General features: G+C 70.8%; 47 protein-coding genes and 1 pseudogene (1 of these 48 only partly in view). 13 read left to right on the forward strand and 35 right to left on the reverse strand.

Features of this window, described 5'->3' with window-relative positions; genetic code table 11:
* Window positions 1-203: 203 nt before the first annotated feature.
* The 7 genes from AC16DP_RS17345 to acsA all read right to left on the reverse strand — a co-directional run bounded on the left by AC16DP_RS17345 (window position 204) and on the right by acsA (window position 8204).
* On the reverse strand, window positions 204-1706 hold the full coding sequence (locus AC16DP_RS17345; protein ID WP_329727003.1) for a serine hydrolase: 1503 nt from the start codon (window positions 1704-1706) through the stop codon (window positions 204-206).
* 276 nt (window positions 1707-1982) lie between these two features.
* Window positions 1983-2726 (reverse strand): ABC transporter ATP-binding protein, encoded by a 744-nt coding sequence (locus tag AC16DP_RS17350; RefSeq protein WP_329727004.1) that lies wholly within the window; start codon window positions 2724-2726, stop codon window positions 1983-1985.
* Window positions 2727-2749: 23 nt separating this feature from the next.
* Entirely contained in the window at window positions 2750-3007 is a 258-nt protein-coding gene (locus AC16DP_RS17355) for an acyl carrier protein (RefSeq protein WP_329727005.1), read from the reverse strand.
* The gene (locus AC16DP_RS17360; RefSeq protein WP_329727006.1) at window positions 3004-4140 is read right to left on the reverse strand and encodes a dihydrolipoamide acetyltransferase family protein; all 1137 of its coding nucleotides are present in this window, start codon (window positions 4138-4140) and stop codon (window positions 3004-3006) included. Before AC16DP_RS17360 ends, AC16DP_RS17355 begins: the two co-directional genes overlap by 4 nt.
* Window positions 4133-5146, reverse strand: coding sequence for an alpha-ketoacid dehydrogenase subunit beta (locus AC16DP_RS17365; protein WP_329727007.1), 1014 nt, complete (start codon window positions 5144-5146; stop codon window positions 4133-4135). The genes AC16DP_RS17360 and AC16DP_RS17365 overlap by 8 nt, the downstream gene beginning before the upstream one ends.
* Window positions 5143-6141, reverse strand: a complete 999-nt coding sequence (gene pdhA / locus AC16DP_RS17370) for a pyruvate dehydrogenase (acetyl-transferring) E1 component subunit alpha (RefSeq protein WP_329727008.1) — start codon at window positions 6139-6141, stop codon at window positions 5143-5145. Before pdhA ends, AC16DP_RS17365 begins: the two co-directional genes overlap by 4 nt.
* Window positions 6138-8204 carry an acetate--CoA ligase gene (acsA, locus tag AC16DP_RS17375; protein WP_329727009.1) on the reverse strand — a complete coding sequence of 689 codons (2067 nt, stop codon included), beginning with the start codon at window positions 8202-8204 and terminating at the stop codon, window positions 6138-6140. Before acsA ends, pdhA begins: the two co-directional genes overlap by 4 nt.
* Between acsA and AC16DP_RS17380 the strand changes: the two genes are divergently transcribed.
* A complete protein-coding gene (locus AC16DP_RS17380; protein ID WP_329727070.1) occupies window positions 8130-8546 on the forward strand; it encodes a LiaF transmembrane domain-containing protein in 417 nt (138 codons plus the stop codon). The genes acsA and AC16DP_RS17380 overlap by 75 nt on opposite strands.
* A 141-nt stretch (window positions 8547-8687) precedes the next feature.
* Complete coding sequence (locus tag AC16DP_RS17385) at window positions 8688-9656, forward strand: CBS domain-containing protein (RefSeq protein ID WP_329727010.1); 969 nt, start codon at window positions 8688-8690, stop codon at window positions 9654-9656.
* 25 nt (window positions 9657-9681) lie between these two features.
* Here the strand turns inward: AC16DP_RS17385 and AC16DP_RS17390 are convergent, their stop codons facing one another.
* The 4 genes from AC16DP_RS17390 to AC16DP_RS17405 are packed head-to-tail and all read right to left on the reverse strand — an operon-like array spanning window position 9682 to window position 13159.
* Window positions 9682-10743 carry a medium chain dehydrogenase/reductase family protein gene (locus AC16DP_RS17390; protein WP_329727011.1) on the reverse strand — a complete coding sequence of 354 codons (1062 nt, stop codon included), beginning with the start codon at window positions 10741-10743 and terminating at the stop codon, window positions 9682-9684.
* Window positions 10744-10770: 27 nt separating this feature from the next.
* Window positions 10771-11820, reverse strand: a complete 1050-nt coding sequence (gene hypE, locus AC16DP_RS17395; RefSeq protein ID WP_329727012.1) for a hydrogenase expression/formation protein HypE — start codon at window positions 11818-11820, stop codon at window positions 10771-10773.
* Window positions 11799-12911, reverse strand: coding sequence for a hydrogenase formation protein HypD (gene hypD, locus AC16DP_RS17400; protein WP_329727013.1), 1113 nt, complete (start codon window positions 12909-12911; stop codon window positions 11799-11801). Before hypD ends, hypE begins: the two co-directional genes overlap by 22 nt.
* Window positions 12908-13159, reverse strand: coding sequence for a HypC/HybG/HupF family hydrogenase formation chaperone (locus AC16DP_RS17405; RefSeq protein WP_329727014.1), 252 nt, complete (start codon window positions 13157-13159; stop codon window positions 12908-12910). Before AC16DP_RS17405 ends, hypD begins: the two co-directional genes overlap by 4 nt.
* A 109-nt stretch (window positions 13160-13268) precedes the next feature.
* Between AC16DP_RS17405 and AC16DP_RS17410 the strand changes: the two genes are divergently transcribed.
* Window positions 13269-13529, forward strand: a complete 261-nt coding sequence (locus tag AC16DP_RS17410; protein ID WP_329727015.1) for a hypothetical protein — start codon at window positions 13269-13271, stop codon at window positions 13527-13529.
* Window positions 13526-14101: a hypothetical protein gene (locus tag AC16DP_RS17415; RefSeq protein ID WP_329727016.1), complete on the forward strand. Its 576-nt coding sequence runs from the start codon at window positions 13526-13528 to the stop codon at window positions 14099-14101. Before AC16DP_RS17410 ends, AC16DP_RS17415 begins: the two co-directional genes overlap by 4 nt.
* A 27-nt stretch (window positions 14102-14128) precedes the next feature.
* On the opposite strand, the gene AC16DP_RS17420 is transcribed toward AC16DP_RS17415, so the two are convergent.
* The 12 genes from AC16DP_RS17420 to AC16DP_RS17475 form a co-directional block, all read right to left on the reverse strand.
* Window positions 14129-14917, reverse strand: a complete 789-nt coding sequence (locus AC16DP_RS17420) for a hypothetical protein (protein WP_329727017.1) — start codon at window positions 14915-14917, stop codon at window positions 14129-14131.
* 263 nt (window positions 14918-15180) lie between these two features.
* Window positions 15181-15651, reverse strand: coding sequence for a DUF4265 domain-containing protein (locus tag AC16DP_RS17425; RefSeq protein ID WP_329727018.1), 471 nt, complete (start codon window positions 15649-15651; stop codon window positions 15181-15183).
* Window positions 15652-15718: 67 nt separating this feature from the next.
* Complete coding sequence (gene hypF / locus AC16DP_RS17430; protein WP_329727019.1) at window positions 15719-18040, reverse strand: carbamoyltransferase HypF; 2322 nt, start codon at window positions 18038-18040, stop codon at window positions 15719-15721.
* Between the two features lie 3 nt (window positions 18041-18043).
* A complete protein-coding gene (locus AC16DP_RS17435) occupies window positions 18044-18385 on the reverse strand; it encodes a hydrogenase maturation nickel metallochaperone HypA/HybF (RefSeq protein WP_329727020.1) in 342 nt (113 codons plus the stop codon).
* On the reverse strand, window positions 18378-18860 hold the full coding sequence (locus AC16DP_RS17440; protein WP_329727021.1) for a hydrogenase maturation protease: 483 nt from the start codon (window positions 18858-18860) through the stop codon (window positions 18378-18380). The genes AC16DP_RS17435 and AC16DP_RS17440 overlap by 8 nt, the downstream gene beginning before the upstream one ends.
* Window positions 18857-20152 (reverse strand): Ni/Fe hydrogenase subunit alpha, encoded by a 1296-nt coding sequence (locus AC16DP_RS17445; protein WP_329727022.1) that lies wholly within the window; start codon window positions 20150-20152, stop codon window positions 18857-18859. Before AC16DP_RS17445 ends, AC16DP_RS17440 begins: the two co-directional genes overlap by 4 nt.
* Window positions 20142-20918 (reverse strand): NADH-quinone oxidoreductase subunit B family protein, encoded by a 777-nt coding sequence (locus tag AC16DP_RS17450; RefSeq protein WP_329727023.1) that lies wholly within the window; start codon window positions 20916-20918, stop codon window positions 20142-20144. The genes AC16DP_RS17445 and AC16DP_RS17450 overlap by 11 nt, the downstream gene beginning before the upstream one ends.
* Window position 20919: 1 nt before the next feature.
* Window positions 20920-21735 carry an FAD/NAD(P)-binding protein gene (locus AC16DP_RS17455; RefSeq protein ID WP_329727024.1) on the reverse strand — a complete coding sequence of 272 codons (816 nt, stop codon included), beginning with the start codon at window positions 21733-21735 and terminating at the stop codon, window positions 20920-20922.
* Complete coding sequence (locus tag AC16DP_RS17460) at window positions 21732-22193, reverse strand: cyclic nucleotide-binding domain-containing protein (protein ID WP_329727025.1); 462 nt, start codon at window positions 22191-22193, stop codon at window positions 21732-21734. Before AC16DP_RS17460 ends, AC16DP_RS17455 begins: the two co-directional genes overlap by 4 nt.
* A gap of 13 nt (window positions 22194-22206) precedes the next feature.
* Window positions 22207-23343 (reverse strand): 4Fe-4S dicluster domain-containing protein, encoded by a 1137-nt coding sequence (locus tag AC16DP_RS17465; protein WP_329727026.1) that lies wholly within the window; start codon window positions 23341-23343, stop codon window positions 22207-22209.
* Window positions 23344-23539: 196 nt separating this feature from the next.
* Window positions 23540-24751, reverse strand: coding sequence for an efflux RND transporter periplasmic adaptor subunit (locus AC16DP_RS17470; protein ID WP_329727027.1), 1212 nt, complete (start codon window positions 24749-24751; stop codon window positions 23540-23542).
* A 19-nt stretch (window positions 24752-24770) separates the two neighbouring features.
* On the reverse strand, window positions 24771-27137 hold the full coding sequence (locus AC16DP_RS17475; protein WP_329727028.1) for an FtsX-like permease family protein: 2367 nt from the start codon (window positions 27135-27137) through the stop codon (window positions 24771-24773).
* 97 nt (window positions 27138-27234) lie between these two features.
* Here AC16DP_RS17475 and AC16DP_RS17480 point away from each other — a divergent pair, with 97 nt between their 5' ends.
* The 3 genes from AC16DP_RS17480 (at window position 27235) to AC16DP_RS17490 (ending at window position 31214) form a co-directional block, all read left to right on the forward strand.
* Entirely contained in the window at window positions 27235-28020 is a 786-nt protein-coding gene (locus AC16DP_RS17480; protein ID WP_329727029.1) for an LOG family protein, read from the forward strand.
* A gap of 96 nt (window positions 28021-28116) precedes the next feature.
* Window positions 28117-29574, forward strand: coding sequence for a glutaredoxin family protein (locus AC16DP_RS17485; RefSeq protein ID WP_329727030.1), 1458 nt, complete (start codon window positions 28117-28119; stop codon window positions 29572-29574).
* Window positions 29575-29606: 32 nt separating this feature from the next.
* A complete protein-coding gene (locus AC16DP_RS17490; RefSeq protein ID WP_329727031.1) occupies window positions 29607-31214 on the forward strand; it encodes a phytoene desaturase family protein in 1608 nt (535 codons plus the stop codon).
* An 11-nt stretch (window positions 31215-31225) separates the two neighbouring features.
* On the opposite strand, the gene AC16DP_RS17495 is transcribed toward AC16DP_RS17490, so the two are convergent.
* Window positions 31226-33511, reverse strand: coding sequence for a heavy metal translocating P-type ATPase (locus AC16DP_RS17495; protein ID WP_329727032.1), 2286 nt, complete (start codon window positions 33509-33511; stop codon window positions 31226-31228).
* Window positions 33512-33591: 80 nt separating this feature from the next.
* Between AC16DP_RS17495 and AC16DP_RS17500 the strand changes: the two genes are divergently transcribed.
* The 3 genes from AC16DP_RS17500 (at window position 33592) to AC16DP_RS17510 (ending at window position 37241) form a co-directional block, all read left to right on the forward strand.
* Entirely contained in the window at window positions 33592-35580 is a 1989-nt protein-coding gene (locus tag AC16DP_RS17500) for a C1 family peptidase (protein ID WP_329727033.1), read from the forward strand.
* 114 nt (window positions 35581-35694) lie between these two features.
* A complete protein-coding gene (locus tag AC16DP_RS17505; protein ID WP_329727034.1) occupies window positions 35695-36585 on the forward strand; it encodes a hypothetical protein in 891 nt (296 codons plus the stop codon).
* Window positions 36582-37241, forward strand: coding sequence for a hypothetical protein (locus tag AC16DP_RS17510; protein WP_329727035.1), 660 nt, complete (start codon window positions 36582-36584; stop codon window positions 37239-37241). Before AC16DP_RS17505 ends, AC16DP_RS17510 begins: the two co-directional genes overlap by 4 nt.
* 21 nt (window positions 37242-37262) lie before the next feature.
* Here AC16DP_RS17510 and AC16DP_RS17515 read toward each other — a convergent pair whose 3' ends face one another.
* The 3 genes from AC16DP_RS17515 to ppsA are packed head-to-tail and all read right to left on the reverse strand — an operon-like array spanning window position 37263 to window position 45038.
* Entirely contained in the window at window positions 37263-40655 is a 3393-nt protein-coding gene (locus AC16DP_RS17515) for an nSTAND1 domain-containing NTPase (protein WP_329727036.1), read from the reverse strand.
* Entirely contained in the window at window positions 40652-42649 is a 1998-nt protein-coding gene (locus AC16DP_RS17520) for a CHAT domain-containing protein (protein WP_329727037.1), read from the reverse strand. Before AC16DP_RS17520 ends, AC16DP_RS17515 begins: the two co-directional genes overlap by 4 nt.
* A gap of 49 nt (window positions 42650-42698) precedes the next feature.
* Complete coding sequence (gene ppsA / locus AC16DP_RS17525) at window positions 42699-45038, reverse strand: phosphoenolpyruvate synthase (RefSeq protein ID WP_414640682.1); 2340 nt, start codon at window positions 45036-45038, stop codon at window positions 42699-42701.
* Window positions 45039-45154: 116 nt separating this feature from the next.
* Here ppsA and AC16DP_RS17530 point away from each other — a divergent pair, with 116 nt between their 5' ends.
* The gene (locus AC16DP_RS17530; protein WP_329727039.1) at window positions 45155-47944 is read left to right on the forward strand and encodes a PAS domain-containing sensor histidine kinase; all 2790 of its coding nucleotides are present in this window, start codon (window positions 45155-45157) and stop codon (window positions 47942-47944) included.
* A gap of 7 nt (window positions 47945-47951) precedes the next feature.
* Here the strand turns inward: AC16DP_RS17530 and AC16DP_RS17535 are convergent, their stop codons facing one another.
* Together AC16DP_RS17535 and AC16DP_RS17540 are read right to left on the reverse strand one after the other, a co-directional pair.
* Window positions 47952-50354: a sensor histidine kinase gene (locus AC16DP_RS17535; protein WP_329727040.1), complete on the reverse strand. Its 2403-nt coding sequence runs from the start codon at window positions 50352-50354 to the stop codon at window positions 47952-47954.
* Between the two features lie 185 nt (window positions 50355-50539).
* Window positions 50540-51124, reverse strand: coding sequence for a hypothetical protein (locus AC16DP_RS17540; RefSeq protein ID WP_329727041.1), 585 nt, complete (start codon window positions 51122-51124; stop codon window positions 50540-50542).
* Between the two features lie 192 nt (window positions 51125-51316).
* On the opposite strand from AC16DP_RS17540, the gene AC16DP_RS17545 reads away from it, so the two are divergent.
* A complete protein-coding gene (locus tag AC16DP_RS17545) occupies window positions 51317-52741 on the forward strand; it encodes a wax ester/triacylglycerol synthase family O-acyltransferase (RefSeq protein ID WP_329727042.1) in 1425 nt (474 codons plus the stop codon).
* On the opposite strand, the gene AC16DP_RS17550 is transcribed toward AC16DP_RS17545, so the two are convergent.
* The 6 genes and pseudogenes from AC16DP_RS17550 to AC16DP_RS17575 form a co-directional block, all read right to left on the reverse strand.
* Window positions 52674-53357 carry a hypothetical protein gene (locus AC16DP_RS17550; RefSeq protein WP_483956807.1) on the reverse strand — a complete coding sequence of 228 codons (684 nt, stop codon included), beginning with the start codon at window positions 53355-53357 and terminating at the stop codon, window positions 52674-52676. The two genes, AC16DP_RS17545 and AC16DP_RS17550, sit on opposite strands and share 68 nt — an antisense overlap.
* Window positions 53347-53442, reverse strand: a pseudogene (locus AC16DP_RS17555) (Wall-associated protein precursor); the annotation flags it as partial. The pseudogene AC16DP_RS17555 and the gene AC16DP_RS17550, both read right to left, overlap by 11 nt.
* Window positions 53441-53713, reverse strand: coding sequence for a hypothetical protein (locus AC16DP_RS17560; protein WP_329727044.1), 273 nt, complete (start codon window positions 53711-53713; stop codon window positions 53441-53443). The gene AC16DP_RS17560 and the pseudogene AC16DP_RS17555, both read right to left, overlap by 2 nt.
* Before the next feature lie 40 nt (window positions 53714-53753).
* Window positions 53754-54404: a double-CXXCG motif protein gene (locus AC16DP_RS17565; RefSeq protein ID WP_329727045.1), complete on the reverse strand. Its 651-nt coding sequence runs from the start codon at window positions 54402-54404 to the stop codon at window positions 53754-53756.
* 16 nt (window positions 54405-54420) lie between these two features.
* A complete protein-coding gene (locus tag AC16DP_RS17570; RefSeq protein ID WP_329727046.1) occupies window positions 54421-55011 on the reverse strand; it encodes a Wall-associated protein precursor in 591 nt (196 codons plus the stop codon).
* A 41-nt stretch (window positions 55012-55052) separates the two neighbouring features.
* Window positions 55053-55739 carry a hypothetical protein gene (locus AC16DP_RS17575; RefSeq protein ID WP_329727047.1) on the reverse strand — a complete coding sequence of 229 codons (687 nt, stop codon included), beginning with the start codon at window positions 55737-55739 and terminating at the stop codon, window positions 55053-55055.
* Window positions 55740-55885: 146 nt separating this feature from the next.
* Here AC16DP_RS17575 and AC16DP_RS17580 point away from each other — a divergent pair, with 146 nt between their 5' ends.
* Window positions 55886-56535, forward strand: partial view of a GTPase family protein gene (locus AC16DP_RS17580; RefSeq protein ID WP_329727048.1) — the 5' portion only. It continues 640 nt past the right edge of the window; 650 of the gene's 1290 nt are visible here — the first part of the coding sequence; its start codon is at window positions 55886-55888; its stop codon lies beyond the right edge, outside the window.

Raw genomic sequence — 56535 nt, forward strand, 5'->3', positions numbered from 1 at the left:
CTGGGCCGCGTCCACGGCGCCATGTCCCACGGCTACCACCGCTCGCTCTTCTCCACCACGGTGGCCACGGCGCTCCGTGACAGGGCCATCGCCTACGACGACACCGCCCGGGACTTCCTCGACAACAGAAGAAGGCGTTCATCCAAGCCTACGCATGAGGCCCCGGGCCCCCCCGCTCCCACGCGGAGCGGGGGGCCGGGAGCTCAGTCACGGCGGAGGAAGCGGCCCCGCTCCACATCCGCGAAGTCCTCGCCCCACAGCTCCTTGGCCCGGCCCTTGTCGTCCAGGACGAACTGGAAGGTCAGCAGGAAGGGCGTCCCGGGGAGGAGCGCCTGGAAGCGGAGCCCCTCGAGGTGCTCCAGGGGCGCGGTGAGCTTCAGCGGCCCCATGATCACCACCAGCCCGTCCTTCTGCTGCTTCACGCGGAAGGGGCCGTAGGCGGGGTTGACGAACGTGCCACAGAGCTTCACCGCGTCCACCTCGAGGCCGCGGGTCCGGACGGCGCGTGGCGAGGGGGCATGCGGGCGCAGGGCGGGGGCCGCTTCCTGGAGCACCCTCGGAGCCACCGCCGGGCCACCCAGGTAGAGCTCGGCGAACTTCGACAAGAGCTCGTCGGCGGCGGGCGAGAGGATGTTGGTGAGCACCACCAGGCCCGTCCGCTCGTCGGGAACGAGACCGAGGCTGGCACTCATTCCTCCCAACGCCGTGGCCCCGTTGTGCCACAGCACGGGCGCTGGAGCGCTCGAGGTGTGGATCCACCCCGTGGCGTAGGACATGGCCATGGCCGGCAGCGTGAAGAACATGGGAATCCTCGGGCAGTGGAGGAACGCCATGCCCTCCTCGCCGAGCAGGGTGCTCCCGTCGAACGTGCCCCGCCCGAGGTGGAAGCGCATCCACCGGACCATGTCCTTCACCGAGGAGTAGAGGGCGCCCGCGGGCCCCTCCGTGAACAGCAGAGGGAAGTAGGGCCAGTCCTCGGGCATGGGGACGGCCCGCTCCGGCTGCCCCTCCTCCAGCGGCAGCAGGAAGTGGCCGGACGCCACGTTGTCCCAGCCGGCCAGCACCTTCGGGGACGCGGTGCTCCGGGACATCCCGAGCGGCGAGAGGAGCTGCCGTGCGAGCGCCTCCTCCCAGTCCAGGCCCGTCTTCTGCTCGATCAGCTTCCCCGCCAGCAGCAGCAGGCTGTTCTGGTAGGCATAGGTGCCGCGGAAGCTCGCCACGGGCTCCACATGGCGCAGGGCCCGGAGCATGGCGTCCCGCTCGAAGCCGAGCACGCTCATCAGATCGAGGCAGTACTCGGGCAGGCCGCTGCGGTGGGAGGCGATGTCGGAGACGCGGAACTCCTGGGTCACCCAGGGATCGAACAGGGTGAAGCCGCGCAGGTGCTGCCGGACGGGCTCCTCCCAGCCCAGCTTGCCTTCCTCGACGAGCCGGGCGAGCTGGGTGGCCGTGAAGCTCTTGGTGATGGAGCCGATCCCGAAGACGGTGTCCGCGTTCACCCGGGAGGCGTTGGCGGGACACTGGCCCGCGTCGTTCGTTCTCAGGCACCCCAGGCACTGGGTGGTGAGCGTCTGCTCCTCCTGGACGATGGCATAGGCCATGCCCGGCACCTGGTACTTCACGTGGAGCCGCCCGGCCTCCTCCCGCAGGGCCCGCAGCAGCGCCGGGGTGACGGGCCGGACAGGGGCTCGGGCCTGCCTGCCCATGCGCGGTGCGGGATGAGGACGGGGCGCTCTGCGCGAACCGCGCGCCTGTCCGCCGGGTCTCGACGTTCTGGAATCCGCCATGTGACTTCCCTCCTGTTGGAGGAAACATGGGGACGGAGAGCGGCGGCGCCAATGAAACACCGTGCCCATGGTTCCCGGAGGAGCTCGCGCGGGCGCCAACTCCCCGCTGCTGCTGGGGCGGCGCCTGTGGGACGAGACGCGGATCGCCTTCTACCGGCAGGTGGACGAGGAAGAGGACCTGATGAGCGCGCCTCCTCACCAGCTCAGCTCCCCGGGGCCGAGCTTGTGCGGGTTGGACTCGAGCCGCACGATGCGCCCATCCGCGATGGAGATGACCCGGTCCGCCATGCCCGCGATGGCCGCGTTGTGGGTGATGACGGCGGTGGTGGTGCCCAGCTCGGTGTTGACGCGCGCGAGCGTCTCCAGCACGAGCTTGCCGGTGACGTAGTCCAGCGCACCGGTGGGCTCGTCGCACAGGAGCAGATCCGGGCGCTTGGCCACCGCGCGCGCGATGGCCACCCGCTGCTGCTCGCCACCGGAGAGCTGCGAGGGGAAGTGGTCCAGCCGCTGCCCGAGCCCCACCAGGCCGAGCGCCTCCTCTGGGGGCATGGGCTTCTCGGCGATCTCCGTCACCAGGGCCACGTTCTCGCGGGCGGTGAGGCTGGGGATGAGGTTATAGAACTGGAAGACGAAGCCCACGTGCTCGCGCCGGTAGCGGGTGAGCTCGCGCTCGTCGGCGTGGGCCAGGTCGTGGTCGTAGTAGGTGATGTCGCCCGCGGTGGGCACGTCCAGCCCTCCGAGGATGTTGAGGAGCGTGGACTTGCCGCTGCCCGAGGGCCCAAGCAGGACGATGAACTCGCCCGCGTACAGGTCCAGGTCCACGCCCCGCAGCGCGTGCACCTCCACCTCGCCGGTGCGGTACACCTTGGTGAGGCCGCGCGCCACGAGCACCACCCGCGCGGGCTCCAGCCGTGTGGGCGCTGAAGGTGTCATGTCCATGGACGGCACGCCTCCCTTCTGGCTCAACGGCCCTGCTCGGCCAGCCGCCGCGAGAGGTAGTCGACGCAGGCGTCGAGCGTGGTGAGCCGCCCGTAATCCGACTCGGGAATGGAGACGGAGAGCTTCTTGTCCAGCGCGATGAGGCTCTGGAGGAAGTCGTACGAGTCGATGTCCAGCTGCTCCCGCAGCGGCTCGTCCGGGCGCAGGGTGGAGGGCTCCATCTCGGGGGCCACCGTGGCCAGGGACTCCAATACGGACTGTCTCAACGCGTCGCGGTTCATAGCTTCTCCGGCTCCTGCAGCAGGCGCTCCACGCGCGCCAGGAAGGCGGCCCCGCGGTGCCCATCGCTCGCGCGGTGGTCCGCGGACAGGCTGACGCTGACGAGCGGGCGCGGGACGCACCGGCCCTCCACCACCCAGGGCACCTCGCGCGCCGAGCCGAAGCCGATGATGGCCACCTGCGGGGGGAAGATGACGCCGAACACACGGTCCGCGCCCGGCTCGCCCAGGCTGGTGACGGTGAGCGTCGAGTCCGCCAGCTCCGAGCTGCGCAGCGTCCCCCGGCGCGCGCGCTGGATGAGCTCGCCCAGCTCGCGCATCAACACACCGGGCGGCTTGTCCGGCACGTCGTGCAGCGCGGGCACCATCACCCCGCCCTGCCGCAACGAGATGACGACACCCAGGTGCACCGCCCGCGAGGGCCGGAAGGCGCCGTCCACCCAGAAGCCATTGAGCTCGGGGAACTGGCGCACCGCGAGCCCCACCGCCTTGAGGTAGAGCACCACCGGGAGCATCCGCTCGGCCAGGGGCAGGCGCTCGTTCTCCTGGCGCAGCCAGTCCAGCGCGCGCCCCACGTCGACGCGGGTGTCGAGGTAGTAGTGCGGAATCTCCCGCTTGGAGCGGGACATGGCCGCGGCGATGGCCCGCCGCATCGCCAGACGCCGCGACTCGTCCGAGACAGCCGGAGCGGAGGCGGGAGGCGCGGCCGGGGCGGCCCGGGCGGCGCGCTCCACGTCCTCGAGGGAGATGGCACCACCGGGCCCCGTCCCCGCCACCGCGGCCAGGTCCAACCCCAGCTTCGCCGCCGCGGCCCTCGCCGCCGGAGAGGCCCTGGGCCGGTGCCCTCCCACGGGCGGAGACACCTCCACCGCTGGGGGCTTTTCGGGCACCGCGGGCTCGCCCTCTCCGCGGAGGTGGGCCAGCACCGTGCCCACCGGCACCTTCGTCCCGGGCTCCACGAGGAGCGCCTCCACCGTGCCCGCCTCGAACGTCTCCACCTCGATGATGCCCTTCTGCGTCTCCACGAGCGCCACGATGTCGCCGCGCTTCACCCCGTCGCCGCGCTTCACCTTCCACTCGACGAGCGTGCCGGCCTCCATGTCCGCCCCCAGCGAGGGCATCCGGAAGTCACCCATGGGCCTCTCCCAGCGTCCGCTTCACCGCCGCGATGATGGCCGGCGGCTGGGGCAGCGCCGCGTCCTCCAGGTGCTTCGCATAGGGAATGGGCACCTCCGCGGTGCACACCCGTTGCACCGGCGCGTCCAGCTCGTAGAAGACGTGCTCCATGATGCGGGCACTGAGCTCGGCGGACAGGCTCCCGGTGCGCCAGCCCTCGTCCACGATGACCGCGCGCCGCGTGCGCGCCACCGAGCCGAGGATCGTCGCGTCATCGAGCGGCCGCAGCGTGCGCAGATCCACCACCTCCGCGTCGATCCCCTCGCGCGCCAGCGCCTCCGCCGCCGCGAGCGTCTTGAAGAGGCTCCCCCCATACGTGAGCAGGGACACGTCCCGCCCCGGCCGGCGGATGGCCGCGTGCTCCAGTTCCACCGCGCCCGCGTCCTCGGACAGATCTCCCTCCATGGCGTAGAGCAGCGCGTTCTCGAAGATGAGGACGGGGTCCGGCTCCTGGAGCGCGCTCCACAACATGCCGCGCGCGTCCTCCAGCGTGGCGGGGGTGAGGATGCGGATGCCGGGGATGTGGGCGAACCAGCCCTCGAAGCTGTGCGAGTGCTGCGCGGCCACCTGCCGCCCCGCGCCCGTGGCCAGGCGGATGACCACGGGGATGCTGAGCTGCCCTCCGGACATGTGGCGCAGGGTGGCGGCGTTGTTGACGATCTGATCCAACGCGAGCAGCCCGAAGTTGACCGTCATGATCTCCACGATGGGCCGCATGCCCCCCATGGCGGCGCCGATGCCCGCCCCCACGAAGGCGGACTCGGACAGGGGCGTGTCGCGCACGCGCTCGGGGCCGAACTCGGCCAGACACCCCTTGCTCACCGCGTAGCAGCCGCCATAGGCGCCCACGTCCTCGCCCATGAGGAAGACGCGCGGATCCCGCTGGAGCGCCTCGCGGACGGCGGCGCGGACGGCCTCGCGGTACGTCATCCGCACCGTGCCCGGTCGTTTCTCTCCGGCGCTCATGGCGCCTCCCTCGGGGTGTAGACGTCGCGGGTCAGGTCCTCCACCGGCTCGAGCGTGCCCGCGTCGGCGAAGGCCAGCGCGTCCGCCACCTCGGCTTCCACCTCACCCTCCAGGCGCTCCAGGTCCCCCTCCGCCAGCAGGCCCGCCTCGCGCATGCGGGAGATGAATCCGATGATGGGATCCTTCTGCTTCCACTGCTCCACCTCGCGCTTGTCGCGGTAGAGCTCCGGGTCGTACATGGAGTGGGCGCGGAAGCGGTAGGTGCGCAGCTCCAGGAAGGAGGGCCCTCCGCCCTCGCGGGCCCGGGCCGCCGCGCGCCGCACCGCGTCCGCCACCGCCAGCGCGTCCATCCCATCCACGGCCTCGGCCGGCAGCCCGTAGCCGGCCGCCTTCACCGTGAGGTCCGTCTGCGACTCGTGCCGGGCGAGCGCCGTCCCCATGGCGTAGAGGTTGTTCTCGCACAGGAAGAGGACGGGCAGCTTCCAGAGGGTGGCGAGGTTGAGCGACTCGTGGAACTCGCCCTCGGCCACCGCGCCGTCACCGAAGATGGCGGCCGTCACCCGGGGCAGCGCGCGCAGCTGATCCGCCAGCGCCAGGCCGATCGCGAGCGGCAGGCCCCCCGCGACGATGGCGTTGCCGCCGTAGAAGCGCCGGGACACGTCGAAGAGGTGCATGGAGCCCCCGCGCCCCCGGCTGCACCCCTCCGCCTTGCCGAACATCTCCGCCATGATGGCCCGTGCCGTCACGCCGCGCACCAGCGCGTGCCCGTGCTCGCGGTAGTGGGACACGAGCGCATCGTCCGGCAGCAGCGCGCGGATGGCACCCACCGCGCACGCCTCCTCGCCGATGTAGAGGTGCAGGAAGCCGCGGATCTTCCCCGCGGAGTACGCCTGGGCGCTCGCCTCCTCGAAGCGCCGGATGAGCTGCATCTGCCGCAGCCACGCGAGCGCCTCGTCCCGCGCGAGCGGGAAGCCGCTGGGCATGTCCGGGCTCATGCGGGGGCCTCCAGGGTGGAGGTGTCGCCCTCGGGCAGGCCCAGCTCACGGGCCTTGAGGAGCCGGCGCATGATCTTCCCCGAGCGCGTGCGCGGCAGCGTGGGCAGGAAGTCCAGCTCCTTGGGCGCCACCACCGCGCCCAGGCGGGTGCGCGCGTGGGCGAGCAGCGCGCGGCGCAGCGGCTCGTCCGGGGAGTAGCCGTCCTTGAGGGAGACGAAGGCCTTCACCACCTCGCCGATGATTGGCTCCGGCCGGCCGATGACGCCCGCCTCGGCCACTGCGGGGTGCTCGAGCAGCACGCTCTCCACCTCGAAGGGGCCGATGAGGTGGCCCATGGACTTGATGACGTCATCGGCACGGCCCACGAACCAGAAGTAGCCGTCGGAGTCCCTGCGGGCGAGATCTCCCGAGAGGTACCAGCCCTGGGCGAAGCACTGGCGGTAGCGCTCCTCCTCGTGGAGGTAGCCGCGGAACATGGAGGGCCAGCCGGGACGCAGCGCCAGCTCGCCCTCGCGGCCCGGCTCCTCCACCACCTCCACCCCGCCGCCGGGAAGGCGCCGGACGATGGCGGCCTCCACTCCCGGCAGTGGCCGCCCCATGGAGCCCGGCTTGATGTCCATGGCGGCGTAGTTGGCCACCATGATGCCGCCCGTCTCCGTCTGCCACCAGTTGTCGTGGATGGGCAGGCCGAGCACGCGCTGGGACCAGAGCACCGCCTCGGGGTTGAGCGGCTCGCCCACGCTGGCGATGAAGCGCAGGGCCCTCAGCTCGAAGCGCCGGGGCAGCGCCTCGCCGGCCTTCATCAACATCCGCACGGCGGTGGGCGCGGTGTACCAGACGGTGACGCGCTCGTCCTGGAGGATGCGGTACCAGCGCTCGGCATCGAAGTCCGCCTCGTCCACCACGCACGTCACCCCGTGCGTGAGCGGGGAGAGGATGCCGTAGGAGGTGCCCGTCACCCAGCCGGGATCCGCGGTGCACCAGAAGACGTCCTCCGGGTGCAGATCCAACGCGAGCGTGCCGGTGACGTGGTGGGCGAGCACGGCCCCGTGGACATGGACGGCGCCCTTGGGCGTACCGGTGGTGCCACTGGTGAAGTGGAGCAGCGCCATGTCCTCGGGGGCCGTGGGGCCGATCTCATAGGTATCCAGGGCCCGCTCCAGGAGGGCATGCAGGGGGTGGGTGCCCGGCTCGCCGCCGCCGTCCACGAGCAGCACGTGGGTGAGCGAAGGCAGGGAGTCGCGCAGGGGCGCCACCTTCTTGCGGTAGAGGGCGGACGTCGTCACCAGCACCCGGGCCTCGCCCCGCTGCAGACGGGCGCGGATGGGCTCGGGGCCGAAGGCGGAGAAGAGCGGGCAGAAGACGGCGCGGTGCTTCAGGGTGCCGAGCACGGTGAAGTACAGCTCGGGGATGCGCCCCAACAGGGAGAAGACACGCTCGCCCGGTGCGATGCCCAGCGCGGCGAGCACGTTCGCGAAGCGGCTCGTCCAGGCGGAGAGCTCCGCGTAGGAGAAGACCTCGCGCTCGCCGTGGCGGCCCAGCCAGAGAAGCGCCGGGTGCCCTCCCCGCCCCTCCCGGCAGTGCCGGTCCACCGCCTCGTGGGCCATGTTGAGCCCCCGTCCTCCGGGGAGCCCGGCCAGCTCGTGCCGGGCCGCCTCCCACGAGAAGGAGGCACGTGCGGCCTCGTAGTCAGGCATGAGGGGAGGCACCCGCCAGCCCGTCCGTGACTTCGTGAGGATCCGTGTGTCCACCCGCCTCACCTCCCCTGGTGAGGTAACTCCGGCCCCCTCGGAGAGGAAGCCCGGCCCGGCTTGCCCCCCACCTCCCGCGGCCCGAGCTTGGAAGCATGCGCTCCGCCAGGAATCATGAAGACTGGTACCGGCCATGGAGCCGCCGCAGCGCTGGGCGGCTACCTCGGGTGGCAACTCGCCCGGGAGCACGAAGCCCGGAGGGATGCACATGCTTCTTGCGAGCACGGGGAGGCCACCATGACCCAACCATTTCCCGGAGAGAGGAATGCACCCGGATACGAGAGGAGACCGGCCGCGGATGGGCCGCACCATGATCCGCTCGGCAGCGTGGTGTGGGCGCTCGTCCTGCTCTGGTCCGGAGTGGTGCTGCTGGCCCAGAACCTGGGCTACCTGGACCGCTATGAACGGTGGGATGCCTGGACGTTGATCTTCATCGGGGCCGGACTGCTCTTCCTCGGGGAAGCCGTCGTCCGCCTGCTCGTACCGGCCTACCGGCGGCCGGTGCAGGGCACCCTCATCTTCGCCATCCTCCTGCTGGCGGTCGGCCTGGGCGAGGCGATCAGCTGGACGGTGGTGGGGCCCATGGCCGTGATCGCCGTCGGCCTGATCGTGCTGGTGCGTGCCCTCATGCCCGAGAGGCGGCTCCCGGTGTGAGCCAGGTCCTCGCGGGAAGAGCCCGGAGACGGAGCGGGCGTCCGCCGCGCTCGCGCGGGAGGCCCTGGACGGATTGCGCCGCATGCCCGCCACCCTGAACTTCGACAGGGAGCAAAAGCCCACCGCCGAAGGAGGGGCACCATGGCGCAAGACCAGACAGACCCGCCCGGGTCCGGCCCGGATGGAACGGAAAGCTCCCACGAGCGTCCCGAGCCCGGGGAGCATGACAGCGCCCCCCGGCCAGCCCAGCTGCGCGTGCGCGACGTGATGAGCCGGAACGTGTCCACCCTCCGGGTGAGCGAGGAGCTGACCGTGGAGGAGCTGCTCAAGAAGTTCCGCCATGTCCAGCACCTCCCCGTCGTCGGGGCGAACAACCGGCTCATGGGCATGCTGACGCGAATGGATGTCCTCGAGGAGGCGCTCCACTCCGGGAGGGAGCGATGGATCCGGGTGAGGAACCTGATGTCCTGCCCGGTGCAGAGCATCTCCGAGGACGAGGAGCTTCCCGCGGCCGCGCGGGCGATGCGAGGAGCCCACCTCCACTCGCTCGCGGTGGTGGATGCGAGCGGCTCCATGGTGGGCATCCTGACCGATGGGGATCTGCTCTCCGCCATGGCGGGCGAGCATGTGCCCGCGCCGAGCGGCCCGTGGGAGCTGCCCGTCGATGCGCTGATGACGCCCGAGCCGCTCGCGCTCGGACCGGATGCGCGGCTGGACGAGGCGGCCTGGACGCTCATCTACGCGGGCGTGCGGCACCTGCCGGTGGTGGACGAGGGGGATCGGCTGTTGGGCATCATCTCCGAACGCGACCTGCGCCAGCGGCTGGGCGGGACAGCCCGGGAGTGGCCCCGTGCCGCTCACGAGGTACTGGAGGAGCGGGTGGGCGAGATGATGACGCCGGAGCCGCTGTTCCTGCGCTCCGGTGCGTCCCTGGGCCGGGCCCTGGAGCTCTTCACCGACGAGCGGGTGGGGGCGCTTCCAGTGGTGGACGAGGATCGGCGGTTGTTGGGAATCCTCTCGTACATCGATCTGCTGCGCTGGCTGCGCGAGCGGCTGGACGCCACCTGGGCACGGGGGCGGGAAGGCGGCGAGCCGCTGGCTCCTCATTAGGTGGGGCGGGGCATCCGCAGCGCGCTCAGGTGTCACAGAGCAGGACGATCTTGCCTGTCACCCCTCCACGGCCGAGCAACTCATGGGCGCGGGCGGCTTCCTCCAGCGGGAGCCGTGCCGCGATGATCGGCTGGATCTTCCCCTGACGGAGCAGGTCCAGCAGCACGGTCAGATCCTCCTGGTACCAGCCGGGTCTGCGCCGCTTGAGCCTCTGGACGCTGTAGAACCGCATCCGCCTTCCGCCGGGGATGAGGCGGGTGGCGGCCTGGATGAGCCCGAAGACCGCCAAGCCGTGGAAGCGGTAACGCCGTCCCCTCGCCAGCTGGCCTCCGCTCAGGGACGAGGTCAAACCGTAGGCCACCACCGTGCCGCCCGCCCGCAGGGCCCTGACGGAGCGCCACAGGTGGGAGCCACCCATGCCATCGAAGACGACATCCACGCCATCTCCCGTCAGGCGGCGGATCTCCTCCACGAAATCCACGTGCTTGTAGTCGATGGGGGTCGCGCCCAGCGCGGTCACCCGTTCATGCGCGGCAGCGGAAGCCGTCCCGTACATCTCGAGCCCGGCCACTCGTCCCAGCTGGAGCAGGGCCGTGCCGATGCCTCCCGAGGCGGCGTGGATCAGCACGCGCTGGCCGGGTTGGACCCGGGCGGCGCGGTGCATCATCTGGTAGGCCGTCATGTAGTTGAACACCAGGCAGACCACTTCGGCGGGATCCAACCCGGCGGGGACGAGAACCAGCTCTTCCTGCGGCAGACAGATGAACTGGGCATACCCGCCCGTGACGGGCAGGGCCCCGACCCGCTGGCCCGGAGTGAACCGGGAGACGCCCGCCCCTGTCTTGTCCACCACCCCGGCCAGATCCCACCCCAGGGTGAAGGGCACCGTGCGCGGTGTCTCGGGATGGACGCCTTCGCGCATCAACAAATCCGCATACGAGACACCCGTCGCCAGGATCTTCACCCGCACCTCACCGGGCCCGGGCTCGGGGAGCGCTTCCTCTCGAAGCTGGAGGACCTCGGGCCCGCCTGGCCGGGTGACGATCACCCGCTTGAACTTCGGGCTCCGCGCATTCCCTGGACGCATCTCCCCCCCTGTTCTCGGCTCCAGCGCTCAACAGATGCGCGGGAGCTGCTCCCCGGACAGCAGGTCCAACAAGCGCTGGCCCCCGAGCCGCGTCCTCAGGGAGACCATGCCCGCGGGCCCCTCGGTGACACGGCCGATGCGCTCGGCCCCGGCCCCGAGGGGATGACGGCGCAACACCTCCCGCGCCCGCTCCGCCTGGGGCTCGGGGACGAAGACCACCATGCGGCCCTCGCACGCCACGTAGAGCGGATCCAACCCCAGCAGCTCACAGGCTCCCGCCACGGACTCGTCCACCGGCACGGCGGGCTCGTCCACCACGAGCCCCACCCCGGCATCGAGGGCGATCTCATTGAGCGCGGTGGCCAGCCCCCCGCGCGTGGTATCGCGCAGGCAGTGCACCTCCACGCCCGCCTCGAGGAGGGCCGCCACCAACGGGGCGAGCGAGGCGCAATCACTCACCACGGGCGTCTCGAAGGCGAGCCCCTCGCGCACCGAGAGCACCGCGATGCCGTGCCGCCCCACGTCTCCCGAGACGAGCACCGCGTCTCCAGGCCTCACGCGGCGGGGATGGACGGACACGCCCTCGGAGACACGGCCCACGCCCGAGGTGTTGATGAAGAGCCCGTCCGCCTTGCCCCTGTCCACCACCTTGGTGTCCCCGGTGACGATCTCCACGCCGCACTCCCGCGCGGCGTCGCGCATGGAGGCCACCACGCGGCGCAGCTCGTCCAGCGGGAGCCCCTCCTCGAGGATGAAGCCGGCGCTCAGGTACAGGGGTTTCGCGCCGGCCATGGCCAGGTCGTTCACCGTGCCATGGACGGCGAGCCTGCCGATGTCCCCGCCCGGGAAGAAGCGAGGCGTCACCACATAGGAGTCCGTGGTGAAGGCCAGCCGCTCCCCTCCGAGCGGCACCACCGCGCCGTCATGGCGCTCGGCGAGGGCCGGAGCGCGGAAGGCCTCCAGGAAGAGCTCCTCGAGCAGCTGGCGCATGAGGCGCCCTCCCCCACCGTGGGCGAGCTGCACGGTGGTGGGACGCTGGAGCGGCACGGGGCAGCTCAGGGCGAGGTCGGCGGACATGGGAGCTGGAACCTCCGGTAGCGGTAGTAGGCGGCGCACGCGCCCTCGGACGACACCATCGTCGCGCCGAGCGGCGTCTCGGGGGTGCAGCGGGTGCCGAACGCGGGGCACTCGGGCGGCTTGAGCTGGCCCTGGAGCACGAGGCCGCTGCGGCACGCGGCGTCCTCGCGTCCTCCCACGGACACGACGTCGAACTTGCGCTCGGCGTCCCAGTCCGCGAAGGCGGCGCGGAGCCCCAGGCCGCTCGCGGGGATGAGGCCGATGCCACGCCACGTCCTCGGCACCACCTCGAACACCTCGCGCAGCATGGCCCGGGCGCTCGCGTTGCCGGCCGGGCGGACGGCACGGGCGTACTGGTTCTCCACCTCGGCCCGCCCGGACTCGAGCTGCGCCACGCACATGTGGATGCCCTGCAACAGGTCCAACGGCTCGAAGCCCGTGGCGACGATGGGCACGCGGTACGCACGGGCGAGGGGCTCGTAGGCCTCCATGCCCATGATGGTGCACACGTGGCCCGCGGCCAGGAACGCATCCACCTTCCGGCCGGGGACCGAGAGGATGGCTTCCATCGCCGGGGGCACCAGGACGTGCGCCACCAGCAGGGAGAAGTTGCGCAGCCCGCGCCGCCTGGCTTCGTGGACGGCCATGGCGCAGGCGGGCGCGGTGGTCTCGAAGCCCACGGCGAAGAAGACGACCTCGCGCTCCGGCAGCCGCTCGGCCAGGGCCAGCGCGTCCATGGGCGAGTAGACGATGCGCACGTCCCCGCCCGCGGCCTTCACCGAGAGCAGATCCCTCCCCGAGCCGGGCACCCGGAGCATGTCGCCGAACGAGCAGAAGACCACGCCGGGGCGCGAGGCGATGACCAGGGCCTTGTCCAGCAGCTCCACCGGCGTGACACACACCGGGCAGCCGGGGCCATGGAGGAGCGTGAGGCCCGGCGGCAGGAGCTGGTCGATGCCGAAGCGGACGATGGCGTGCGTCTGGCCGCCACACACCTCCATCAGCGTCCAGGGCCGAGTCACCCGGGACTGGAGGGCGCGCGCATAGCGCCGGGCATCCTCCGCGCCGCGGTACTCGTCCACGTACCTCATCGCGGCTCCTCCTCGCGCAGCGCGTCCGTCTCGCCGAGCTGCTCCAGGTAGGCGAAGACACGCCGCGCGCCCTCGGGGTCGACGCGGCTGATGGCGAAGCCGGCGTGCACCACGACGAAGTCACCCGGAGCGGCCTCGGGGACATAGGCCAGACACACTTCCTTGATGACCTTGCCGAAGGCCACCCGGCCCATGCGCAGCGGGCCGTCCACCGTGGAGAGCACCTCACCGGGGATGCCGAGACACATCCGCGCATCCTGCACCAACGTCCCCGGGAGTCCATCCGGCCCCGGGGCAACCGACCGTCATGGGACGGACAGTGTCATGGAGAAAGGGCGGAACGAAGGGAGGGACGCTATGCTTCCAGACATGGACCAGGACACCGACCCTCGGCAGCGTGAGCGGTACTTCGAGCTGCTGCGCGCCCAATCTCCGGCGGAGCGGCTCCGCAAGGCAGCGGCGCTGACACAAGCGACTCGCTGGATGGCGGAGGTGGGTATCCGTCAGCGCTTCCCGAACGCGGATGAGACCGAGGTGCGGGTGCGGCTGGCCGAGCGCCTCTACGGCCGAGAGATAGCTCGTCGCCTCTTCGGCGCACACGCCGCCCTGCTGCCATGAGCGAGCCGGCTGTCATCCAGGTCGCACTCCAGTGTGCCGAGGCTTTCGAGCAGGTGCATGCGGGCTATTTCCTCGGAGGAAGTCTGGCCAGTTCCCTTCAAGGTGAGCCACGCGCAACCAACGACATCGACTTCGTCGTGGATCTGCAGCCGTCCCAGGTCGACGCATTGAAACAAGCGCTGGGGAGCGACTTCGAGGTCGATGCGGAGGCGCTGCGAGAAGCCGTCATGCGCCGGGCGTCCTGGAACATCTTCCACCTGCCGACGGTGACCAAGGTGGACCTCTTCCTGCTGCGTCCCGGTGCATTCGACAGGAGTGAGTTCTCTCGCCGCCGCCGGGTGGTCCTGGCGGCCGACGGTAAGGGGCTCTACATCAAGAGCCCCGAGGACTCGGTGCTACGAAAGCTGCTGTGGTTCCGAGAGGGAGGAGAAGTCTCCAGTACCCAATGGCGAGACGTGGTGCAGATTCTCCGCCTTGCTGCCGGAGCGCTCGACGGAACATATCTGCGGGAGTGGGCCCGCCAACTCGGTGTACAAGAGTTGCTTGCACGGGCCATGACGGAGGCGGGGTAACACCACACCGGGAATGCCGGGTTGGGCCTATGCGCTCCCGGGCTCCACGTCCGTGTTGATCTCGAATCCATCGGCCAGCGACAACGGGTAGAGGGCCCGGTGGTTGACGTTGGGGTGATACACCGCCAGGTAGACTTCACCGGAGATCCGCACCCAGGCCCGTCTGGGTGGTGCGGGTTGCGCACTCAGCCAGGCCTCGGCTTCCTGGAGCGTGTCGAACGAGGCAACGGCAGCGGGCGGGCTGTCTTGCTCGAGACTGGCGAGGTAGTACTCGAGCTCGCGAGAGGGGGGCAGGTAACGGCCGTTCGTCTCGCGATCATACGCGACGGTGTGGTACCTGCCCGCGATCAGGATGCTGGCACAGTGGGGAGGACTCGGGTGGTTCCTCAGCCAAGCCTCCGCCTGCTCGCGTGTGTCGAAAGAGGCAACCACTCGAGGTGGCTCGTTGGAGTCGAGCTCCCGCGAATAGCGCTTGAAGTCGTCGAGCTGCCCGGTCGAGTCGATGAAGTGGAGCGCGTCGATGATGACCAGGGCAAGCGCTCGCTCTCGCTCTGACTGGGATTCGCCGCGGAGCTGCTCGAAGAAATCCGCTGCCCTGCGTACGAGTTCCTCGGTGGTCGCGGCGAGGCGAGATGGATTTCCGGCCTGGAGCCGCTCACGGTAATCCTCGAAGCGATAGGGTTGACCGGTAGCGGAGATGAAGATCAGGACATCCCTCGCACAACCCAGGATTCGTGCCTGCTCGGGAGACTGCTCCTCCTTCCAATAGCGCCCGACAAGTCCCTGTGCCTCGTTGAGGGTGTCGAGGATCGTCACGGCGACACCTGCGCCGTGGCGGGCCAGTGAGAAAACTCATCGGCTGGATTCTCTAAAACCGTAGACATCGAGCCCGGACTTCACACCCGCGCATCCTTCGGAGTCAACTCCACCTCCGGACAACGCGACTGGGAGTGAAACCAACGCGCCATGGAACCGGGCCGCCATGAGCGGCGGTGGCACGCCTCGCTTCTGGTCCGCCACATCCGCGCATCCTGCACCAACGTCCCCTGGAGTCCACCCGGCCCCGGGGCAACCGAACGTCATGGGACGGACACTGCGTGACCAGGCACGCAAGCCTCCTCGTACCCCCAACGCTCTTCGGCTTCACCCTCGACCAACAACCGCTTCACCTCAGTCCAGGGAGTGGAGGGTGGTACATCCAGGACGATGAGTCCGGGAATGTGACTTCGCTCGCTCAGACACCCCAGCATGGCGAAACGTTCGATGGCCATGGGCACCTCGGCGACGTCATAGAGGAGCAGCCGGAGGGTGGCATGGCCTGAGCGGCGGATGACCCGTCTGAATCGCCACACCCCCTCCTCCGGATCGGCCGCCACCACATCCCCGAGAGCAAGGTCCCAAGCGAAGAAGGGGATGTTGTCCACCTGGAAGAGCCCTCCTTCCGTGGGAAGGACCCACAGGCTTTCCTCGGTCGTGGGTGGATATCCATCCTCATCCTGCTCCAAATGGACGAGCATCTTGACGTGAGCGGTAGAGGGACGCACGGACATGAAAACCTCTCCTCACTCGGTCTTGTCACTCTTCTTGAGATTGCAATCCCTACAAAGAACCTGACCATTATCGAGGAAGGGCATGCGCATGGAGTTGAACGGGCATAGCACAAAGCTGCAGGCGAGCGCCTTGAACGCGGGCCGCGACCGCGACCTGTCCCAGGGACAGTCCTCCATCATTCGGGGGGTACTGCCGGGGTGAAAACACCTCGAAGCCCCGCGCACGCAACCGCGCCTGGACATCCCGCAGCAGGCGCGGGTTCTGGAAACAACCGCCCGAGAGCACCACGCGCGGCAGGCCCACCCGCACCGCGATGGACTCGGCGAGCACGGCCAGCGCGGCATGGAACCGGGCCGCCATGATCGGCGGTGGCACGCCTCGCTTCCGGTCCGCCAGGAGCTCCCGGATGAGCGGCTCCCAATCCGCTACCGCGGGCGCTCCGTCTCCCAGCGGCAGTGGATAGGGCTCCGCCTCCCCTTCCCCCGCCGCGTACTCGAGCGCCATGGCCGCCTGTCCCTCGAAGCCCGCACGCGCGCGAATCCCCGAGAGCGCGGCGACGGCATCGAACAGCCGGCCCATGCTGGTGGTCCTCGGGGACTGCACGCCCCGCTCGAGCATCGTCAGGAGAACCTCTCCCTCACGCGCCGCGAAGGCCTCGCGGAGGTGCTCGACGGCCCCCGCCCCTTCCACCTCGTACAGCAACCCGAGCGCCGCCCGCCTCGGCTCGCGCAGGGCCCGCTCGCCGCCCGGCAGGGAGAAGGGACGCACGTGCGCCACGCGGCGAAACCCGGCCCCCTCGACGACGAGCGCCTCCCCTCCCCACAACGTGCCATCCGTGCCGAGCCCGGCTCCATCCCAGGCGAGGCCGAGCACTGGACCCGAGAGTCCGTGCTCGGCCATGCAGGCCGCCACATGGGCGTGGTGATGCTGCACACGCACGAGCGGCACACCCCATGCGCCCGAGAGCCGCTCGGCGAGCCGCGTGGAGGCGTAGTCCGGATGGAGGTCGCACGCGAGCGCCACCGGACGCGCCTCCAACAACCGCAGCAGATCCTCCACGGTCCGCTCCAGGAGCCGCGAGCCCTCCAGCGAGCCGAGATCCCCGAGGTGCTGGCTCACCACCACCTGCTCGCCCACGCACAGGGCCACCGTGCTCTTCAACTGTCCCCCCAGCCCCAGCAGGCACGGGGCCCCCGGAAGTGGCAGCGGAAGGGGCGCATACCCGCGGGCACGCCGCAGCACCTGCAGCCCCTCGGGCGTCATGCGCGCCACGGAGTCATCCACCGGGCGGACGATGGGCCGGTCATGCATCAGGAAGCAGTCCGCCACCTCGCGCAGCCGCTCCAGGGCCTCCGCCTCGCCGGTGCAGAGGGGCTCGTCGGAGAGGTTCCCGCTGGTGCACACCACGGGGCGGCCCACCGCGTCGAGCAACAACCGGTGCAGCGGCGTATACGGCAGGAGCGCCCCGAGCCAGGGATTGCCGGGGGCCACGTCCTCCACGACGCCCTCCCCCGCCACGCCGGGCGCCCGCCTCCGGAGCAGCAGGATGGGCGCCGCCGAGGAGGTCAGCACCGCCTCTTCCTCCAGGGACACTCCGCACACCGGGCGCAGCGCCTCCAGGGAGGGAAACATCACCGCGAAGGGCTTCTCCGGGCGGTGCTTGCGCTGGCGCAGGAGCCCCACGGCCTCGGGGCTCGTGGCATCCACCAGCAACTGGAAGCCGCCCAGGCCCCGGAGGGCGAGCACCCGGCCCGAGCGCACCGTCTCCGCCGCCTCCCGGAGCGCCGCGTCTCCCTCCGCGAGCCGCGCCCCGTCCGGCGACAGCAGGGACACCCGTGGCCCGCATACCGGGCACGCGATGGGCTGGGCATGGAAGCGCCGGTCCCGCACGTCGCGGTACTCGGCCGCGCAGTCCGCGCAGGGCTCGAAGCGCCGCATGGCCGTGCGCGAGCGGTCGTACGGCAGGGACTCGATGAGCGTCCAGCGAGGCCCGCAGCGCGTGCAGTTGGTGAACGGATAGCGGAAGCGCCGCTCCCCGGGCGAGGCCACTTCCGCCAGACACTCCGGGCAGGTGGCCAGGTCCGCGGGCACGGCCGGCCTCGGAGGAGCCTCCGCGTCGCTCTCGAGAATGTGGAAGGCGTGCTCGTGCTGGAGCGGCACGTCGGAGACGTCGACGCGCGTGAGCCGGGCCGCCGGTGGGGCCTCACTCGCGAGGGCCCTCACGAAATCCTCCACGGCGGTCACGGGCCCTTCCACCTCGATGCGGACCCCATCGGTGCGGTTGCGGACCCAGCCGCCCAGCCCCCGGGCCGTGGCCGCGCCATGGACGAAGGGCCGGAAGCCCACGCCCTGCACCACCCCCTGCACGGTGATGGCCCGCCGCACCATCCCCTACTCCACCTCGATGGAGGTGATGGCGAGCCCCGTCTGTCCGAGCTGCTCCCCCTCGGTGCTCCCACAACCGGGGCACAGCAGCAGGTGGTGCTCGGGGGCATAGGTGCGGCCACACGTCCGGCAACGCGCCTCCACGTGGATGAGGTCCAACAGCAGCCGCGCTCCTTCCGCGCTCGTGCCCCGGGCGTGGGCGGTGAAATGGAAGGACAGGCTGTCGGCGGACAGGGACTCGGTCTCCGCCACCCAGCCCCGCACCACGCGCACGCGCGAGGCCCCCTCGGCCATGGAGCGCTGGAGGACGGTCTCGAGCACCTGCCGGGCAAGCGTGGACTCATGCATGACGGTGCTCCTCGCCGGAAGAGAAGACGGTACGAAGGACCTGCTCGGCGGCGCGCGGGACGGCGGCGGCCACCTCGGGCGAGAGCCCCCGCCGGAAACGCTCCGGCCGGGAGATGCTCACCCCGACGACGCGGATGGACGGCGACACCACCGAGGGCGACAGCAGCCGCGCCAGCGCCACCGCCTGCGCCACCCCGAGCCCGTGCGTGGACATCGTGGAGAGTCCCCGCTGCTCCAGCTCGTCCGGCTCCAGCACGAGCACCTCGCCCGCGGGGGCGGCCAGCACCGCGTCCACCAGCACCACCGGGGCCGGTGTCTCCAGCAGCGGCAGGAGCGCGCTCGGCTCGGGGGCGCACAGCAACTCCAGGTGCCCGGGGGCCCCGCGCGAGCGCAGGTGCTCGATGACGGCGAGCCCCACCTGATCATCGCCGGCCGCCGCCTGCCCGAGTCCGATGACGCGTATCCGTCCGCTCATGTCCGCTCCACCTTCAGGGTGAGGAAGTGCGTCGCGCAGGAGATGCACGGGTCGTGGTTGCGGATGGCCTGCTCGGCCAGCCGGGTGGCCTCCGCATGGGCCCGCGAGGCGAGCTGGGGCGCCAGCTCGCGCAGATCGTCCTCGATGGAGAGCTGATTCTGCGAGGTGGGCGGGACGATGCGGGCGTCCAGGATGGCGCCGTCCGCGTCGAGCGTGTAGCGGTGGTAGAGCAACCCGCGCGGGGCCTCGGTGGCGCCGTAGCCCGTGGCGGCCCGGGGCGGCGTGTCCACGTGGGGCACCGTGGGCTCCGCGTACTCCTCGATGAGGCGGATGGCCTCGGTGAAGGCCTGGAGCATCTCCACCAGCCGCACGAGCAGCGCGCGGAAGGGATTGCGGCACGGCACGGACAGCCCCACCCTCCGGGCGGCCTCCTGCACCGAGGGATGCAGCCTGTCGAAGTTGAGGTTGAAGCGGGCCAGCGGGCCGCACAGGTAGGCGCCCCGCCCCACGCGCCGCGCGTGCAGCGCATGCGTGTACGGCACCTGCTCCTCCACGAAGTGCGCGTCCCACTCGCGCACGTCGATGTCCAGCCCCTCCGAGGACACCACCCGTCCCCCGGTGATCGGGTACTCGCTCGGGTGGCGCAGCGAGACGAACTCGTAGGCGCGCTCCAGCTCCGGAAAGGGGAAGCGGGCCATCCACTCCAGTGACTCGGCGGTGGCGTCGCGGCCCCAGCGCAGCTCGGGGAGGAGCGGCTCCAGCTCGGCGCGGGTGGGGGCCTTGTAGAAGCCGCCCACGCGCACGTTGATGGGGTGGATGGACCTGCCGCCCATGAGGGCGACGAGCGAGTTGCCCGCCTTCTTGATGCGCAGGCCCCGCTGCACCCACTCGCCATGCTGCTTCGCCATGGAGAGCGCGTCCGGGTAGCCGAGGAAGTCCGGCGCGTGCAGCAGGAAGACATGCAGCCCGTGACTCTCAATCCACTCGCCGCAATAGAGGAGGCGGCGCAGCGAGCGGAGCGGCCCCTCCACCGTCACGCCCAGCGCGTCCTCCACGGCGAGACAGGCGCTCATCAGGTACGCCACCGGGCAGATGCCGCAGATGCGCGAGGTGATGTCGGGCGCCTCCAGGTACGAGCGCCCGCGCAGCAGGGCCTCGAAGAAGCGGGGCGGCTCGAAGATGGCCAGGCGCACGTCCGTGGCCTTGTCGCCCTCCAGCCGGACCGTGAGCGAGGCCTCGCCCTCCACGCGCGTGAGGTAGTTCACATCGAGGGTGCGCGTCTTATTCGTCATGGCGCTCGCTCTCCTCGCGGAAGGCGGGGGCATTGGCGTTGAAGTTGCGGAAGGAGCGGACGAGCTCCGTCTCCGAGCACCCCGCCGCCTGGAAGGCCCGCGCCAGCGAGGGCGTGTTGGGCACCTCCATGGGCCCGAAGCAGCCGTAGCAGCCGCGGTGGTACGTGGGGCAGAGGGCACCACAGCCGGCGTGGGTCACCGGCCCCAGACAAGGCGTGCCCGTCACCATCACACACACGTTGCCGCGCAGCTTGCACTCCACGCACACGCTGTGCGCCGGGATGTTGGGCCGCCGCCCGTTGAGGAAGGCGCTGAGCACCTCCAGCAACTGCCGCTTGTCGATGGGGCAGCCCCGCAGCTCGAAGTCCACGGGCACGTGGTCCGCGATGGCGGTGGAGGTGGCCAGCGTCTCGATGTACTCGGGCTTCGCGTAGACGGTGGAGAGGAACTCGCGCACGTCCCGGAAGTTGCGCAGCGCCTGGATGCCGCCCGCCGTGGCGCACGCCCCGATGCTCACCATGTACCGGGACACGCGCCGCACCTCGCGGATGCGCTCGGCGTCCGCGGGGGTGGTGATGGAGCCATCCACGAGCGACACGTCGTAGGGCCCCTTCAGCGCCGTGCTGGTGGCCTCGGCGAAGTACGCGAAGCGCATGGCATCCGCCAGCGCGAGCAGCTCGTCCTCCATATCCAACACGGTGAGCTGGCACCCGTCGCACGAGGCGAACTTCCACACGGCGAGCGAGGGTCTCTTCCGGCGGGCCATCTCACACCTCGCGGAGGTTGATGAAGGGGCGGAGCCGGTCGTAGGAGAGCACCGGCCCGTCCTTGCACACGAAGAGCGGGACGAGCTGGCAGTGGCCGCAGAAGCCCACCGCGCACTTCATGTTGCGCTCCAGGGACAGGTGGATGCGCGAGTCGGGCACGCCCTGGCGCTCCAGCTCGCGCACGGTGAAGCGCATCATCACCTCGGGCCCGCACATCAGGGCCACGGTGCGCGACGGCTCCATCTCCACGTCCCGCAGCAGCGCGGGCACCACGCCCACGTGGCCCTTCCACTCAGGGCCCGCCTGGTCCACGGTGACGAGCACCTTCAACCGGGGGTCCGCCCGCCAGCGGTCCAGCTCGCGGCGGTACAGCAGCCCCTCCGGCGTGCGAGCCCCCACCAACACGGACACCCGGCCGTACGCCTCGCGGTGGCGCAGCAGGTGGAGGATGGCGGAGCGCAGCGGGGCGAGTCCGAGCCCTCCGGCCACCACCACCACGTCCAGGCCCCGCGCCTGCTCCAGGGGCCACGGCCGGCCATAGGGGCCTCGCACCCCCATCCGCCCTCCCCGGCCCACGCGGCGGAGCGCCTCGGTGACGGAGCCCACCGTGCGAATCGTGTGGAGCAGCTCGCCCGGGCGCGCCGGGTCTCCGCTGATGGAGATGGCCACCTCCCCCACCCCGAAGGCATACAGCATGTTGAACTGGCCCGGCTGGAAGGGAAAACCCCCGGGACGATCCGACACATCCAGCGACACGGTGAACGTGTCCGCCGTCTCGCGGCGGAGGCTCCGCACGCGCAGGGGCTCGGGCATCATCGGGCCGCCTCGTAAACATCCAACCGCTGCATGCGGACGCGCTCCAGGCGCTCGTAGAGCTGGCGCAGCAGGCGCATGGCCAGGGCGGGCTCCAGCACGGGGTGCTCGGGACTGGGGCCGCGCAGGCACGCGGCGCCGAGCGCGAAGGCCTCCACGGGCTCCACGGCCCGCGCGTCCAGGTGCCAGCGGTAGGGAGGAAAGAGCCAGGACAATCCGAGGATGTCGCCGGCCTTCAGAGACTCGAGCTGGCGGGGCCCCTGCCCGGGAACGGTCAGTTCCAGCGACACGCGGCCGGAGCGCAGCAGGAAGAGCGAGTGGGCCTCGTCCCCCTCGCGCAGCAGCAAGGCGCCCGCGGGGAAGGACACCTCGCGCACGTCACAGGCAATGGCCTTCACCTGCTCGGGGGACAGTCCGCGCAGGAAGGGGTGCTCCTCGAGGGGCGGCAGCGGGGAAGCCATGGGTCGTCTCCTGTCACGCGCCGGGCCGGGCCCCGTCGGTGGCGCGGATGGCGGCCACCTCCTCGGTGATGTCGATGCCCACCGGGCACCAGGTGATGCAGCGCCCGCAGCCGGTGCACCCCGAGGTGCCGAATTGATCCCACCAGCTCGCGACCTTGTGCGTGAGCCACTGCCGGTAGCGCGAGCGGGTGGCGTGACGGACGCTGCCGCCGTGCAGGTGCGAGTGGTCCAGGGTGAAGCACGAGTCCCAGCGCCGCCAGCGCTCGGCCACGCCGCCGAGCAGGTCCGTCGTGTCCTCCACCGTGGAGCAGAAGCAGGTGGGGCACACCAGGGTGCAGTTGGTGCAGCCCAGGCAGCGCTCGGCCACGTTGTCCCAACGCGGGTGCTCCAGGTTGCGGTAGAGCAGCTCCTTGATGTCCGTGGTGTCCATGGCGCGGCCCATGCTCCGGGCGGTGCGCTCCACCACCGCGTCCGCGGCCCGTGCGTCCGGCTCCCCGGCGGGCACGGCGCCCACGCGTGCCAGCAACGCCGCGCCACGCTCGCTGCCCGGCTCCGCGAGGAAACGGTGTCCCCCCTCGAGCAGCTCGGTGAGGGCCACGTCGAAGCCGGAGGTGACGCGGGGGCCGGTCTTCATCGAGACACAGAAGCAGGTGCCTCCCGCCTGCCCGCAGTTCACCGCCACCACGAAGAGCCGCTCGCGGCGCGCCGCGTAGTCCGGATCCTTGTAGGGCCCCTCCAGGAAGGTGCGGTCCTGGACGGCGATGGCGTGCAGGTCACACGAGCGCGCGCCGATGAGCGCCAGCCGGGGCGGCTCGGTGGACTCCGGCTCCACCTGGAAGCCCTCCTCCTGGCGGTGCGCCCGGAAGAGCCGCAGCTTCGGGAGGAAGAGCAGATGCTTCCAGGACCTGGGGCCCACCGAATAGCCGAAGAGCGCTCCATCCTCGCGCCGGGCCAGCCGGTAGGTGCCCGCTTCCTGCACCTCCGTCATGCCCCGGGGCAGATCCACCACTCCGCGGATCTCCGCGTGGTCGATGGCACCGTCCCGCACGGTGGGGCCCATCAACCGCCAGCCATCGCCCCGCAGTGCCACCAACAGGGCCTCCAATCCCTCCACGGACAGGACAAAGCGCTCCTTCACGGCTTCAGGCATACGGCCTCCGGGAACCGAGGACTCGGGTGCGCGGCCCGGCAGCCTAGGCACCGGCCCCGTGCGCTCGCGAGCGACGGCGGGCCCGCCCGTCATCCGGCGAACGCTCGCGGCCTCTCCCTTCACTCACTGGACGTCCGCCTCGTCCCTCCGGGCAGGGCCCGCGCGCCCGAGCTGGAGGCTTCCTCCCTCCCGCGGCCTACTCCACCCGCCGCGGGGTATAGGCCACGCCGTCCTTCACGCTCGCACCGGGGTGGACGATCACCTGGGCTCCGGGCTCGAGCCCCTCGAGGATCTGCGCCCGGAGCCCGTTGCGCTGCCCCACCTTCACCTGCCGCAGCCGCACCCTGCCCGCGTCCGCGACGAACACGGCCCAGCCCTCGCCCCGGCGGAACAGCGCGTTCTCCGGCACGCTGACGACGTCCTGGCCTTCCCACAGCGTCATCCGCGTCTGCACCCGGAAGCCATCTCCCAGCGAGGCCCGCCGCTCCAATGGCTCCTCCAGCGAGGTGATGACGTTGACCCGCTGCTCCTCCACGCCCAGCGCGGACGTCTCCGTGAAGGCCGAGGGCTCCACGCGCAGCACCTTGCCCTCCAACGGGTAGCCCCCTCCCCACTGCAGGATGCGCACCCGGGACCCGGGCTCCAGACGGACCGCGTCCTCCGTCAGCACGTCCGTCACCACCTCGAGCCGCCGCGGGTCCCCCACCTCCATCAGGGGCGCCCCGGCCGCCACCGTGCCCTCGCTCTCCTGCGTCACCTTCAACACCCAGCCGTCCACCGGTGAGCGGACCTCCAGCACCTCGTCGTTCCCCCCGCCCGAGCCGCCTACGCCCTGGCCCTCGGCCCGCATGCGCAGGAGGGCCGCGCGAGCCCCCGCCAGCTCCTGATCGGCCACGCGCACCCCGGCCCGCGCCGAGGCCAGCGCCTGCGCGCGCGTGCGCACCTCCGTCTCCGCCTCCTCCAGCGTGCGCGAGGGGATGACGCCCGCCTTCGCCAGCGTCCGCTGCCGCTTCAGCTCCGAGCGCGCGAAGTTCAGCGCCTCGTTCGCCCGCGCCAGCTCGGCCCGTGCCTGCCGGCTCGCCGCCCGCGCCGCCCCCACCCGCGCCTCCGCCTGCGCCCGGCTGCGGGGATCCAACAACTGCGGCTCCAGCGCCGTCAGCCGCGCCACCGTCCGCCCCGCCTTCACCTCGTCCCCGGGCTCCAGGGTGATGCGCTCCAGGTGCCCGCCCAGCGGCGCCGAGAGCACATACCGCTCCTTCACCCGCGTCCTTCCCGGCTCGGTGACGGTCACCTCGAAGGGGCCCCGCTCCACCGGCGCCAGCTCCACCTCCACCGGCTTGGGCAGGAAGGCCCGCACGAGGCTCCCCACCAGCAGGAGGGCCAGCAGCACCAGGAGTCCTCTCTTCACCCATTTCATCGCGCGCCCCCTACTCCCGCGTCTTCAACACGCCGATGAGATCCAGATGATCCAACCGCCGCCGCACCAGCAGCGCGCTCAGCAGTCCGGCGCCCAGCACCACCAGCACGGCGAAGGCCGAGGAGGCGGGGGTGATGAAGGTGGGCAGGCGGATCATCTCGGTGTCCACCAACGCGGAGGACATGGCCCGGGCGATCCACCGCCCCAGCAGGAGCCCCACCGGCAGCGCCAGCAACAGGCTCACCGCCAGCTCTCCCAGCAGCACCCAGGAGATCTCCCGGCGGGTGAAGCCGAGCACCCGCAGCGTGGCCAGGTCCCTGGCCCTCACCGCGAGCGTCACCCGGGCATTGTTGTAGACGATGCCCACCGAGATGATCACCGCGAAGATGGAGAACGCCAGGGTGAAGACGAGCAGGACCTGGGCGTTGGTCTCCTCGAAGTGCTGCCGCGCCAGCTCCTTGCGCGCGACGCCCAGGATGCCGGGCAGCTGCTTGAGACGGGCCTGGAGCGCGTCGAGCTGGAGAGGATCCACCCACAGGGTGGCGGCGGAGACGGTCCGCTCCTCCCCCAGCAGCCGCGCCATCGCGTCCAGATCCATGTAGGCCGACAGGCCGATCCAATCATCCACCAGCCGCGCCACGCGCACCTGGAGCACCTGCCGCTCGCCCTCGAGCACGTGCATCCACACGGTGTCTCCCGCCTCCACGCCCAGGCGCCGGGCCAGCTCGCTCCCGAGGATCAGTCCGCCCCCCTCCAGGGGCACCTCGCGCAGCTTCGAGTCCAGCACCCGCCGGTGCGCTCCTCCCGCGGGCAGTCCGGACACCACCACCTCCCGGCTGAGCGGCCCCGCCTCCAACCGCACCGGCAGCTCGCGCAGGGGCTCGCCGTGCCGCACCCCCGGGAGTTGCTCCAGCTCGTGGACGGCCCGCGCCGGCACCGGCTCGCGGAAGACGACCACCAGGTCCTCCCGCTGGACGAGCTCGTACTGCACATCCATCACGTAGCAGACGGAGTCCACGAAGTAGCGGGTGACGGCGGGAATGCTCACGGCCAGGGCGATGCCCAGCACGGACATCATCAGCCGCAGCGGGCGGCGCTCCAGGTCGCGCAGCACCATGCGCCCGCTCTGCGAGAGCATCCGGTGCAACCCCATCCGCTCCAGCACGGTGGGGCGGTAGCGGGGCGGCGACTCGGGCCGCATGGCCTCCGCGGGCGGCAACCGCACCGCCCGGCCCACCGAGCTCAACGCCCCCAGCGCCGCGGCCAGGGCGTTCAACGCCACCGCGCCCGCCACCGTCCTCCACTCCAGCCGGTAGACGAACACCGGGAAGTGGAACACGTCCATGTACACGCCCGTGTAGAGCCGCCCCAGCCACGTCCCCAGCCCCACCCCCACCCCGGCCCCCAGGCCCACCACCCCCAGCACCAGCTTCAGGTAGTGCCACCCCACCCGCGCGTTCGAGTACCCCACGGCCTTGAGCGCGGCGATCTGCTCGCGCTGGATGCCCACCAGCCTCGACAGCACCACGTTGACGAGGAAGGCCGCCACGGCCATGAAGATGAGTGGCATCACCCGGGCCTCGACCTCCAGGCCCTCCAGCTCGCCCTCCACGATGCGGTGGGACAGCTGCTGGTCACGTCCGTACGCGCCCACGCCGCCATGGGGCGCGAGCACCCGGTCCACCGCGTCCAGCACATCCTCCGTCCGGGCCCCGGGAGCCAGCCGGAAGACCACGTCGTTGAAGGCCCCCTCCATGTGGAAGGCCGGCGCCATCACCTCGCGATCCATCCAGAAGACGCCGAAGTGCCGCTCATCGTCGTTGAGCCCTCCGGGCGCCGCGGCGTAGATGTACTCGGGAGACAGGGCCACCCCCACCACGCGCAGCTCCGCCCGCCGGCCGCCCAGCACCGCGACCACGGCGTCTCCCGGCTCCAGCCGGTGCGCTTTGGCGAAGGCCTCGCTCACCAGCACCTCGTGGGCCTGGCCCGGCGCCACCCTGCGGCCGCGCAACACGTCCAACCGGTTGAGCCGCGGCCCCTGCCCTCCCGGGATGGAGACGATCCGCCCCGACACCGGCTCGGCCATGCCCGGCATGTCCAGCAGCACCTCCTCCACCAGCCGCGCCTCCACCTCGGCCACGCCCGGCAGCGTCTCCAGCTCCGCCAGCACCCGCTCCGGCGCGCGCTCCAGGCGGGCGAACACGTCCGCGAAGCGCGAGCCCTCGTAGTACACACGTTGCGAGGCGGCCATGGACTGGTACGTGCTCAGCGCCGTCACGTAGACGGCGATGCCCGCGGCCACCACCAGGGCCACGGTGAACACCTGCCCCTTGAGGAGCCCCAGATCCCTCAGCAGCTTGCGATCGAGCGCCTTCACGGTGGAAGGAAGATGTTCACTGAAGAGCCCTCCGGCTCCTGCGCTCCGGGGAGGGAAACACGCTCAATGGCGCACAGCCGCGCTACACTCGCCCGCCGTGCCAGCGGACGACACCCGGAGACCGGAGCCCACGGCTTCACCCGACGCGCAGTGGGGCAAGGGGACACGCGCCCACGAGGAGCGCATCTTCCTGGAAGGAGCACGGCCCCGCGGGTCGGAGCTGGCCCGGGCGTTGCGCATCTTCGGCGAGTGCATCAAGGGCTTCCGCACGCTGCACTTCGTGGGCCCGTGCGTGACGGTGTTCGGCTCGGCGCGCTTCGGCCCGGAGCATGGGGCCTACGAGCAGGCGCGGCGCATGGGAGCGGAGATGGCCCGGCAGGGCTTCACGGTGATGACGGGCGGCGGGCCCGGCATCATGGAGGCGGCGAACCGGGGGGCGCGCGAGGCGGGCGGCCGCTCGGTGGGCTGCAACATCCAGCTGCCCCATGAGCAGAAGCCCAACGCGTACCTCGATACCTTCGTCGAGTTCCGTTACTTCTTCGTCCGCAAGCTGATGCTGGTGAAGTACTCGTACGCCTTCGTGGCCTTCCCGGGCGGCTTCGGGACGATGGATGAGATCTTCGAGACGGCGGTGCTCATCCAGACGGGGAAGATCCGCGGCTTCCCGCTGGTGTTGATGGGCCGGGACTACTGGCAGCCGCTGGTGGACTTCCTGCGCGGGACGATGCTGGCCGCGGGGGCCATCGACGCGGAGGACGTGAAGCGGCTCGTCATCACGGACTCGGTGGAGGAGGCGGCCGGGTACATCCGCGAGTGCATCGGGGCGAGACCGGAGTTGCTGCGTGCCGGACCCCGGCGGAGCAGGCTGCTCGGCGAGCGCTGAACCGGGCCCGGAGCGGCACGGCGGGGAGCCCTCCCGGGCGGGGTGCCCGCTCCGGCCACACGTCCCATGCTTCCTCGAGCACCCGCTCGGCATGGCATGAAGCTCCACCCCCTCACCTTCCTCCAGGAGTACCGGGCCGAGCGCGCCATCGCCTCGCTGCGCCAGTTGGAGACGCCCGTCGTGCTCACCGGCGCGCAACTGCGGCGGCTGTCGGACTCCCAGCGGCCCTCGGGCCAGCTCCTCTTCGGCACGGCCGCGCTGCCGGCGTCCGTGTGGCTGTTCATCCTCCCCTTCGCGGCCGGGATGCTGCTGCTGGAGGAGGCGCGCAAGGCCTGGGTGCGCCGCACGGGCCTCGCGCCTCGCGCCGTGCGCTCCCCCCCGCGGGCCCGGGTGTTCGGACTGCTCGCGGCGGGACTGCTGGCCGCGTCCGGCGCCCGGGCCAAGGCGCCTGCCGAGCCGGTGGAGCTGGAGGTCTTCGTCCGCGAGGGGTGTCCGCGCTGTGAGGACGCGAAGCGGTTTCTCTCCCAGCTCCAGGCCGAGCGGCCCGGGCTCCAGGTGCATTACCGCGACGTGGTGAGGGACCCCGAGGCACTCGCCCGGCTCCAGGAGCTGGCCGGACAGCGGCCCGCGGGAGGTCTCGGCGTGCCGGCCTTCCACGTGGCGGGGCGGCTGCTGGTCGGCTTCAACGGCCCCGAGACGACGGGCCGGCAGCTCGTGGCCCTCCTCGAGGGACAGGCCCCCGGAGCGCCGGACGCGGCCGTGTGTCCGGTGGGCGGGGAAGCCCCCGGGTGTCCACCCGGGGGGCCACTGGACTCCATCGAAGCGCCCTGGGTGGGCCGGGTGAGCCTGAAGGACTGGGGCCTGCCCGCCTTCACCCTCCTCATCGGTCTGCTGGACGGATTCAACCCGTGCGCCATGTGGGTGCTGCTGTTCCTGCTCTCGCTGCTCGTCAACCTGCGCAGCCGGCGGAAGATGCTCGCCGTGGCGGGCACCTTCGTGCTCACCAGCGGGCTCGTCTACTTCGCCTTCATGGCGGCGTGGCTCAACGTCTTCCTGTACCTGGGCCTCTCGCGCCTCACGCAGGTGGTGCTGGGAGCGGTGGCGCTCGTCATCGGCGTGCTCAACGTGAAGGACTTCCTGGCATTCAAGCGCGGGCCCTCCCTCTCCATCCCCGAGAGCGCGAAGCCGGGCCTGTATGCCCGCGTGCGGCGGCTCCTCCAGGCGAGGTCGCTGCTGCCCGCCCTCGGCGGCGTGGTGGTGCTCGCCTTCCTCGTCAACCTCGTCGAGCTGGCCTGCACCGCGGGCCTCCCCGCCGTCTATACCGAGCTGCTCGTCCTCCAGCACCTGCCCACCTGGGGGTACTACGGGTACCTCGCCCTCTACAACGTGGCCTACATCCTCGACGACTCGGTGATGGTCCTCCTCGCCGTGGTGACGCTCGGGCACCACAAGCTCCAGGAGCGCGCCGGGCGCTGGCTCAAGCTGCTCAGCGGCTCGGTGATGGTGCTGCTGGGGTTGCTGCTGCTGCTGCGCCCCCAGTGGCTTACGTTCTAGTCAGGGGCCCGGCGAGGAACAGGAGGCGCATCATGGACGCGGCACGCAAGGCAGTGGTGATCGGCACCGGCGCTGGAGGCCTCGCGGCGGCGGGCTTCCTCGCGCGCTCCGGCTTCGACGTCACGGCCCTGGAGCAGGGTCCTCACCTCGGGGGCAGCCTCGCGCCCTTCGAGCGCCAGGGCTTCACCTTCGATGTCGGCATCCACTACGTCGGCCAGTGCGGTCCGGGTCAGTTCATGTCCAGGCAGCTCGCGGCCCTGGGACTCGACAGCTCGGCCCTCTTCAGCGAGCTCGAGCCCGACGGCTTCGACATCTACCGCTTCCCGGACTTCGAGGTGCGCAACTGCAAGGGGCTCGAGCGCTTCCATGCGCGTCTCCAGGCGCTCTTCCCGGAAGAGGAGGCGGGGCTGGCCGGGGTCTTCGGACTCCTGGGGCGCGTGCGGCAATTGATGGCGCTCGGCGTGCGGCCCCACGACGGAAGGCTCCATGCGTCGGACCTGGCGCCCCTGCGGGCCGTGCCCGCGCTGTGGCACTGGAACCGGAGGACGTGGGGCGAGCTCCTCCAGCACCACCTGAAGGACGAGCGGGCGCGGGCGGCGCTGTCCGCCATGTGCTTTGACTGGGGCCTGCCCCCGGGCCGGGTGGCGGCGCTGGCGGCACTCGGCATCATCGCGGACTATTCCGACGGGGCGTACTTCCCCAGGGGCGGCGGCGGTGCCCTGCTCCAGGCCCTGGTGGACGCCGCGCGGGGGCACGGCGTCACGTTCCGCACCCACGCCGCGGCCCGGCGCATCCTCGTCTCTCAGGGGCACGTCACGGGTGTGGAGCTGGAGGACGGAGAGCCCTTCGAGGCGGACGTCGTCGTGTCCGACGTGGATCCCACCGTGACGCTGGGCCACCTCGTCGGGCCCGAGCACCTGCCCGCGAGGCTCCGCGCGCGCGTGGCCCGCACCGAGCCCTCGTTGGGAATGGCCGTCGTCTACCTGGGCCTGCGCCGCGACCTGCGCCAGCATGGCATGAGCGCCGCGAACCTCTGGAGCCACCCGGCCACGGACCTCGATGGCCAGTTCGAGCCGCTCGGCCGGGGCGAGCTGCCGCCGGAGCTGTCGCTCTTCCTCTCGTCCAACTCGCTCAAGGACCCCACGGGCTCCCTGGCGCCGCCCGGGTGCTCGACGCTGGAGGTGGTGACGTTCGTCCCCGAGGCGATGTTCGAGCGCTGGGCCTCCCTGCCGGCCGGCGCGCGGGGAGAGGACTACCCTGCGTTCAAGGAGCGACTCGCGGACCGGATGCTGGATGAGGTGGAGGCGCGCTTCCCAGGCCTCGTCGGGGACATCGCCGTGCGGGAGGTGGCCACGCCGCTCACCTGGCTGGATTCGCTGCGCGCGCCGCATGGAGGCGTGTACGGCCCCGCGATGACGCCGCGGCAGGCCGGACTCCACCGCTTCCGCACGCGCACGCCCGTGGAAGGCCTCTTCCTGGCCGGCCAGGGTGTGCTGTCGATGGGAATCTCTCCGGTGCTGCTGTCCGGAAGGCTCGCCGCGCATGCCGCCGAGCACTACACCGGGAAGCGCGGCCGGCTCCGCCACCACCTGGGCGAGGGACGGGCGTGGTACTCCGAGGCGGATGCCCCTCCCTTCTGAGTCCGTTCCCCTCAGGAGACGGCCTCGAAGAGCTCCTCCTCCTGGGCGAAGTGGAGCTGGAGGATGGCGCTCAGGCCATAGAGGAGCCGGCGCAGCTCGCGCTGCTCGGCGGCATCCGGGCCCTCCTCGGCCAGGTCCGACACCCGCCGGTGGAGGAGCCGTCCGAGGTGGGCGATCTCCCGGTGCGTGTGGCTCATGCTGGCCAGCGGATCCTCCCCGCCCAGCAGCCGGGCCAGGGTGGGATAGAGCCCGGTCTCGTCGCTGCGCTCGTGGGGGAGCAACCGCTCCTCCAGCACCCCTTCCAGCGTCAGCAGCTCGGCCTTCTGCTGCCGTGGCGCCAGCGCATCCAGCCGATCCGCCAGGGACTGGATGCGCTCGAGCACGGGGCGCAGCTCCTGGTGCTCGGCCTTCAGCCGGATCACCGCTTCGGCCGGGAGCGCATGGTGCGCCGGGAGCAGGCCGCCCCCGCCCAGCGCGCGCAGGGCGTTGAGGATGGCCGCCGTGTCGATGCCCTCCTGCAGGATGGCCCCCGCCACCGGACCCAGCAGGCCGGCGGCCGCGACGCCCATGGCCACCAGGGACAGGCCCATCCCCAGCAGCACGCTCTGCAACGCGATGGCGCGGACACGGCGGGCCACGAGCAGCGCCTCCACGAGCCGATCCAACCGGTCCACCAGCACCACCACGTCCGCGGCCTCCGAGGACGCCCCGGAGCCGCGCGCCCCCATGGCCACGCCCACGTCGGCCGCCGCCAGCGCGGGCGCGTCGTTGACGCCATCGCCCACCATCAGGGTGACGCCCGCCGTGCGCTCGCTGAGCACGGCCTGGACCTTCTCCTGGGGGCTGCGCTCGGCGAGCACCGCATCCACGCCCAGCGCCGAGGCGATGATTCCGGCCACCTCCGCCCGATCCCCGCTCACCATGACGAGCCGCTTCACCCCCGCCTTGCGCAGCAGACGCAGCGCCCGGGGCGTGTCAGGGCGGATCTCATCGGCGAGCAGCAGCGCCCCAGCCAGCTTCCCGTCGATGGAGACGAAGACGCCCGAGCACCCCTCGTAACCCATGCGCCGCAGCACCGCGCGCGTCCACGGCGAGAGAGGCCCCGCCCCCTCCACCCAGGCATGGGTCCCGAGCTTCAGCCGATGGCCCTCCACCACGCCGCTCATGCCGGCGCCTGGAGTCTCCGCGGACTCGGTGGGCAGCGACAGGCGCAGTCCCCGCTCGCGCGCGGCGGAGACGATGGCACCGGCCATGACGTGCTGGGAGACCTGCTCCAGCGAGGCGCTCAGCCGCAGCAGCTCCTCCGGCTGCGCGTCTCCCGTGGTCTCGATGGCCGTCAACCGGGCCTGACCGGTGGTGAGGGTGCCCGTCTTGTCGAACAGCAGGACACGGGCGCGGGCGAGCGCCTCCAGGGCCGCCCCGTCCTTGATGAGCACGCCGCGCCGGGCGGCCCGGGAGATGCCGGAGACGATGGCCACCGGGGCGGCGAGGATGAGGGGACAGGGCGTGGCCACCACCAGCACGGCAAGCGCGCGCACCGGATCTCCCGACAACACCCCGGCGAGCGCCGCCAGGGCGAGCGTGAGCGGGACGAAGAGCAGCGCGTAGCGATCGGCCATGCGCACGAAGGGGGCCTTGGAGGCCTGGGCGGATTGCACCAGCCGGACCACCCCCGCGTAGGTGCTCTCGGCCGCGGTGGAGAGGACGCGCAGCTCGAAGGGCGGGCCGGCGTTGACGGGGCCACTGCGCACCCGCTCGCCCTGCGGGTGAGAGACGGGGAGCGACTCGCCCGTGAGGGCGGACTCGTCCAGCACCGCCTCGGCGGAGAGCACGAGCCCATCCACCGGAATCACCTCGCCCCCCTTGATGAGCAGGCGCTCGCCGGGCCGCAGCGCGTCCACCGGCACCTGCACGAGCCCGCCATTCTCGTAGCGGGTGGCCACCTTGGGCGCCCGGCCGAGCAGCGCCGTCAACTCCCGCCGCGCGCGGGCGCGGGCATGCTCCTCCAGGGCCCTTCCCGAGGAGAACATGAGGGCGATGATGATGCCCGCGAGGAACTGTCCGAGCGCCAGCGCCCCCGCCATGGACAGCAGGGCCACGATGTCCACCCCCATGCGGCCCCGGCGCAGGTCATCGATGATGGACACCGCCACCACGAGCAGCACGGGGACGGTGCCGGCCGCCCAGGCGAGCTCCATCACCCGCGGGTGACCGAGCCACCAGGCCAGACACCCCACCAGCAGCCCTCCCGCCGATACCCCCAGCGGCCCCGCGCTCCCGAGCCAGGAACTCCTCATGCCTGGAAACTAGTACCCGTGGATGGCTGGTGGACGGCGGCTCCCATCCTCATCGTCCATGGAGACGAAAGGAGTCCGCCATGGCCTGGCTCGGCAACGTCCTCGAGCCCATCCTCAACGCCCGCAGGGATACGCCCGACTTCCGGGACCGCCTCTACGAGGCCACGCTGGTGGAGGTGCCCCCCGTCCTCCCGCTGGAGGAATACCAGGCGTACGGCGTACCCATCCTGGACCAGGGCAAGGAGGGCGCGTGCACGGGCTTCGGCCTGGCCACCACCGCCAACTACCTGTTCCGCAAGCTGGGGCGCAGGCCAGGCAGTGGCTCCCGGCCCGAGCCACCGTGCGTGAGCCCGAGGATGTTCTACGAGATGGCCCGCCGGTACGACGAGTGGCCGGGAGAGAACTACGAAGGCTCCAGCTGCCGCGGGGCCCTCAAGGGCTGGCACAGACACGGCGTCTGCGCGGAGGAGAAGTGGACGTACGATCCGCACTGCGAGCAACCCGGCGTCCTGACGGATGAGCGCGCGGCCGACGCCATGATGCACCCGCTGGGCGCCTACTACCGCGTCAATCACAAGGACCTGGTCTGCATGCACAGCGCGCTCTCGGAGGTGGGCGTGCTCTACGCCTCCTGCGCGGTGCACGCGGGCTGGATGGAGGTGGGCGGCGATGGCCACATCCATCGCGGCACCGAGCTCAAGGGCGGGCACGCGTTCGCCATCGTCGGCTATGACGCGGATGGCTTCTGGATCCAGAACTCCTGGGGCCCGGGGTACGGCAGGCAGGGGTTCTGCCACCTCGGCTACGGCGACTGGCTGGCCAATGGCTCGGATGTCTGGGCGTTGCGCCTGGGCGTCCCCATCAGCCGCGAGCAGGCGGCCCGGGTCACCGGGAAGACCCGCGCCGCGGTCGCCGGTGCCCATGAGAGCTATGCCTTCGCCGAGCTGCGCCCGCACATCATCAGCATCGGCAACGACGGCCTCCTGCGCCGTGGCGGCACCTATGGAACGGGCCGGGCCGATGTCCGGCAGCTCCTCGAGCAGGACTTCCCGCGCATCACCCGGCACTGGCCCCAGAAGCGGTTGATGCTCTACGCGCATGGCGGATTGGTGGACGAGTCCTCGGCGGTATACCGGGTGGCGCTCCACCGGGAGAAGCTGCTGAGCAGGCACATCTACCCGCTGGAGTTCGTCTGGAGGAGCGACTTCCTGACGACGCTGAAGAACCTCCTGCGGGACGCGTGCGGCCGGCGCACACCCGAGCGGATGCCTCGCGGGCTGAAGGAGCTCATGGAGGACCGGTTCGACGACATGCTCGAGCCGCTGGCGCGCCGGCTCGGCGGGAAGGCGCAGTGGGAGGAGATGAAGGAGAACGCCACGCGGGCAACGGCCTCGGCGCGCGGCGGGGCCCGGTTCGCCGCCGGGCTCCTCGCCGAGCTGCGAAAGAAGGAGCCCTCGCTCGAGCTCCACCTCGTGGGACACAGCGCGGGCGCTGTCTTCCACGCCCCGCTGGTGCAACTGCTGGCGAGCCAGGGACGGATCGGCCAGGGACCCCTGGAGGGGGAGACGGGACTTGGACTGCCCATCGCCTCCTGCACGCTCTGGGCGCCAGCCTGCACCACGGGGCTCTTCAAGGAGACGTACCTGCCCCTGCTCGAGAACGGCGGCATCGAGCAACTCACGGTGTTCACGCTGACCGAGGAGGGCGAGCGCGACGACACGTGCCTGGGCCTCTATCACAAGTCGCTGCTCTACCTGATCTCCAACGCCTTCGAGCCGACGCCCCGCATCCCGCGCATCGCCGATGCCCGGGGCCAGCCGCTGCTGGGCATGGCCACCTTCATCCAGCGCGACGAGACGCTCCGCGCGCTCTTCCAGGACAAGGCCCGGTGGGTGCTCGCCCCCAATGACGTGGCGCTCGATCAGCCCGGCGCGTCCCGCGCCAGGAGCCATGGCGGCTTCGACGACGACGCGGCGACGCTGAGCTCGACAGTCGCGTACATGGAGCAGGTCTCGGCGCGGGTGGGCACGGGGAAGGCCCCGCCAGTGCCCGTCCCCACCCCGGCGTGAGGTGTGCCAACGGGGAGGCGGCGTCATCTGGTGCACAGCAGCCCATCCCCGGAGGTGGGCGAGGCGGGAACCCGGCACGTTCCTACAATACTGCCACAGCCGTAGGGAGGCCGCATGGCGAACGAGCAGATGACCCCGGCGCTGAGGAGCCTCGTGACGCGGCATCCGCCCATGGACACCGAGCGGCTCTGGGATGAGATCTCCGAGGCGGCCTGGAAGCTGCCCGGCTCCCGCGGAGAGAAGGAGCTCCCGGGAGAGCGCGTGGCCCGGCTGCGCGAGCGGCTGCACGGAGAGCTCATCGCCTTCCACCAGCGGCTGCTCATCACCCCCTACACCCGGGGGGACATGCCGTGCGCACCGGGATGCGCGCTGTGGCGGGTGGACATCCCGCTGACGCTCTTCCCCAAGAGGGACCAGGGCTTCTCCCGGCTGGAGTGCCTGGTGGAGTTCCGCACGGACAGCGAGCGCACGGACTGCTTCCGCGTCCTCAGGCTCTTCCCCGAGGAGCGGAGCACGGTGCTGGCGCACGCGGAGATGGGGGGCATGCTGGCGCTGGACGTGGGCGCGAAGGTGGGCGTGCCGCTGCCGGTGATGCCGGGAGTGAGCCTCACGGAAGAGGTGGCCGCACGGGTCTACGGCAAGGCCGTGATCGGCCCGTTCATCTACCAGGCACGCCGCACCTGCGTGGAGACGGAGGTGTTCGAGGGCACGAGCGCGCGCTGGCGGCTGGATGACACGAGCTCGCCCGAACGCGTGGGAGTGGAGGGCCATCACCTCTCGGTGGTGCTGGAGGTGAAGCAGGGCGCTCCTTCCATCCACGCCGCAGGCTACCTGGAGGCCTACAGCGATCTGCACTGGCTGACCGCGACGGTGGGCGGCTTCTGGCAGAACCTGAAACAAGCCCTGCGCGACTTCTTCAAGCGCGGCGCCCCGGTGCAGGCCTACGGCGACTGGTGCGACATCCTGGCGTCCTCCACCGCTTCCGAGGGGAAGCAGGCGGGGTGAGCGCAGGTGGACACCGCGCGAACGCGGACCTGCGCGCCTTCGTGGCGGCGCTCGCCATGCTCTGGGCCGCCCCCGCCTCCGCGAGCGAGGAAGCCACCGCGAGCGAGCGGGCACCACGCTGGTCCTTCAGGGGCGAGGGAAGCTACTACTCCCTCCCCGACGACACCGACTATGTCCTCTGGCGCGCGCTCGCGGACCGGGGCCTGCTCCACCTCGAGGCCCGCTACAACGCCGAGGCGCTCCATACCCTCTCCGCCTTCCTCGGCGTGAACTTCGCTTTCGGCGAGAGGCTCCGGCTCGAGCTCACGCCCCTGCTGGGCGGGATGGTTGGCAGGACGAACGGGCTGGCGCCCGCCCTCGAGCTCGGCCTCTCCCTCTGGAAGCTCGAGCTGTACTCGGAGATGGAGTACGTCTTCGACCTGGGAGCGCCGGAGGCCAACTTCTTCTCGAGCTGGACGGAGCTCTCCCTCTGGCCCGTGGAGTGGGCGCGCGCGGGCCTCATCTTCGAGCGCACCAGGACCGTCACGACGAGCTTCGACCTCTCGCGAGGCTTCCTCCTGGGGCTCGCGTACCGGCACGTCTCGGCGGCGGTGCACGTCCTCAACCCGGGGGCGGAGGACGTCTACACCATCTTCTTGCTCGCCGCGGAGTGGTAGGACAGCCCCCTGCCCGCGCACTCAATACAGCATGACGGCCACCAGCAGGCTGGGGCGCTCCCCGTACAGCTTCGGAACCGGCAGCCGCCAGTCCCCGCCGGGCAGTGGCCCCACGGACGGCTGCTCGCATTCCAGGGGCCGGAACTCCACGATGGGCGAGAGGGTCAGCGTGGCGCTCCAGCTCCCATCCGCCCCCGGCCAGAGCCGCAGACCCTCCGCGAAGAGCTCCATCTGGATGCCCGGCGGCGGCACGACTCCGGTGTCCGCCCGGTTCGTGATCACGACGGTGTCCATGTACTTCCGGGCGGGACCGGCGGAGCTCGAGATCCCCATGCACGCCCCCGGCTCGAGGCCGGCGATGTTGACCAGCACGGGCAACACGTACACGCCCTGGATGGCGTCCCGCAGGGCGGGAGGCAGCCGGCCCCCCAGCGAGACCCGCCACGCGGGGCCTTCTCCCGCGCCTGAGGCCACCTGCTCGAGCGGGAGCATCGCGAGGCTCCACTCCCCCCTTCGCGCTTCCTCCAGGTGCCCCTGCTGGATGGGCTCCCGGCGCAACTGGTAGCCGTAGTCCGTCAGGATGGGTTGGCGGGATGAGCCCGTCTTCGGCTCGTCCAACCCCGGCAGGGACACCACCGCTCCCGCGAGCCGCGGCCAGGCGGAGACCAGCAACATTCCGCTCGAGAGCTCCTGGCCTCCGATGACCAGCCGGGTGCGGGAGTACTTCTCCGCGTGGATGGACAGGGCGAAGGGCCTGTCGGACAGCGCATCCACGGAGAAGTACTCGGCGTTCTTCTCGTTCTGCCGGACCTGCCCCGTGAGCGGTACTTCCGTGACGAGCTGGAAGTCCCCGCGCACGCCGGGCAGGGTCTCGACCTCACGGAACGGTGGGTAGATGAGGAAGAAGATCAGGGCGCAAACCAGGACGACGGCCCGGGCCGCGAGGGTCTCGCGTGGCCGTGTGGACGGGCGTCGCAACCGCTCCGCCGCCAGGACGGAGATGATGACGAACGTCTGGTAATTGCTCACGATGGACACGCTCGCGACCGTACTGGCGAACAGCATGTGGAGCGCACCGGGCCAGGGATGGGCCCACCACGCCCACATGCTCAGGAACCAATCCAGGGTGTGAGGGAAGACCGCACCGCACAGGACCGCGAAGGCGTACACCGTGGCAGGCTTCGACTTCGCGCGGAAGCAGCGCACGCCGAGCTGGACGAGGCCTACGGTCAGCAGCCACTCCAGCAGTGACGCCACCAGGAGCACGGTGAGGAAGACGAGCCACCGGGAGATCCCCAACAGCCTCGCGACCTCGGCCTCCTGATTCAGGAGCGTCGCGGCCTCCTCCGTTATCAGCACCACCAGGTGGAGCACCACGCAACCGATGATGAGCGTCCCGCTGCGCAGCACCGAGGCACGCCAGTCCTCCCGTCCCTCCGCCGCGGCGGTGATCGCGGCACGCCTTGCCACCCTCCATCCCAGGATCAGCCCCCAGGGGACGAAGACGAACGGGAGATTGTCGATGATGAGCCAGAGCACCTGGCCCTCGAAGACGGTGGGCCAGCGCACGGTCACCACCTCGGGGTAGTTGGTATAGAGCCAGTAGGTCGCGATCAGCAGCCCGAGGGTGAGGCTCCACGCCAGCCCCGAGACGACGCCCACCTGGGCACCGGTGATGATGCGCGCGCGGATGGTCACCTGCTCCCGCCGCAGCCGGCGCTCCCGGACGATGTTTCTCGCGAGGCGCGACCAGTGCTCGGCAACGCCCTCGGCCGGGCGTTCCGCCTCCAGCAGGTCCGCCAGCAACTCCAGCGCGAGCGGCCGCTGCCGCGCGGCCTCCAGCGCGCCCTGGAGCCTCCCGAGCGCATCCGGCTTCGCCAGCTGGACGAACGACTTCCTCGCCGCGCCGCGCACCACCTCGTCCGGATCCTCCAGGGCCAGCGTCAGGCACCGGGCGGCGAGCTGGCCCGAGCCGTCCCGCAGCTTCCCGCAGGAGCCCGCCGCGCCGCGCCGCACCGACAGGTCCGGGTGCTCGAGCAACCCGAGCACCAGCCGCACGGAGCGTCCCTCGCCGGACTCGTCATAACGGGCCGCCCAATACGCCACGGAGTCCGCCTGCCCGTGGACGCTGCTGCGCAACAGGAACTCCGCCTGCTTCTCGTCGAGCCTCAGCCGCTCCTTCCAGGGGTCCACCCGGTCCTCGAGCTGGGGGGCGGTCAGCAGCCAGTCGGGGTTGGTGCGCCACTGGGAGCCCTCGCTCAGGGTGGCCACGAAGTTGCGCGTCGCGCGGAAGCGCACGAAGTCCTCGTCGTCGGACAGCCAGGAGCTGGCGATGGTGATGAGGTGCTCGTGCAACAGCTCGAACCACTCCTCGCCCTTGCGGTGCTCCACGCGCAGCAGGCCCTGCCCGGTGAGGTGCTCGAGCACGGCGCGGACCTCCCCCTGTTCCGCCCGCACCGGGCCGGCGAGCAGATCCTCCACGCGCAGGGCATACCGGGTCCGCTCCGAGGAGATGAGGGCGTCGAGCACCAACCGCACCAGCAACATCCGCTTCTCGCCCAGCCCGCTCGTCACCCGGTGGACGTACCCGCCGAGGATGCCGTCCACGCCGCCCAGCCGCTCCAGGTCCTCCCGCGTCAGGTGCACGGGCAGACCCCGCCGTGCCACCACGTCGCGATACAGCTCGGTGCAGACGATCTGGAGCACGGGTGGATCGAAGTTCCAGCCCGCCAGCAGATCCACCAGGTGGTTGACGAAGGCTTCCTCGTAGGTGACGTGCGCGTGCTGCAACGGCCGGACGATGGCCTGGCGCGCGCCATAGGCGGTGAGCGGCAGCAGCCGCAGCCCGTAGCGGGTCAGCTCGGGCAGGGTGGCGCGCAGGTCCTGCAGCTCGGCGTAGTAGTCCTCGCGCAGGCTGAAGACGAGCCGGAGGTTGGTGGCATGCTCCTGGGAGATGCGGCCCAGCAGCCTCATCAGCTCCGCCCGTGCCGCGGGCCGCTCCCGGAAGCGGACGAAGAACTCCTCGAACTGGTCCAGGACGATGACGAGCGGCGCGCGGGTGGACAGTTCCTCGAGCATGCGCTGAACGCGCTCCTCTGGCGCACGGGGCGCATTCTCTCCGGTCAGCCCCGAGCCCGGGAGCGCGGCGGCCAGGGCGGCGCAGATGTCGTCCACCGGTGACTCCAGCAGGCGGATCCGCAGCGGGAGGAACCCGCGCTGCCGCAGCCGGGGGAAGAGGCCGGCGAGCAGCAGGGACGTCTTGCCCAACCCCGAGCGGCCATACAACACGAAGGTCCGGCCGCGGGTGAGCCCGGCCAGGACCTCCTGCACTTCGTCCTCGCGCCCGGAGAAGCGGCCCTGGTCCGGCTCTTCGAAATAGGAGAGGAACTTGTAGGGAGGGTCGGACGGTCTCATCGCGCCTCCTCTTCCAACCGCGCCGTCAGCGCCTCGATGACCGCGGCCGGCTCCTCGCGAATCCATTGGACATTGAAGGGCGCCCAATAGGCGGCATCCACCTGCGTGGCCTCCGTGGACACGAAGAAGCAGGGCCCCTGCATCGACGCCTCGCCCACCTCGAGCAGGCCCGCCAGGCGCCGTGCGAGGGAGTCGCGCGGGGAAACACCCAGGAAGAGCAAGCCGCGGCCCATCTGGTGGATCAGATCCACCACCTCCGAGCTCGCGCGGGACAGCCGCTCCCAGAGGAGATGATCCCGGTCGGTCTCGGTGAGCGCGAGCGAGGAGGCCTGGGTGAGGGTGCCCAGCACGTTGACCAGCAGCGGCTCGGCGTGCTCGCCCGGCAGGGACTGCTCCACCCGGTTGAGCACGCGGGACAGCTTGCGGGCGCGCTGGAGCGCCTCCTCCATCAGCCCGTCGAAGTGGAGGTAGAAGATGCCCGGCACGTCCCAGGTGGCCAGCTGCCGCATGCACTCGGGCGGCTCCGCGTGCTCGCATGCCGTCTGGAGCGACTCGATGAGCTCATAGCGCCGGCCATTGCGCTGGTAGTGCTGGCAGATGCGGGCCAGCAACAAGGTGAGGTACCAATCCCGGGCTTGCTCCATGCGCAGCAGCTCCTCCTCTTCCGGATAACCACACTCCCGCGCGAGGCGGTGGATGAGCTGGCCCAGGGTGGGCGCGAGGAGACGGGTCTCCTGGCCACGCCGCCTCGACAGCGGGGTGAGCCGGTGCAGGCCCGGGCCCACCACCGGCAGACAGCGCCCGTGGAGCAGGCCGCGCACCAGCGCCTCCGGCAACCACGGCGTGGACCTGGCCTGTACCGGCTCCACGCGCTGCGGGGCCGGGGCGGGAGCGGGGCGGATGTCGAAGAGGCGCTCGCAGCCGGGGCTGAGGTAGAGCATGGGGGTGATGAAGCCCCGCACGGTGTCCCCGCTCGCGTTGATGCGCAGCGAGCGCCGCGCCTGCTGGACCGCGATGGCCACGTGTCCGGGGGCATGGCCGGTGAGCAGCTCCCGGTAGAAGCTGTCCGCGAACCGGATGGAGACCGTGTCGGAGATCTCATACCGCATGGCGATGACGGCGGGCACGCGCGCCGTGCGTACCAGGAGGGGGCCCAGCCCCGAGAGCGTCCTCGAGACAGAGGGCGACGCGCCCAGGCAACAGTTGAGCAGCGCGAGCCGCAGGTGCTGCCCCTGCACCAGGCTGGCGAAGGTGGCGGCATCCATCCAGAAGTCGCCCAGCTCGGAGGTTTCCCGGTTGAGGCGCAGGGAGAAGCCCTCCTCGCTCACCTCCCCATGGCCGATGTAGTGCAGCACGTCCCAGGGCCCGGCCTTCAGCTCCTCCAGGAGCCGATCCGGTGTCACCCGCCCTTCCACCAGCCCGGTATGCAAGGTCTCGCCCAGGCTCCGGGCCACGCTGCGCAGGTTGTTCCACTCGTATTGGACCTGGAGGCCGGAGCCCTCGGGAATGACCACCAGCACGCGCAGGGGCCGCTGCGCGGTGGGGGGCAAGGAGATCCGCGGGGAGCCCCGGGGCGGAGGGCGCAGAAGGCAGTAACGCAGGTCCGTTCCGAGGAAGCTGCTCGCGAGCTCGTCGTGCAGGGCCTCCCACGGCAGGCGCTCCACCGTGGCATCCGGCGGGATGTCCAGCCACACGAACAGGGGGTGGGACTCGTCCGCCTGGCGCTCCAGCGCCTCGAAGGCCTCGCGGATGCCCGGTGGGCGCAACGCGTTCCACAGCTGGCTGCCCACGTCCTGGAGATCCGACCGGGTGCAGATGCCCTGCTCGATACGGGCGATGACGCCCCGGGCCCGGGAGCTGGGGGACAGCTCGAAGCCAAAGGGCCTCTCGAGGGGCGGAAGGTCGCCCGCCAGGAACCGCACCTGGAAGCCCGCATCGGTCTGGAGCAACTCGAAGCGGCACTCCAGCGCACCCGCATCCTGCTCAAACGCCATGACGTGCCCTCGTCAACATCCGACGTCACCGGGGCGAGCCTCCGAAATCTCACCGTGTCCGCGCGGCCTCCAGCAGCAGGCGGCGCTCGGCGGCGGCCACCACCCGCCGCGCCGCTCCCACCGCGCCCGGGTCCACCGAGATGGAGGTGATGCCCGCCCGCACCAGGTGCTCGGCGAACTCGGGCCGGTTCGAGGGCGCCTGGCCACACAGGGAGCACGTCACCCCCGCCGCCCGGCTGGCGTGGATGATGCGGATGATCGCATCCAGCACCGCCGCGTCCGACTCGTTGAACAGCTCCGCGCACATCTCCGAGTCCCGGTCCACCCCGAGCATGAGCTGCGTGAGATCATTCGAGCCGATGGAGACGCCCGTCACGCCCAGCTTCGCGTACTCGGGGATGCGGTACACCACCGAGGGCACCTCCGCCATCACCCACCGCTCCAGCCCGCGCTGACGTCCCAGGGGACTGGCATCCAACAACTCCAGACACGCCTCCAGCTCCCAGCGCGTGCGCACGAAGGGAATCATCACGTGCAGGTTGGGGGACTCCTCCCTCACCCGCGCGAGCGCCTCCAATTCCAGACGGAACACCTCCGGCTCACGCAGGTAGCGGTAGCAGCCGCGGAAGCCGATCATCGGATTGGCCTCGACGGGCTCGTACTCCACGCCGCCCTCCAGCCCCCGGAACTCGTTGGTGCGGAAGTCCGTCGTCCGGTACACCACCGGGCGCGGATGGAAGGCCCGGGCGATCTCCCGCAGCGGGGCCACCATCCGCTCCAGGAACTCGCGCTGCCGTCCCTCGGCGATCAGCTTGCGCGGGTGGATGCCGCCGAACGCATCGGTGAGCAGGAACTCCGCGCGCAGGAGCCCCACCCCATCCACCGGCAGCGCGGCCGCCTCGCGCGCCTGCCCTGGCAGGGCCAGGTTGACGTACAGCTTCGTCGCCAGGGGCTCGGGCTCACCGGCCACGACGGCCCGGGGCGCCTCCACCGGCCCCACCGCCTCCACCCGGGGCGCGGTCACCTCCTCCACCCGGCCCTCGAGCACCTCGCCCGAGCCGCCGTCCACCGTCACCTCCTCGCCGTCGCGCAGCACCCGCGTGGCGCTGCGCGTGCCCACCACGCAGGGCAGGCGCAGCTCTCGGCTGACGATGGCCGCGTGGCTCGTCATGCCGCCGCTGTCGGTGATGATGGCCACCGCCCGGCGCATGGTGGCCACCCAGTCCGGTGACGTCATGGCGGCGACGAGCACCTCGCCCTTGCGCAGCGTCTTGCCTTCCTCGGGGCCGCGCAGCACCCGCACCTTCCCGGTGACACGGCCCGGCGAGGCGCCCAGTCCCGTCACCAGCGGCGGCTTGCGCGCCTCCTTCCCCGGCTCGGGCGTGGCCCCGCCCAGCGTGGTGATGGGCCGCGACTGCACCAGGTACAACCGCCCTCCCTGCTCGGCCCACTCGATGTCCTGCGGCGAGCCATAGTGCGCCTCCACCCGCGCGCCCAACCGCGCCAGCGTCAGCACCTCCTCGTCCGCCAGCACCCGCTTGCGCGCCCGCTCCTCGCCCAGCTCCACGCGCCGGTCTCCCCCCTCCGGCGCGCGCTCCAGCAGGAAGGCCTTGTCCCCCACCCGCACCTCGCGCACCCGCGGGCCCTGCTTGTCCACCATGTACGTGTCCGGCTCCACCTGGCCGCCCACCACCACCTCGCCCAGCCCCCAGGCCGCCTCGATGACGAGCCGCCGCACATCCCCCGTGGCCGGGTCCGCGGTGAACATCACCCCCGAGCGCGCCGAGTCCACCATCTCCTGCACCACCACGGCCAGGGAGGGCAGTTGGGTGAGGCCCTGGCTCTTGCGGTAGGACACCACCCGCTGCCCGAAGGCCGAGGCCCAGCACTCGCGCAGCCGCGTCAGCACGGCCTCGTCCCCCACCACGTGGGTATACGACTCGTGCATGCCGGCGAACGAGGTGGCGGACGTGTCCTCGTCCGTCGCCGAGGAGCGCACCGCCACCGAGTGCTTCTCCCCCATCTGGTGATAGGCCTCGAGCACGGCGTCCCGCAGCCCGGCGGGCAGCTCCACCTGGAGCACCTGCTCGCGCAGCTCGGCCGAGTGTTGCGCCAGCGACTCCGGATCATCCACGTCCACGGTCCGCCACAGCTCCTCCAGCCGCGAGCGGAGCGGCCGCAAGGCCGCCTGGAAGGCCTCGGACGTCACCACGAAGCCCGGGGGGACGGGCAGCCCCGCCTGCGTCATCTCGCCCAGGTTGGCGCCCTTTCCTCCCGCGAGCGCCACGTCCTCCCGCGAGAGCGCGTCGAACCCCACCACCCATGGCCGCGCCTGCTCGCCCGGAAGCGCTCCTCGCTCCTCCCGGACCGGCCGCGGCCCCGCTTGCACTGTCGTATCCATTGCACCATGGGTGGGGATGGAAGCGATTCGGGGCGACCTGCCCGGTGGCCCGGGGCGGACGAGCGGCCAATCCGCTAGAGTCCGAGGCAGCGGAGGTCCGTACGATGTCCGAACCTGGTGGCGGCCGTGCCCCTGACTTCCGAGCCGTGTTCGAGGCGGCCCCCGTGCCCTTCCTCGTCCTCGCGCCCGATCCCCCGCGCTTCACCATCACCGCGGTGAGCGAGGCCTACCTCCGCGCGACCCTGACACGCCGCCAGGACATCCTCGGCCGCGCCCTGTTCGAGGTCTTTCCCGACAACCCCGCCGATCCCTCGGCCACCGGTGTGAGCAACCTCCGGAGCTCGCTCGAGCGCGTGCTCCACGGCCGTGCACCGGATGCCATGGCGATCCAGAAGTACGACATTCCCCGGCGGGAAGGCGGCTTCGAGGAGCGGTACTGGAGCCCGCTGAACACGCCGGTGCTGGACGAGCACGGCCAGGTCACCTGCATCCTCCACCGCGTCGAGGACGTGACGGAGCTCGTCCGCGCCCAGCAGCGGGGACTCGAGCGGACCGCGGTGATGGAGATGGAGATCTACCGGCGCGCGCAGCAACTGCAGGAGGCCAATCGCCAGCTGCGCGAGGCCAATGAGGAGCTCGCGCGCCAACGGGCCCGGGCCGAGGTCTCCGAGGAGCGCATCACCGGCGTCCTCGAGAGCATCTCCGACGCGTTCTTCGCCGTGGATGACCAGTGGCGCTTCACCTACGTCAACCGGCGCGCGGAGGAGCACTTCGGGCGTGGCCGCGAGCAGTTGCTCGGCAAGGTGCTCTGGGAAGAGTTCCCCGCGGCGTGGAGCTCGCCCTTCGGCCGCGAGTACCGCCGGGCCATGCAGGAGCAGAAGACGCTCGAGTTCGAGGCCTTCTCCGCGGTTCTCGGCAAGTGGTTCCAGGTCCACGTGTATCCCACGCCCCATGCGCTCTCGGTCGCCTTCCATGACGAGACCGAGCGCAGGCGGATGCGCGAAGCCCTGCGCGAGAGCGAGCTGCGCTACAGGGCCATCTTCGACCACAGCATGGATGGAGTGCTCCTGACGGCGCCGGATGGGCGCGTCTTCATGGCGAACCAGGCCTCCACCGCGATGTTCGGCTACTCCGAGGAGGAGCTGAGGAGGCTGAGCCGGCAGGCCGTGGTCGATTCATCCGACCCACGGCTCCAGGCCGCGCTCGAGGAGCGGCGCCGCAGCGGGCGATTCCGCGGTGAGCTCACGATGAAGCGCAAGGATGGCTCGTGCTTCCCGGTGGAGCTCTCCTCCTCCATCTTCCGCGACGAGCGCGGCGCGGAGTGGACGAGCATGTTCATTCGCGACATCTCCGCGCGCAAGGCGCGGGAAAAGGAGCGGGAGCGGCTCCATTCACAGCTCGACGAGGAGCGGCGCTGGCTTCGCACGGTGCTCGAGACCGTGCCACTCGGCATGATCCTGATCGGACCGGAGGGGCACGTCGTCTCCAATCCCCGGGCCGACGAGCTCTTCGGCATCAAGCTCTCGCCCGAGCGGGGCACCGCCCAATACGCCAACCTCGTCCTCTATCCCGACGGCACCCCCGTGCCGCGCGAGCAGCTCGTCTCCGCCCGCGTGCTTCGAACCGGGGAGACCGTCATTGGCGCGGAGTTCATCGTCGAGCGCCCCGACGGCACGCGCTTCCCCATCCTCGGGAGCGCGGCCCCCATCCGCAATTCCGAGGGGCGAATCATCGGCGCCATTGGCGTGCTCCAGGACGTGAGCGAGCGGATGAAGGCGCAGGAGGCCCTCCGGACGCGCGAACAGCTCTTGAGCGTCATCTTCGAGCTCATCCCGGTGGGGATCCGGGTCGCGGACACCACCGGACGCATCATCCGCACCAACCCCGCCGCCTCGCGCATCTGGGGTGCGGCCGGCGCGCGCACCGCCGGCATGCGCGAATACAAGGGCTGGCACGCCGATACCGGCGAGCCCCTGGGCCTGGAGGATTGGCCCCTCACCCGCGCGCTGACGAAGGGGGAGACCTGCCTCGGAGAGCTGCTGCGCATCGAGTGTCCCGATGGCAGCCGGAAGGTCCTCTTGAAGTCCGCGCTGCCGCTCCAGGACGCGCAGGGCAGACCGTCGGGAGCCCTCGCGGTGGATGCGGACGTCACGGACTTGAACGAAACGGAGGAGGCACTTCGCCGCGCGGTGCACTCACGCGACGAGATCCTGGGCATCGTCGCCCACGATCTGCGCAACCCCCTGAATGGAATCCTCCTGCACCTCCAATTGCTGCGCCGCCGGGGCCAGCCCGCCGAGCACCGGGAGCCACGCGCGCTCGAGGCCATCCAGCGCAACGCGCTCCGGATGAACCGGCTCATCCAGGATCTGCTCGAGGTGGCGCGAATGGAGGCCGGGACGCTCTCCCTCCAACATGCGCGGGTCTCCACCCAGAAGCTCCTGACCGAGGTGCTCGAGACCCAGGTGGCCATCGCCTCGGAGCAAGCCCTGGACCTCCAGCTCGACGTGCGGGGCGAGCCACCGGAGCTGTGGGGCGATCGGGACCGGCTCGCCCAGGTGCTGGAGAACCTCATTGGCAACGCGCTCAAGTTCACCCCGCGGGGAGGACACATCCGGGTGGGCGCCGAAGCCCGGGAAGGTGAGGTCTTGTTCCGGGTCACCGACAGCGGTCCCGGCATCGCGGCCGAGCACCTGCCCCACCTCTTCGACCGGTTCTGGCAGGCCAGCCGGACGGACAAGCGTGGCGCGGGGCTCGGGCTCGCCATCTCCAAGGGCATCGTCGAGTCCCATGGGGGACACATCTGGGCCGAGAGCCAGGTGGGCGATGGAACGACGTTCTTCTTCACGGTACCGGCGGCACACGCCGCCGGCACCTTGAGCCGCTACCCCTGACGCGGGCTCAGGCGCTCATCACTTCCGGAGCCGCCGCGGCCACCGGGAGCGTGAAGCGGAAGGTGGTGCCCTGCCCCGGGGTGCTCTCCACCCAGATGCGTCCCCCGTGGGCCTCCACCAGGCCCTTGCAGATGGTCAGCCCGAGGCCCGCGCCCCGCTGATCCCGCACATCCGCCTGCCAGAAGCGATCGAACACGTGCCGCTGCTGCTCGGGGGACATGCCAGGGCCGGAGTCCCGCACCCAGAAACACACGTGGGTCCCCTCGAGCGCCGCCCCCAGCTCCACGGTGCCTTCGTGCGGCGTGAACTTGAGGGCATTGCCCAGCAGGTTGGAGAAGACCTGGAGCACCCGGTCCCTGTCCGCCAGCACCTGGGGCAGCTCCGCCGCCACCGCCTGGCGCAGCACGTGCCGCTCCGCCAGCGGCCGGGCCCCGCCGAGCGCCTCGTTCACCAGCGTCTCGGGGCTCTCCCGCGTGGGACGCACCCACAGCCTCCCCGCGTCCATCCGCGTCACGGTGAGCAGATCCTCCACCAGCCGATCCATGCGCCGCACCGACGTCTCGATGTTCGACACCACCGACTGCACCGGCTCGGGGAGCGTCGCGGCCTTCAGCTTGCGCCCGAGGCTGTGAGCCTGAATCAAGATGGCGTGCAGCGGGTTGCGCAAATCGTGCGCCACCACGCCCAGCATCTCGTCGCGCGCGCGCGTGGCCTCCTGGGCCGTGCGGTACAGACGGGCGTTGTCGATGGCCAGCGCCGCGCGCCGCGCCAGCTCCTGCGCGAGCGCCAGGCTCTCCGGCCCCTGCCGCCGCTGGGACTGCTCCACCATGATCATCAGGATGGCGCCCAGCACCTCCCCCCGCGCGCACAGGGGAACGCACAGGTACGAGCGCATGCCCAGGCGCAGGAGCATGCGGTGGTGCTCCTCGTCGTAGGCGAGCGCGCGCACCTGCTCCGGGGAGAGCTCGCGCACCAGCTCGCTCCGCCCGGTGCGGATGACGTGCCCCACACCCGACGGGGCGTCGAGCCGCACGGGGTAGCGCTGCCGGATCTCCCGGACGAACCCGCTCATGTGGGGATCCACGTGCTCGACGGCGGCGATCCCCACCCGGCCCTCCGGCGTGCGCAGGTACACCACGCACGCGTCCGCCAGGTCCGGCACCGTCAGGCGAGCCACCTGCCGGAGCGTGGCCTCGTAGTCGATGGACTCGGCCAGCAGCGCGCCGGCGGCGGAGAGGAAGCGTTGCTCGCGCTCGATGCGGTGGCGCTCCGTCACGTCCCGCAGCGAGACGATGTAGAGGCGCTCCTTGCCGTCACCGAGCCGGGCGATGGAGGCCTCGGCGGGGAACTCCTCTCCATTCTTGCGCCGGCCGAACACCTCGCTCCCCGCGCCCATGTGCCGGGTGTGCGCGGGCGCCTCGCCGAAGCGCTCCACGTGCTGGCGGTGCGCCTGCCGGTGGTGCTCGGGCAGCAACATGTCCAGCGGAGCCCCCACCACCTCCGAGCGCGAGTAACCGAAGGTGCGCTCCGCCCCGTCGTTGAAGAGGCGGATGTGCTGGTGCTCGTCCACGGCGAGGGTGGCGTCCGAGGCGAGGGAGAAGATGCCCGAGAAGCGCGCCTCGGAGCGGCGCAGGGCCTCCTCCATGCGCAGGCGCTCCGTGATGTCGCGCCCCTCCGGGACGAGGTACGTCACCTGGCCATTCTCGAAGACGGGGTTGAGCGAGAAGTCGATGGTGGCCACCTGGCCGCCGTCCCCGAGCACCTCGGCCTCATAGCGCACGAAGCGGCCCTGACTGGCCTCGGCGATGGCCTGGCGCAGCCGCTCCTGCGTGCGGGGCGTCAGCGTCCACCAGCGCGCCTCCCAGAAGGGGCGCCCCACCACGTCCGAGCGCTCCAGGCCGCCGAAGTCCAGGGCGCTGGCGTTGGCCTCGAGCAGCGTGCCGTCGGGTGACAGCAGGCCGATGAACTGGAAGGTGTGGTTGAAGATGGCGCGGAAGCGCTCGTCGCTGCGCTGGAGGGCCTGGGTGGCCAGGAGCAGTCCATCCTCGCGGCGCTTGTGCCCGGTGATGTCGCAGCCCGTCCACACCATGCGCGGGCCCGGCCCGCCGAGCGGCGCCAGGGGTCCGCAGGACCAGGCAATCCAACACCGCTCGCCATTCTGCATGCGGGCGGTGGCCTCCACCCGGGTGGGCTCTCCCGCGCGGGCCGTGGTGAAGGCCTCGTGGAGGGGCGCGGAGTAGTCGGCCGCCAGGGGAGTGAGCCACAGGGGCATGCCCCGCACCTGCTCGAGCCGGCTGCCGGTGAACACCCCGCAGGCCGCGTTCCACCAGCACACCGTGCCGTGCTCATCCAACACCACGGCGAGCGCGCGGACCTCGTCCAGCAACGCGAATTCCTCTTCCGTGCGCATGTCGTGCCCCCCCGGACAGATGACAGAGGGTAGAACGCGGGCTCCACCCTCTACAATCCTTGGACGTTAACGCCTACCGGGGATTTGTCTGTAAGTGTTTCCACTCAGATGAAGTGAGCGCGTCCAGATGGGAGGAGCACCAAGCAAAGGGCCTGGGCAAACCCTGGGCCCTCGCGCGGCGGGACTCACACCACGACCTCTCGCTTCGGCAGGGGGGTGAGCGTCACGGGTCCGGTCTCGTCCGTGTAGCAGAGGGCGAGGTAGACGAGCGTGAGCGGCACGGTGAGGACGACGAGGATGGCGAGCACGCCGCTCACCGTCCCGAGCACCGCCAGGACGAGCCAGTTGAGGAGGTAGCTCGCCCAGTCGTTGCGGGCGCGGAAGATGCGGCCGCTCTCGGAGAGCGCGTCGCCCACCCCGCGGCCGTCGGCGGCGAGCATCGGCGCGTGGAACCAGTAGAGCGACAGGAGCACCCCCGGCACGATGAGCAGCGCGTAGCCGATGGTGATGGGAATCCCCATGGCCAGGGCGAGTCCCCAGCTCTTCAGGAAGTTGCCCTGTCTGTCATAGGCGGCCTGCCAACGGACGCGACGGCCGCTGCGGGAACACTCGAGCGTCTCCTGCAGCAGGTTGAGCGCGAGCCAGGGGGCGGGAATGACGAGCAGCGAGCCCACGAGCACCACCAGGGTCCCGAGCAGCAATCCCTCCGCATTGGCCAGGAAGAAGTCCCACGTCCGCTTCAAGCGTTGATCAATCCGCGAGTCCAACATGGTCCTGCTCCTTCGGGAAAAGACAGCTCCCATGTACGGAATCCGTGGCGGCCCGTTGTGACTCCCCCGGTCCAGCGAAGGCGAGCGCCCGCCGGGCCGGCTGGTGCTGCTGGCGCCGCGCTCCCGCCGGGTGCCTCGGGCCGCGATTAGATTGAATCCAGGCGGGCGGAGCCCGTTCGCGGAGGTGGAACCATGAGCGCCCGGTATCACCGGTTGAGTCCCGCGGACCGGCTGCACCTGGTGTTCGATGATGCACGAAGGACGTCGCACGTCGGGGCGCTGCTGGTGCTGGAGGGCTCACCTCTCCTGGATGCCGCCGGGCACCTGCGGCTGGAGGAGGTCCGGGGCCGCCTGGGACGCCGGGTGCGGCGGGTGCCCTCGCTGCGCCAGGTGCTGTACCGGCCAGGGCCGCTCCAGGGCCCGCCGTTGTGGGTGGACGATGCCGCCTTCGCCGTGGAGCGGCACATCCTCCCCGCGGAGATTCCGGCGCCGGGTGGAGAAGAGCAGCTCCTTCGCCTCGTCGGGAAGCTGCTGAGCAAGCCCCTGGATCGCACCCGGCCCCTGTGGGAGCTGTGGCTGCTGACGGGGCTGGAGTCCGGGCGGATCGCCGCGTTGGTGAAGCTGCACCACGCCATCGGTGACGGGCAGGCCGCGCTGCGCATCTTCGGCGCGCTGTTCGACCTGGAGCCGGACGCCGCCGACCCGGAGGAGGAGCCCTGGACACCCGAGCCTCCACCGGGCCGCTGGCAGCTGTTCGTGGACCACTTCGCCACGAGGTGGGCGGGCCTGGTGCGAGCCGTGAAGCGGCTGGCCCATCCGGCCGCGCTCGCCCGCTCCGCACGGGCCACCGGGCGGACGCTGGCGCGGACCGTGCGGGAGAGCGGGAGAGCGCCGAGGACGTCGCTCAACGCGCCCGTTGGAGTCAGCCGCCGCCTGGCCGTGCTGCGGATGGAGCTGGCCGAGGCGAAGGAGGTCGCCCACGCCCGGGGCGCCAAGATCAACGATGTCATGCTCGCGTTGATCGCGGGCGGCGCGAGGGCGTTGCTGCTTCATCGCGGCGAGCCGGTCGAGGGCGTGGCCCTCATGGCCTCGGTGGCGGTGTCGCTGAGGCCCACGCCGGAGGCCGGAGACATTGGCAATCAGGTGGCCATCATCCTCGTGCCCCTGCCGCTGGACGTGCCCGAGCCCGGGGCGTGCCTGGAGGCGATCACCGCGTCGACCCGGGCGATGAAGAAGAGGGAGCTGGCGACGGGCGCCGGACAGTTCATCTCGTGGGTGTCGATGTCCGGGTTGATGCGCCTGCTGGCCCGCTGGCAGCACACGATGAACATCTTCGAGAGCGACGTGGTGGGGCCGCCGGTGCCCCTGTATCTGCTCGGCGCGCGGATTCTCGAGGTGACGGTCGCGAACAACATCGCGGGGACCATTGGCCTGTCGTTCGCGATCCTGTCCTACGCGGGCGGGTTGAACCTCTCCGTGTGCGCGGACGCGGAACGGTTCCCGGACCTGGATGTGCTGATGGAGGGAATGGAGAGGAGCTGGGCCCGGCTCACGCGTTCGGCAGGGGGGCGGGTCCTCGCTTGCCGGGATCCCACACGAACTGCTCGGTGGGAGTGAGCACCATGTTCGTCAGCCCGTGCCGCTCGACGAAGGACTTGAAGCGCTCGGAGACGACGATGTCGCCCTGCATGCCACGGGGGCGGAAGATGTCCTCCCCGCCCCACGTCCCCGGCTCCAGAACGAAGCCATGGATGGCATTGATGCCCGTCGAGCGGCACTCGGTACAGGTGGGGGGCTTGGAGACCCGTACACGGTTGAGCACCAGGTCCACCGCGCCCCTGCCAAAACAGGGCGAGACGACATGGTAGCGGGGCACGTTGATGGGCTTGAGCGCCCGCTTCCCCCTGCGACGCACCCGGAGGATCTCCACGGGGTGAAAGCCCTCCAGCCCGGTGAGCCCCTCCGCCCGGAAGGCGTCCGCGAACCGCTCGGAGATGAGCCGCTCGTATCCAGGGCCTCGGGCATAGTCACCCGGTTGCTCCCCATGCAGTTCCAGCTCGACCCGGTAAGGAGGGAGCCACGTCAGAGCACCGAGCCCCTCGCCGCACCGTGGACAATGGGGATCTTCCGAGAGGTTATAGGGCTCGACCGTGTCATACAGGGTGTCGTACGGGGAGCCCACTGCTTCCCCCAGGACGAAGAATCGCAGGGAACTAGAGGCTTCAGAAACCACCGGGGAACCTCGCTCTCATCTCAGGGCGGCTGTAGATCTCACGCAGCATGTCCAGGAACTCCTCGGGCGTGGCATTGGAGTTCCTACTGGGACAGGGACTCCGCCGCCGCCTGGAGCTCCCGCTTCTTCTGCTTCTTCTTCTCGTCCCCCTTCCCCGACATCGGCGAGGCCTGCTCCAGCGCCTCCAGCTCGTCCTGAACCTCGACCAATACCTGCGCGGCCCTCACCGCGTCCTCCATGACGAGTGACACGCACGCACTCACCATGCCCTGCTTGCAGTGGCACACCACCGACATCTCTCCGGGCGTGCAGAACATGACCTGCGTCATCACCATCAACAGCAGACTCGAGAGCACCGGCTTCTCCTTCAGACGGAATCAGGCACTTCGTGGAGGCTCACGCCGTGGGCAGGGGGGCCGGGCCGCGCTTGCCGGGATCCCACACGAACTGCTCGGTGGGAGTGAGCACCATGTTCGTCAGCCCGTGCCGCTCGACGAAGGACTTGAAGCGCTCGGAGACGACGTTTTCACCCGGCATGCCGCGAGGGCGGAAGATGTCCTCTCCACTCCACGTCCCTGGCTCCAGGACAAAGCCGTTGATGGCGTTGATCCCCCCGGAGCGGCACTCCGGGCAGGTGGGAGTCCTGAGCGTGCGCACGCGGTTGAGCACCAGGTCCACCGCCGCCCGGCCGAAACGGGACGAGACGACGTAGTAACGGGGCACGGTGATGGGCTTGAGCGCCCTCTTCCCCTTGCGGCGCACCCGGAGGACCTCCACGGGGTGGAAGCCCTCCAGCCCGGTGAGCCCCTCCGCCCGGAAGGCCTCGGCGAATCGCTCCGAGATGAGCAGGTCATACGCCGAGCACTTGATGAAGTCCCCGAGCTCCTCCCCATGCAGTTCCAACTCGACCCGGTAGGGTGGAAGCCACTTCAACAGCCCGATGAAGGTGCCGCACTTTGGGCAGCGAGGTGCATCCCCGAGGTTGACGGGCTCGGCCTTGTCGACATCGGCATCATAGCGGGACCAGAGAGCCCCCTCTGTCAGCACGAAGAAACGTGGGGACTCAGAGGATTCGGAGACCATCAGGGAACCTCGCTAGCATCTCAGGGCGGCTGTAGATTTCGCGCAACTTGTCCATGAACTCCTGGGACGTGGCCTTGGAGTTCCTGTTGAGCCAGTTGACGACCTCCTCGTCCACATCGCGGTGCCACTGCTGATAGCCGCAGTGCGACTCCTCGTCCTTGGCCCGCGTCTTGAAGCGCGGGTCCCGAGGTTTGTAGAGACCCTTGAGCACGGAATGCCGATCGAGCGCCTTCGCAATGGGCCGGGAGATGAGGTGATGCTCCTGGCCCTTGCATTGGGGCGGCTCCGAGGACCCCAGCGACTGGGACAAGGACTCCGCCGCAGCCTGAAGCTCCCGCTTCTTCTGCTTCTTCTTCTCGTCCCCCTTCCCCGACATCGGCGAGGCCTGCTCCAGCGCCTCCAGCTCGTCCTGAACCTCGACCAATACCTGCGCGGCCCTTACCGCGTCCTCCGTGACGAGTGTCACGCACGCACTCACCATGCCCTGCTTGCAATGGCACACCACCGACATCTCTCCGGGCGTGCAGAACATGACCTGCGTCAGCAACACCATCAGCAGACTCGAAAGCATGAGGCTTCTCCTTCAGACGGAATCAGGCACTTCGTGGAGGCTCACGTCGTGGGCAGGGGGGCGGGTCCTCGCTTGCCGGGATCCCACACGAACTGCTCGGTGGGTGTGAGCACCATGTTCGTCAGCCCGTGCCGCTCGACGAAGGACTTGAAGCGCTCGGAGACGACGATGTCGCCCTGCATACCTCGAGGGCGGAAGATGTCCTCTCCACTCCACGTCCCCGGCTCCAGGACGAAGCCATGGATGGCATCAATGCCCGTCGAGCGGCACTCGGTGCAGGTGGGGGGCTTGGAGACGCGCACCCGGTTGAGCACCACGTCCACTGCTCCTCGTCCGAAGCACGGCCAGACGACGTAGTAGCGGGGTACGGTCAGGGGTTTGAGCGCCTTCTTCCCCCTGCGACGCACCCGGAGGACCTCCACGGGGTGGAAGCCCTCCAGCCCGGTGAGCCCCTCCGCCCGGAAGGCGTCCGCGAACCGCTCGGAGATGAGCCGCTCGTATCCAGGGCCGCGCATGTAATCGCCGAGCTCCTGCCCGTACAGCTCCAACTCGACCCTGTAGGGAGGAAGCCAGATCAGCATCCCGATGACGTCACCACACCGTGGGCAGTGAGGCGCATCCGCGAGATTGTCGGGCTCGACGGTGTCGACCCAGGTCTCGTAACGGGAGCCGACTGCCCCCTCTGTCAGCACGAAGAAACGCTGGGGGTTGGCAACATCAACGGTCATGACGAAATCGTTCGTTTCCGGGTGCGCATGATGGGGGAGCGTGGGAGCCGCCGCTTCCTCTATCAGGACTTCGCCAAAAGCGAGGAGGGGTCCATTGCAGGAGACTCCCCTCCTCCGTATGTCATGGCCATCTCCGAGGAGCACCCATGGCCCACCCCACCGAACCCACGTTCCTCGAAATCTCCGAGACGATCCGCCGCCTCGAGGAGATGCTCGACCGCGTCCCGGATCCGCTCGCCCGCGACATCCGCCAGAAGATCGCCCACCTGCGCGCCCTGCTGCTCGAACAGCGCTCGCCCAACCTCGTCCTCGTGGGCCGCCGCGGCGCCGGCAAGTCCTCCCTCATCAACGCCTTCTTCGGCGCCCGCGTCGCCGAGGTCGGTCACGTCAAGGCCCAGACCGGCCAGGGCCGCTGGTTCGATGTCCAGGGCGAGCTCGGCACCCTCTCCATCCTCGACACCCGCGGCCTCCAGGAGGGCTCCCGCCCCGAGGAGCATGACGCCGCCGACACCCCCCTCGACTCCATCCTCGCCGAGGTCCGCCGCAAGGCCCCCGACGCCCTCCTCTTCCTCATCAAGGCCTCCGAGGTCGACTCCGCCATCGACGCCGACCTCGAGGTCCTCACGCGAATCGCCTCCGCCGTCGAGCAGGCCCACGGCCTGCGCCCTCCCCTCCTCGGCGTCGTCACCCACTGCGATCTGCTCGAGCCCAAGCGCACCGACCTCCACCTCTCCGAGTCGCAGGACCCCGCCGAGCTCCAGGAGAAGCTCCGCCACGTCGAGGCCGCCGAGCGCCA

The organism is Archangium sp., assembly GCF_057119385.1.

Excerpts from the sequence above, each read along its gene's own strand:
- hypD (WP_329727013.1), bottom strand. The coding sequence starts at position 12,911 with ATGAGGTACGTGGACGAGTACCGCGGCGCGGAGGATGCCCGGCGCTAT.
- pdhA (WP_329727008.1), bottom strand. The coding sequence starts at position 6,141 with ATGAGCCCGGACATGCCCAGCGGCTTCCCGCTCGCGCGGGACGAGGCG.
- hypF (WP_329727019.1), bottom strand. The coding sequence starts at position 18,040 with ATGGTGCGGCGGGCCATCACCGTGCAGGGGGTGGTGCAGGGCGTGGGC.
- AC16DP_RS17575 (WP_329727047.1), bottom strand. The coding sequence starts at position 55,739 with ATGACCGTTGATGTTGCCAACCCCCAGCGTTTCTTCGTGCTGACAGAG.
- AC16DP_RS17485 (WP_329727030.1), top strand. The coding sequence starts at position 28,117 with ATGAAGCTCCACCCCCTCACCTTCCTCCAGGAGTACCGGGCCGAGCGC.
- AC16DP_RS17365 (WP_329727007.1), bottom strand. The coding sequence starts at position 5,146 with ATGAGCGCCGGAGAGAAACGACCGGGCACGGTGCGGATGACGTACCGC.
- AC16DP_RS17540 (WP_329727041.1), bottom strand. The coding sequence starts at position 51,124 with ATGTTGGACTCGCGGATTGATCAACGCTTGAAGCGGACGTGGGACTTC.
- hypE (WP_329727012.1), bottom strand. The coding sequence starts at position 11,820 with ATGTCCGCCGACCTCGCCCTGAGCTGCCCCGTGCCGCTCCAGCGTCCC.
- AC16DP_RS17570 (WP_329727046.1), bottom strand. The coding sequence starts at position 55,011 with ATGCTTTCGAGTCTGCTGATGGTGTTGCTGACGCAGGTCATGTTCTGC.
- AC16DP_RS17425 (WP_329727018.1), bottom strand. The coding sequence starts at position 15,651 with ATGTCCGTGCGTCCCTCTACCGCTCACGTCAAGATGCTCGTCCATTTG.
- AC16DP_RS17415 (WP_329727016.1), top strand. The coding sequence starts at position 13,526 with ATGAGCGAGCCGGCTGTCATCCAGGTCGCACTCCAGTGTGCCGAGGCT.
- AC16DP_RS17455 (WP_329727024.1), bottom strand. The coding sequence starts at position 21,735 with ATGATGCCCGAGCCCCTGCGCGTGCGGAGCCTCCGCCGCGAGACGGCG.
- AC16DP_RS17440 (WP_329727021.1), bottom strand. The coding sequence starts at position 18,860 with ATGAGCGGACGGATACGCGTCATCGGACTCGGGCAGGCGGCGGCCGGC.
- AC16DP_RS17350 (WP_329727004.1), bottom strand. The coding sequence starts at position 2,726 with ATGGACATGACACCTTCAGCGCCCACACGGCTGGAGCCCGCGCGGGTG.
- AC16DP_RS17500 (WP_329727033.1), top strand. The coding sequence starts at position 33,592 with ATGGCCTGGCTCGGCAACGTCCTCGAGCCCATCCTCAACGCCCGCAGG.
- AC16DP_RS17520 (WP_329727037.1), bottom strand. The coding sequence starts at position 42,649 with ATGGCGTTTGAGCAGGATGCGGGTGCGCTGGAGTGCCGCTTCGAGTTG.
- AC16DP_RS17410 (WP_329727015.1), top strand. The coding sequence starts at position 13,269 with ATGCTTCCAGACATGGACCAGGACACCGACCCTCGGCAGCGTGAGCGG.
- AC16DP_RS17360 (WP_329727006.1), bottom strand. The coding sequence starts at position 4,140 with ATGGGTGACTTCCGGATGCCCTCGCTGGGGGCGGACATGGAGGCCGGC.
- AC16DP_RS17405 (WP_329727014.1), bottom strand. The coding sequence starts at position 13,159 with ATGTGTCTCGGCATCCCCGGTGAGGTGCTCTCCACGGTGGACGGCCCG.
- AC16DP_RS17490 (WP_329727031.1), top strand. The coding sequence starts at position 29,607 with ATGGACGCGGCACGCAAGGCAGTGGTGATCGGCACCGGCGCTGGAGGC.
- AC16DP_RS17530 (WP_329727039.1), top strand. The coding sequence starts at position 45,155 with ATGTCCGAACCTGGTGGCGGCCGTGCCCCTGACTTCCGAGCCGTGTTC.
- AC16DP_RS17355 (WP_329727005.1), bottom strand. The coding sequence starts at position 3,007 with ATGAACCGCGACGCGTTGAGACAGTCCGTATTGGAGTCCCTGGCCACG.
- AC16DP_RS17505 (WP_329727034.1), top strand. The coding sequence starts at position 35,695 with ATGGCGAACGAGCAGATGACCCCGGCGCTGAGGAGCCTCGTGACGCGG.
- AC16DP_RS17380 (WP_329727070.1), top strand. The coding sequence starts at position 8,130 with ATGACCCAACCATTTCCCGGAGAGAGGAATGCACCCGGATACGAGAGG.
- AC16DP_RS17450 (WP_329727023.1), bottom strand. The coding sequence starts at position 20,918 with ATGGCCCGCCGGAAGAGACCCTCGCTCGCCGTGTGGAAGTTCGCCTCG.
- AC16DP_RS17345 (WP_329727003.1), bottom strand. The coding sequence starts at position 1,706 with ATGGGCAGGCAGGCCCGAGCCCCTGTCCGGCCCGTCACCCCGGCGCTG.
- AC16DP_RS17385 (WP_329727010.1), top strand. The coding sequence starts at position 8,688 with ATGGCGCAAGACCAGACAGACCCGCCCGGGTCCGGCCCGGATGGAACG.
- AC16DP_RS17445 (WP_329727022.1), bottom strand. The coding sequence starts at position 20,152 with ATGACGAATAAGACGCGCACCCTCGATGTGAACTACCTCACGCGCGTG.
- AC16DP_RS17460 (WP_329727025.1), bottom strand. The coding sequence starts at position 22,193 with ATGGCTTCCCCGCTGCCGCCCCTCGAGGAGCACCCCTTCCTGCGCGGA.
- AC16DP_RS17465 (WP_329727026.1), bottom strand. The coding sequence starts at position 23,343 with ATGCCTGAAGCCGTGAAGGAGCGCTTTGTCCTGTCCGTGGAGGGATTG.
- acsA (WP_329727009.1), bottom strand. The coding sequence starts at position 8,204 with ATGGTGCGGCCCATCCGCGGCCGGTCTCCTCTCGTATCCGGGTGCATT.
- AC16DP_RS17435 (WP_329727020.1), bottom strand. The coding sequence starts at position 18,385 with ATGCATGAGTCCACGCTTGCCCGGCAGGTGCTCGAGACCGTCCTCCAG.
- AC16DP_RS17390 (WP_329727011.1), bottom strand. The coding sequence starts at position 10,743 with ATGCGTCCAGGGAATGCGCGGAGCCCGAAGTTCAAGCGGGTGATCGTC.
- AC16DP_RS17535 (WP_329727040.1), bottom strand. The coding sequence starts at position 50,354 with ATGCGCACGGAAGAGGAATTCGCGTTGCTGGACGAGGTCCGCGCGCTC.
- AC16DP_RS17495 (WP_329727032.1), bottom strand. The coding sequence starts at position 33,511 with ATGAGGAGTTCCTGGCTCGGGAGCGCGGGGCCGCTGGGGGTATCGGCG.
- AC16DP_RS17545 (WP_329727042.1), top strand. The coding sequence starts at position 51,317 with ATGAGCGCCCGGTATCACCGGTTGAGTCCCGCGGACCGGCTGCACCTG.
- AC16DP_RS17515 (WP_329727036.1), bottom strand. The coding sequence starts at position 40,655 with ATGAGACCGTCCGACCCTCCCTACAAGTTCCTCTCCTATTTCGAAGAG.